Here is a 56,065-nt window from a genome sequence, read left to right on the forward strand (position 1 = left end):
AGCTCGAGGTCCTGCTCCCCGCCTTCACCGGCATGATGGCCACCCTCACCGTCAACCGCGAGCGCATGGAGGAACTGGCCCCGGCCGGCTTCTCTGCCGACTGCCCACTTATCAACCGTTCAGCGGACAGTCATACCCGGCGAATAAGTTTTCGCGGGTGTATACCCACTCACCGACCGTCATAGGCCGGACCGGCGAACTGCGGGAACTCGACACGGCCGTCGCTCAAGGCCGAGATCACCAGGGCGCGGTGGTCTTCGTCGTCGGCGACCCGGGGATGGGGAAGTCCCGCCTGGTCGACCAGGCGGCTGAGCAGGTCCGGAGCCACGGCGTCGTGTTGCAGGGACGGTGCAGCAGCATAGGCGCCCCCATAGCGCTGCGGCCATTGGCCGAGGCCCTGCTGTCGCTGGACCGCGCCGGCGCCGTCCCGCAGAGCCCCGAACTCCGGCCCTATCGGGCGGCGTTGTCCGCACTCGTACCGCGGTGGCGGGAGGGCACCGGGCCGAGTCGGCCGGAATCCCTGATCGTGCTCGCCGAGGCCGTCCTGCGGCTGCTCGCCGCCGCCGGCAGAGACCAGGGATGTCTGCTCGTCCTGGAAGACCTGCACGACGCCGACCCCGAGTCGATAGCGGTCACCGAGTACCTCGTCGACAATCTACGGGGGCTGCCCGTCACCCTGTTCGTCACGCTGCGCCCCGACGACGGCCCGGCGCTGGACCTCGTCTACCAGAGCAGGAGCCGTAAAGCCGGTCATGTCATCGAACTCCGGCCGCTCACCGCGGACGGCGTGACACACCTCGCGGCCTCCTGCCTGGGCATCTCGGTGGACGAGCTGCCCGCCCCGGTGGCCCGCCGGCTCCTCCATGACGCCGATGGCACACCACTGATCGTCGAGGAACTGCTCAACGGGATGATCGCGACCGGGGCACTGCAACAGTTCGGCGCGGGCGACTGGCGCGTGGTCCGCGACCTCGACACGACCGTCCCCGTCACCTTGACGCGCAGCGTCCTGGCGCGTGCCGACCGTCTCGGCCCGCAGGGGAAGCTAGCGCTCAACACTGCGGCGCTGTTGGGCCGCCGCTTCTCCTCGCCCCTCCTCCAGACGGTCACCGGACTCGACAACCGGAGCCTGCACATCCACCTTCGATCCGCCGTGGATGCCCAGTTGATCCTGCCGGAGCACGGGCACGGCGACGCGTACGTCTTCAAGCACGCGCTCACCGTCGAGGCGTTACTGACCCAACTCTTACCGGGGGAACGGGCGCAGCTCGCCCGGAGCGCGGCGGAGGCGCTGGAGAAGGCCGAGGCGGATCTGCCGGGGAAGCGGCTCGAGCTGGCGGCCGGTCTGTGGCACGCCGCCGGTGAACTCCACCGGGCGGGCCTCCTGCTCGCCGAGGCCGGCCACCTGGCCCTCCGGGAGGGACTTGTCGCCAACGCGGCGCATCTACTCGAAAAGTCGCTCGAATTTGTCGAGCCCCATCGCGACCAGAACACATGGGCCGATTGCGTCGAATCACTCCTCAATGCTCTGGTGGAATCAGGGGCCATCGAGCGGGCGTTCGAGTTCGCGCGATCGGTCGCCGACACGGCCCTCATGGAGCTCGACGACGCACGCCGGGCGAATCTGCACGCCCAACTGGCCTGGACGGCCGTCATGGTCGGCCGTTGGCCGGAAGCCGCCGAGCGGGTCGCGGCGGCCCGGTCGGTCCTCGGCAGCGACTGCGCTCCCGAGCAGCGGGTCCCGGTCGACGTCGTGGACGGCTTCGTCCAGGTCCGCGGTGGGCGGAAGGCGCCAGGCTTCGACACCACGCAGGCGGAAACACTGGTCCGCGGCGCCGTCGAGGCCGCGGAGCGCATCGGTCTGCCGGTCATCGCCTGCCAGGGCCTGCAACTGCTCGCCCTGCTCGCCCGCCCGCGCGGCTTCGACGAGGCGGATGCCTGCCTGCGCCGCATTCTCGCCATCGCCGACAAGCACGGCCTGGGACTGTGGCGAGCGCGAGCCCTCAGCAGACTGGCGACCAACCAGGGGATGGTCACCGGCAGCCCGGACCAACTGGAGCAGGTCCACCGGGTGTTCCTCCAGATGGGCGCCATCGCCTCCGCATACCAGGCCGAGTCCGCCCTCGCCATGCACGCGGTGCTCAGGGGAGAGAGCCAGCGAGCCGAGGAGACCCTCTCACGCTGCGCGTCCGCCCTCATACGCCTGGGCCACACCGGGGACCTGCACTATGTGTACGTCGTCCAAGCCGCCCTCGCCGCCCACCAGGGCCGACCCCACGACATGGAAAGGCATCTGGCCGACTACCGCGACCGGGGCGGCGAGCACTCCGAGTACACACCGGTGGTGCTCGGCCTCTGCCACGCCGTGTCCGCCTTGCTCGACGAGGACCGGCCGGCCGCCCGGGACGCCCTGGCCGCTGCTCGCGCCTGGGACCTGGAGCACCCCGCCACCTACTTCCTCACCGGCTGTTACGGCCTGGAACTCCTGGTGGCGGCCGTCAGTGCGGACCTCGACCAGGACCGACTGGAAGCCGTCGCACGGAAAGCTCCGGCGCGCCTGCGCTGGAACCTCCAGTTCGTCCACTTCACCCGGGCGGTGCTGCTCGGCGGGGACTCCCGCCACGACGAGGCCGCCGAAGCCGTCCAGCAGGCGATCCTTGCCTCGGCCCCGTTCCCGCTCGCCCGTCATCTAGGTCTGCGCCTGGTCTCCGAAGCCGCGATCACCGACGGCTGGGGCACGCCCGGCTTATGGCTGCGCACGGCCGAGGAGTACTTCCACGACGCGAACATCGCCCCCGTGGCCAGTGCCTGCCGCGCTCTCCTGCGCCAGGCGGGCATGCCGGCCGCCCAGCGCCGCTCCGGCCACGGCAGGGTCCCCGAGGCACTGCGCCGCCATGGGATCACCGCCCGCGAGTACGACGTCCTCGTCCTGCTGGCCCGGCGATACGGCAACAACGAGATCGCAGAGCGCCTGTTCATCTCACCGCGTACAGCGGAGAAGCACGTCGCCAGCCTGATGGCGAAGACAGACAGCCCGGGCCGCCGCGCCCTGTGCGAGTTCGCCCACCGCACCGCTTCCCCCGAACGCAAGGCCGACTGAGCGGCAGGACAGACACCGCCGCGGATCCAACCATGCCCAGCCCTTCAGTTGGAGATTGGTTCGGCGGCTGTAGCTCCTGTCGGCAACGGCCGAATCGGCTTCGTTCACTTCAATGGGCGACGTTTGTCCAGCAGCCTGGGAGGCAGTCGGCTGTCCGCGTGACCGCCGATGTTCGCGAAAAATGGTTCTGGCTCACTTTCCGTGATCCGCGCACGGTGAGTGATCTCCTCTGGGAGACCAGTGGGATGGAAGGTGGGTGTCAGCTGCAGACGATGGGGCAGCCACGTCGGATCGAGTGCTGGACAGCGCGCAGGGAAAAGCCCCGTTCGACCGGCTTGGTTGCGGTCCGGGATCGTGGTTGCCGACCAGATCACTCCGTCATGGGCAGGCACTCGGCGAGCAGGTCGACGACGTCCCGCCAAGCTCGCTGCGCGTGCTGCGGGTGGTAGCCGACCCCGGGGAGCACGGTGTGGTCGACCGGCGGGTGATGGAAGGCGTGCAAGGCGCCGCCGTAGACCACGAGGCGCCAGTCGACGCCCGCAGCCTGCATCTCGTCGGTGAATGCGACTCGTTGCGCGGGCGGCATGATCGGGTCCTCCGACCCGACCCCGGCCCACACCGGGCAGCGAATGCGCGCCGTCTCCCCTGGCCGGCCCGTGGTCAGTGCGTTGACTGTCGCGATCGCGCGCAGGTCGACGCCGTCGCGCCCGAGCTCCAGCGCGATTGCGCCCCCGGTGCCGTAGCCGACGGCGGCGATCCGGTCCGGGTCGGTCCGCGCCTCGGCGCGGACCACGTCGAGCGCCGCGTGGCCGATGCCTCGCATCCGGTCGGGGTCGGCGAGCAGCGGCATACAACGTGCCAGCATCTCCTCGGGGTCGCCCAAATAGCGCCCGCCGTGGAGGTCGAAGGCCAGCGCCACGTATCCCAGCTCGGCGAGCGCATCGGCCCGGCGGCGTTCGACATCGCTGAGCCCCACCCCCTCGGGCCCGACCAGGACCACGGGCCGTCGGTCGACACCGGCCGGAAGCGCAAGGTGCCCGATCATCGTCAGGCCGTCGGCCGCGTATTCGATCGTGCGCGTCGTAACCGTCGTCATGAGCCTGGACTGTAGTGATCGTCGAGCCTGGTCGGGCCGGTGTTCTGCCGCTGGCAGAAGGCAGGTCTCCGGCGTATTCCGGAACCACCCCGTCAGCGGTTCAGCTGAGAGCCTGCGCACAAACCGCCGTCGTCCGCCCGAAGAGCGGGCGCACCGGACGCCGCTGCGCAGACGGGGTGTGTTCACAGGCTCTCAGCTTGTTCTTTGACCCTCTGGCTGCTGCGAGCGTTGTCCGGTGCGGCAAATTGCGATGCGCACCGGCGGAATGCCGGTCAAACTCGCTCGCATGACTGCGAAGATCACCCGTATCAACCCCGAGCAACTGCATGAGACGCCTGGCTATCACCACATCACCGTGGTGGAGACCGGTCGTACGGCCTACCTGGCCGGGCAGTGCCCGCTCGATCGGAGCGGTTCCCTCGTCGGTTCCGGATCGCTCGAGGTGCAAGTCGACCAGGTCGTCGCGAACGCACTCGCCGCCTTGGCTGCGGTGGATGCCGAGCCGCGACACGTGGTGCGCTCGGTGATCTACGTGCGGAGCGACGACAGAGACGTTCTGGGTATCGCTTGGCGTCGGCTCACCGACTCGGCCCTCGGCCCGGCGTTCACCACCGCCAGCACGCTGTTGGGTGTTGCGCAACTCGGCTTCACGGGGCAGCTCGTTGAGGTGGACCTCACCGTGGCGCTGCCCGACTGAACCTCTTCGGCTCCAGATGTCGAGCGGCGCGCCTCGAACGGGGTGACTCGCCTGGGGACCCCGGACGTGAGTCTGCTGCCTGATGCCGTCCGGAGCAAAGCGTTCGCGGAAGCGTCACGCTTGCGGGGGCGAGTTCCACGAGTGTCTGACCGCTCGGCGCGATGAGCTGTTCGAACGGTCGGATGCCCTGCTGTGCATGGACGTCGCGGTGCTGGAAACGGGTGCCACGTCCTGGACCGCGATCCTGGACGCAGTCCGTCTGGGGCCGGCCGACGACGTCACCGCAGTCACCGCTGACCAGCTTCGAGAAGTCGTCGAACGGCTCATCGCAGCAGGTCAGTGGCAGATCGGCGACCCAGACATCGTCATTGGGTCCGATGCCGGCTACGACGTCACCCGCCTCGCCCGGGTCTTGCGAGACCTGGCCGTCGAGCTGTCGAGCTCATGGGCCGGGTCTGCTCCGACCGCGTCATGCGGCTGCCGAAACCGCCCCGGTTGCCGGGGGTGAACGGACGACCGCCCAAGCACGGCCCCGAGTTCCGCTTCACCAAGGCGGAGACCCTGGCTCGAGGCGGCGGTCGTCACCCGCACCGACACCGCGAACCACGGCAAAGCCGAGACGCAGGGCTGGGACCGGATCCATCCGCGGCTGACCCACCGGGCCGCCTGGCTGGAGCACGAGGGCGAACTCCCGCTGATCGAAGGCACCTTGATCCGGCTGAAGGTCGAGCACCTGTCAAAGGACCGTGATGCACCCGCCGTCTGGCCGTGTCCTCCAAGACCGGCGCCACATACGACGACGTCGACCGCACCTGGAAGGCATTCCTGCGACGTTTCGACCTGGAACATGAGGGCGGCGGACCCTGAGACTGGTCTGCGGAAGGGGCCGAAGCCGTTCCCACTCGGCATCCTTCAGGTCACCCCGCTCCATGTCCACGTGAACGAGTCGGCAATGGAGTAGTCACATGATCAGCTGGACGGCAACAACCCTTGTCGGCCTCGGCCACCGGACCGCGTGGTCATCGGTCTGAACGGCTGACGGCGCCAGGTGCGCGGCCCGCGAGCCAGACCGCGATCCGCTCCTTGAACTCTCGGTTGACGTAGGGACTGTCGTGAAGAGTGATCCGTTCCAGGGACTGCAGGATGTTCTCCGAGCGGTCCGGGTGGCGCACCGCGAACACGTCGACGCCGATCTCGCCCGTCGAGGCAATGACGTACACACTGCTGTCGAGCGCCATCATGGCGAAGCCCGGGTGGCCCGCGTGTATGCCGAGGAACGCCGATGCCGCGCCCCGGCCCATGATGTCCCAGCGGTCCAGGAGCCGGACCCGGGTCCAGAGCGTCGGTGCGGAGCTGTCGTTGTGCAGGTGCTGCAGGGCGGCCCGGTGCGTGCGGGTGCCCTGTGGAAGCTGGACGAGGAACTCACGCCGGTCATCGAGCAGACCCGAAGAGACGGCGAGGTCGTACCAGTCCTCATTGAGCCGCTCGACGAGCCGTGGGGTGTCGTACCGGTGGGAGAAGCCGCCGGCCACGTCCTCGGCACGGTATCCGACGACGAACGGCATCGTGCCGTCCGGAACGGCGTCCGGGATCACCTCAAGTCCGGCCCGCCGCAGCGGCCGGTACACCTTGCGATCGCGCTCCTGGGTACCCACCGGTCATTGTTTTACCAGGCCGGCGCGCCAAGAATCCCCCGGCCGGGCGCTTCCCCGTTTCCCGACCTCCCGGATCGGACCGGTGCCCAGATCGAACCGGTGCCCGGATCGGCCGCATGATCGGCCGGACAGGACCTGGCGTGCTCCGATCCGGCAGCGCTGCGGCCCGACGACTACGAACAGGTCGGGCTGCTGCTGTCCGGGCCCACCCACGCGGTCGCCGCCGATGTCCGCAGGTGCGCGGACAGGCTGCCCGACGACGACGGCCGGCGCCAACTCGCCGAGATCGTGCCGGGCGAGGCCGACGGCCGCCTGGCGCAGCGGTCCCGCAGCCTGCACCGGGTGGCCAGAACAAGGCCCGCATGCTGCGCGCGCTGTACGAACGGCTGGACCAGCTCCAGGCGCCACGCACGCCGTGGGCTCCCCTGATCGTCGTCCGGCACCGCCTCCCCCGGCGGCTCCGAACGACCGGCTCCGGACGACCGGCTCCGGACGACCGGCTCTGGACGACCCGTGAAGCCCCGGCGGCCCGCTCTACACCAGCGGTCGCCGGGGCTTCTCCTTTCCAGGATGGTGTACTCCGGCTTCCCGCGGGTCGGGCCGGCACAGCGCTCCACTTGGCCATTCGGAGACACGGCCGTCTCGGCCGGCCCCACGGCTGGATCAGCCCGGCTTGACCGCCAGCGTCGCAAAATAGTTCGACATGTATTGAGCGGATGCATTGGATTGGTGCGGCGCTTCCGCGAAGCCAGTGAGGACGAACCCCGCGGCGAGTTGCCCGCCGATCTGGTCGGTGAGGGTGTGGCTGTATTCAAGAGCGGCATCCGCGCCGAACTTCGTGGCGCGTTCCTCGGCGGAGTACTGCGTGACATCGCTGTAGGGCAGCTTGTGCACGACGATCAGCTCGCCGCGCTCGTCGAGCGCCTCGTGGTCGAACAAGTACGCATCAGGGTTGAGGAAACCCGCGAGCAGGGTTCCGCCCGGTCGCAGGACGCGGAAGCACTCACGCCACACCGGCGCCAAGTCTGGTGCGAACAGGTTGGAGACCGGATGGAATACGACATCGAATGTTGCGTCGCCGAAGGCGCTGAGGTCGCGCATGTCGCCCAGGACGGTGCGCAGCTCGAGTCCGTCGCGCGCCGCCACCATCTGGTCCTGGCCGAGCTGGCGGGGTGAGTTGTCGAATACGGTGACCCGCGCCCCTGCGGCGGCGAGGATCGGACCCTGCTGGCCACCGCCGGAGGCCAGGCACAACACGTCCTTGCCGGTCAGGTCCGTCGGCAGCCAGGAGCGGTCGACTGGCTCACGCCCGATGAGAACAATCGACCAGTCGCCCATGCGGGCGCGCTCGACATCCTCAGCACTCACCGGCCTCGACCACTCGTTGCCCTCTTGGACATACTTGTCCCAGGCTGCCCGATTGTGGGCAACGGGGTCGACAACAATGTCCTGCACGTTTAACTCCCTGCTACAGCCAAGCGGACACCTGCGGTACTGACAGTTCGGCGCCGCCAGCCAACACGATTGCAGGGTGCGGGCTCAACGAAATTAACGGGCATCGAGCGGTGCCTTCGGAGCCGACGTTAGTGATCCCGGTGTGTGATCCCGGTGTGCAGGAACGCAACGATCTCTGGCCACCATGTCTCGACGGTTGTGGCCAGGCGCTGCAGTTCGGGAAGGTCGGCGTCGGCGCATCGGCGGCAGAACCGGTACAGCAGATCGCGGACCTGTTCCCGGTCCGGGCGGGTCTGGGCGGGTCCGGGCGGGTCCGGGCGGTGGCAGACAGGTCCAGGAGGTCTTCCTTGGCGTTCCACGCAACGGTGATCGGCGCGCTGATCACCGTTGCGCAGGTTGGACAGCTCGTCGAGGAGAGCGTCGACGTGCTTGCCGCGCATCCGGGCGGCGGAGCGGGTGAGCCGGTTACGCAGTTCCCACGGACCCGGCGGGACCCGGCAGATCGCCGACTTGAAGACCGTGCACATGTCGATCGCGACGTACTGGACCACGTCGCGTCGGGCTTGGTCGCGATCGGCCGGCCGGCCAGTCGATGACCGACTGGGCGGTGCGGCCTTCGACCTGCCCGAGCAGGCCCTGCTTGCCTTGCCGGACAGGTCGTTGCCTTGCCGGACAGGTCGACGAAGCCGAGGTGTCGACGGTCCACGGCGGTCTGCCAGATACCGGTGGCGCCTCGTCAGGGATCCATCTCGGCCGGCCTCGGCGGATCTCGTCGATACCGAGCGCCTGCACCGGCTCGGGCTGGGCCGGCAGCACCGCCCGGGCATGAGGGGTGAACGCCGCCGCAACGACCGGCCAGGAGAGCGGATGGTCGCGGGCCGCCTGGACGACCGTGCGGCCCTGATCGGCACCGCCGCCCCGGCCGCAGCCCGTAATCGTGTGGTCAGCCGCCTACGTGGCGGTACTGGCGGGACCGACTCGGTGAACGAGCGACGCCGACACACCAGTTCGTGCAGCGCCAGCAGCGCTCGGCCCACACCAGCCGCAGTCGGCGACCCCGACCACGGCCAGGCCAGGCCAGGCCAGGCCATCCAAGCCCAACAACCGCGTCGTATCGTTTGCCACGTCCGTAGCTCTTCCGCTGTGATCATCACGCTTCGACGACAACATGATCTACGAGAGCTGCGGGCATCTATCAGTCACGGCCCACAGTGGAACCCCGTCCGGCGCTCAAACCCCCACCAATTTCGAAGAGCCCTCAAAAGGCACCGGGCCGTGGCCATGAGGTACGACAGGCTCGCGGTCCGCCACGAGGCGACCGCCCCTCGTCGCGGCCGTCAACGAGTGGCGAGGACCGACCACGTCACGATGGCGCCGCGTAACAGCGAATGGACACCGTCTGGTGCAGACTCCACTGCTGCTCGACTGTGGCCATCAGCTCCCAGCCCAGCCGCTCGTACAGGGCTGCCGCCGCGGTATCGGATGCCACGACGTCGAGCACCGGATGCAGGCCACGACGCCGAGCTTCCTCCGCTGCTTGGCCGATCAGCAGTGCACCGATCCGGTGTCCCCTCGCCTGCGGGGCCACGAACAGTCTGCTGACCACGGCGGTCATACCCCGTGTCGCCCCGTTCCGCTCGCTCCACAACATCGGGGCCAGATCGCCTTCGCCGCCTTGCGACAAACTGACATGCCCGACCAGGCGGCCTTCGAGTTCGGCAACCCAGGAGCCCAGCAGGGGACCGCGTGACAGCCACTCGCCGGGCTGATCCGGCCAGTTCACCGGATAACCGTCGCGCGCATGGACCTCCGCGAGGACCCGCACGCACTCCTCGACATCGCCATCAGCCCTCTGCCGGATCCAGCGGCTCGGCCTCTCGTCCGGCACCCCGGAGCTCTCGATGTTCACTCCGGCATGGAAACACAGTCCGCAGAGTCGCAACCAGCCACTTCTGGTACAGCCCGAAGAACGCGCCAGGCTTCGTGATTCTGCCGCGACGGTGGATCGTGGAGCGACGCTGGGCGTGGGCGATGCACTCCGGCGGCTGGTCCGGGACTACGAGCGGCTGCCGCAGCACACCGAGGCGATGTTCACCGTCGCGGCGATCACTCCCATGAGTCGTCCACTCCCATGAGTCGTCGTCTCACCCGTCGGCCGGCCTGCCCGACGCAGCGGTCCCACGCCCGCAGCCAGCCCTGCAGTCAGCGAGGCATCCGGCTGCCCAGGGCCACGGACTCTCTGGAGCCAGGGGGTAGTGGTACGTGACCTTCTCACGCCAGGATTCGTGTGTGAACGGTACGCAGCTTGCGATGGAACGGCTGGCAACCTGGCCCGATCTTCACGACATGGCGCCCGCCTGCGGCGCCGGGCCGGCTCTGCGGACGGCCGAGGCCGAGATCGTGCATTTCCACGGGCGAAGCGACGCCGAACTTCACCTGACAGCCGCTGCCATCCAGCGCCTGCGTCCCGAGCTGAGCCGGTCCACCGCGATCCGGCTTCATCTGGGATCGGCATGGGTGACCGTCCACCTGGACTGCGAGGACGACATCGCTCTCCTGACCAGCCTGGTCAGCCTGGCGCTCCAGGCGCACACCTCCGGATGGCCGCGCCCGGTGGAGGCGAGGTCGTACTCAGGGGAGAGGCAAGCGGCGGGAGCAGCAGTCATGGACGCTGCGCATTCGGAGAGCGATGGCGTCGTCCTCGAGAGCAAGGCCATCGAGCAGGTCCTGGAGCGGTTGAAGGCCCGCTACACGGGGATGGAGCCGACGGCGGTGGGTGCTGCGGTGAAGGAGGCCGAGGAACGGCTGCGTGATGCGAGGATCCGTGACTTCGTGCCGATCTTCGTGGAACGCCAGGCGCGCCGCGCTGGACGCCTCAGGTGAACACACCGAACCCCTGGGGCCCGCTTGAGGGGCCGAGCACGTTCCCGCCGTGGACCGTGACCATGATCGCGGCCTGCTCGCCGGGGAGAAGGGTCCAGGTGGCCGAGCAGAGGTAGGCCACCCCTAGGCAGTCCACCTCGAACAGCTCCGGCAGACCGTGCCCCTTGGAGGCCTCGGGATGGATGTCGAACTCGGCGCCTTCCCCATGAGCGTGGGCGCCGGCGGGCAGGCTGAACGACACCGTCCATCGCTGCACCGGCATGTGCGAGTTGTTGGTCACCGTCAACCGGAACACGCCATGTCCTGGAGCCGGCTCTTCCACGAGCGTGCACTCGACCTGCCAGAGCTGCGGGGCCTTGGACTGCACGGGCTCAAGAGTGCCACTCACGTCGGTTGAGTCCTTCGGGATCGGCTCGCCTCAGGCTGCCACACCCACAACGGCCAAGCACGTACACCGGGCCGAGCAAGTCAGCATCCAACCAAGGTCGCCCAGCACGATCTCGATCTCAGCCCTCAGAACGCTCACGCCGAAGACCAACACGATGACGACAGTCAGCTTCTCGGCGTTCCGGCTTCGGGCCTGAGTACGCCGCCGCAGCCGCACGACGATGATGACCGCCAGCAGAACCGCAACATTGATCGTCGGAACCACCGACCAGCCCTCCCCGTCACACGAACGTCGTCCCAGCACACCTGTAGCCCGAACCACTCCACGCGGTGAGTCGATTACTGATCGTTGGCGGCAAAACACTTCTGCCCGGCTGGATTTCTGGCCTTGACCAGCCCGTTCAGCCGCGCACCGCCCACACCCGGCGCGGTGCGCACTGCACTGCACCGCACCGCACCGCACCGCACCGCACCAGTGCGCATCACCCCGTCCGCGCATCGCGCACCGAACCGCACGGAATCGAGCGTGGCGCACTCCCCTGCTGTGCGCGCCAAGCGCGGCGCGTATCGGGCACGCGGCGCGATATGTCGTGCCCGATGCAACGCACTCCCCCGCTGCCGGTGCGCACCCGGCGCGGTGCGCTCCCGGTCCGGTGCGCGCACCCCGGTGCGGGTGGTGCGCACGATGCCGCGCACCACCCGCACCGCGCACCGCACCTGATGCGCACCGGATACGGCGTTTCCCGCTACGTCGCCTGCCGACCGTCAAGTTCCCGCCGGGCGACGAGAGCCCTCGCCAGCACCTTGGCCCGGTAGGGATGCGCGGCGCTGAGGGCCGTCGCCACCGCCACCGCCTCGTCCAAGAGGGCCAGACGTTGCCCGGGCAGCTCCCGCACCAGTGGCGAGGCGCTGGCCTCCACCAGGACGTACGCGAGCTTCGACCCGTATACCTCCGGCTCGACCTGCGTCAGCAGGCGGTAGATCCACAGCCCTTCGACGCCGCGCACCACCCGCCGGTTGGCGCCGAGCAGCTTGACCCTCGCCTGCAGAACCATGTCCTGATCCATCGATCCCCCTTCGTTGCCTCACCCCCCGGCCCGCCCCCGTCACGCGACGAGACAGCACAGCGAACGCGTCGGCAGCCGGGAACGGATGCCGACACGGACGTCGGAGAGTGGATGACGACGAGTCTGCGGGCGGACCACCACCTGCGACAAGCCCGAACGGACGTGCGCTCCGTCCTACCGAAAACCGCCTCCGAACAGGCATGATGGATCTGACACTCGCTGAGGACCGAGCCCGCGCCCCTGAGCGCGAGCAGCGGAGTCCGCGCATCGTGCGCGGCGCCGGCGACGCGGATGCCGACCGCAGGCAGTTCACTCGCCGGCAGAACCAGCCCAGGCATCAGGCAGGCACCCGGCTGCGTACCCGGCGCGCCGTGCGAGGCGACCGACGGGCACCCCCTCCTGGTCCGCCTTCCCGGGTTCCCCGTAGGCGGCCCCGGCAGGAAGCCGTCCGAGGAGGCATACGGCTGGGCACGGGAGCCGACCGATGCCGGGTGCATGAAGCACTGCCCGCACGATGCGCACCACCCGTACCGCGCACAGCACTTGGTGCGCATCCGATGAAGTTCATCGTCCGCACTGGTGCGCGTCGAGTGCCGGGCGTGGTCCGGTGCGCATCGTCACCGCCACAGCCAGGCATTGGACTGCCGTAGCCGGGACTGGGCACGCGCGTCGCGGCGGCTGGCTGCGCTGCCGATGCGGTCGCGCCGAGGGCGGGGCCGGCGAGACTGCCGGTGAAGAAGCACCGGTGCCCCGCCTGCTGGAGCCGCTTGCGCTGCAGGCGCGGCCGCCTCTTCTGCTCCGCCTTCGTCAGCGGCCGCAGTCGATCTGGAAGCGGCCCCGGAAGTCCAACCTCGGCTGCTACGGCTAGACCAGGCGCAGCTGAACAAGTTGGCCGGTACGGCTAGGCCGTTTCCGATGGCTCTTGGATGGTGTCGCGGAGCCAGATGACGATCGCGGTGACGGTGAGGACGTTGTTGAAGATGTAGGCGCGCTTGTCGTACCGGGTGGCCACGGCACGGAAGCCAGCCGACCAGCCGCGATGACGCTCGTAGACGGCCTGTCAGGGACCGTACCGCTCCGGCAGGTCAGGCCGCGGCACCCCTGTCCGGGCCCGGAACAGCACCCCGTTGATCACCCTGCGGTGATCTGCCCACTGCCCGCCCACTGCCCGCCCACTGCCCGCCCGGCCTGCCGTTGCCCGGCAGGAGGGGCTCGATCTTCTGCCACTGCGCATCCGTGAGCTCGTGTCGCCGCACCGTACGGGCGTCCTGCCCGGCAACCCACGAGATCCACCCAGCCCACCAAGAGCCATCAGAAACGACCTGGCCGTCGGGCGGCACCAGCTCGCCCGGGTCGGCGAGCGGGCCCATGCAGCCGGCCGTGCCGAGCAGCAGGAACAATGCCTTGACCCCCGCAACCGCCCTCGCCCATCCTCGCCCACAGCATGTGCAGGGCCGCCTTCCGCCCCGTATCCAAGATCATCTGCCAACGCCGTGACCATGCGCCCCGGCAGCTCGCGCCCGTTCCCGAGCATCACTCAAATGACTGTATCTATCGCGCAGAGTAACCACCGCTCCAGCAGACTCGTCACAGGCCGAATCACCACCTGGCAAAAGGAATGGCCATGACAGCGAACCTGCTAAAGACTTCTCGCCGTGTGTGCGGTCTCGCTCTGCTGTTGCCCGCAGCCGCGCTCATACCCTCAGCCGCTGCCGCCGCGTCCACCGCCGACGGCGGCAGCGGCAGCGGCACCGGAGGGGGTAAACCCACCATCGTGCTGGTGCACGGCGCGTGGGCCGACGCCTCAGGCTGGAACCAGGTCATCAAGAGCCTGCAAGGAGACGGCTATACCGTTGTCGCCCCGGCCAACCCGCTCCGCGGCCTATCCGGGGACGCCGCCTACCTCGCCGCCTACCTCAAGAGCATCAAGGGACCGATCGTGCTGGTGGGTCACTCCTACGGCGGGGCGGTGATCACGAATGCCGCCACCGGCAATCGGAACGTGAAGTCCCTGGTCTACATCGCCGGCTTCGCTCCCGACACCGGGGAGACGACGGGCGAGCTGATCGCCAAGTTCCCCGGCAGCCACCTCACCGACGACCCCAGCGCCCCGGTGCCCACCGCACTCAATGCGGTCCCCATCCCCCTGGCCAACGGCGGCATCGACTTCTACATCAAGCCCGACAAGTTCAGCGATGTCTTCCTGAGCGACCGGCTGGATGCCACCACCGTCGCCGCCCTGGCGGCAGGCCAGCGTCCCGCCACCCCGGCCACCAGTACCGACCGCTCCAAGACCCCTGCCTGGAGGACCATTCCCTCCTGGTACCTCGTCGCCTCCGACGACCGCACCATCGGAACCGCCAACGAACGCTTCATGGCCAAACGAGCCGGCGCACGCACGGTCGAGGTCGACGCACCGCACGCAGCGTTCCTCACCGCACCCGACGCGGTGACCGACATCATCCGCGATGCCGCCCGCGCCAGGACTCCCCGCCTGGCCGATACCGGCCGCTCCGGCTCCATCGGGGTCATGGCCGGCACCGCCGGTCTGGCGTTGGCCACAGGGACGGTCCTGATCACTGTCTCCCGCAGGCGCCGCGCCTCGAACGGCTGACGCGGACGCAACCAGCCCACCCAGCGGCGTTCGCTCTGCGGGGCTGCGCCACCAACCTCACCGGCTGCTCGCGACACCTCGGTCCTTGGGCCGGCCAAAGAGGCCGTAGCGGGCCGTAGCGGGCCGTCGAGAACACAGCTTCTTCCCTGGTCGACTCCGCAACCCAAGTGCGGGCCGCCGCCGCACTCGGCAGGATGGGGGCCGTGCCGAAGAATCCCCCGGAATCGATGCAGCACCACATGCGCCGGCGTCTGAACCGCCACGCCCGCGCATGCTGGCCCCACGTGGACGCCATCACGGTCCGCTTCCGCACAGGATTCGCCTACGTGGCAGCCGAGTTGCCCGGCGAGAAGAGCCTGCCGCTGTGCCGACTGCGCTTCACCGGTGTGCTGCACACCTGGGGCTTCGCCCTCTACCTGGCCGGCAACGACAGCTACCGGGACAACATCCTGCCCAGCGGACTGCCGGCCGGCTCCCCGGAGGAAGCCCTCGACTGCGCAGGCAGCCTCTACCTGAACGCTCTCGCGCCGGCCATCCGGGTGTCGGCAGGACTCGTCCTCCTCGTCGGCCCACCAGCCTCGGGCAAGACCAGCTTCGTTCGGGCACTGGTCGCGCGCCGGCAGATCGACGCGGAAGCCGTGGTGTCCAGCGACGAGATCCGCGCGGAGCTTTTCGGCACCTCACCCGCACAAGCGGAATCCGACGCGGCGGACGCACGGATCTTCGACGAACGTGACCGCAGGATCGTCGCCAGGCTCGCCGCCGGACACAGTGCCGTCGCCGAGTCGACGAACGTCACGCCGCAGGCACGCGCACGACTCATCGCCATCGCGGGGCGCTTCAACGTCCCGGTGACCATGCTGCGATTCGACCCGGGCGTCACCGACCTCCTCCAGCAGTACACCGAGCGAGGTCGGACGGACCTCACCGCCGAGGACGTCCGCGCCTACGCCGCCGTCATGACCCGCAACGCCTGTGCCGGCCGACTCCGCTCCGAAGGCGCGACCACCGTTCACGATGTCCCCGGACGCCGTCAAGCGACCACGCCCGCTGAAGCCGCCGCGCGCTTCGCCTTCGCCTTCGCCTTCGCCTTCGCCTTCGCCTTCGCCTGACACATCCGACGTGTCCGGACCAGCATTCCAACACCCCTCCACGAACTTCCGCGGAGCGGCACTAGTAGACAGGCGTGAGGGCCGGGCGGTGGATGCCATCCGCCGTGGCCAGTTGCAACCACACATGGACAAAGGTCGAGGACGTCAGCAGACCGTTGGCTGTGAACGTGCCGGACAGGCCCTTCTCGCTCACCGGGTTGGTCTTGGCCACATTGAAGACCCCCGGCGGCTGCTCGACGATCACGAACCCGTGGCCGATCCCGGACGACGGGAACAAACCCCGGGCCGCCGCCAGGCTGTCAGCCGTGCCGACCCAGTCCCAAGTGACCATCGCAATGTCGCGGGACCACCCGGGCGGGTCGACGATGCCGAGGGACTGGCCGGGCGGGACCAGCCGGCGGTGGCGGGCCTCGACCTGTTCCGGCTGGGTCAGCACGGTGACGCCGACCGTCGTGAGAACGGCTCGGGCCGTGGTGGGTCGGGTGTCGATCCAGGAGCGGCTGTCGGCCGCCGCCGCGTTCAGTTGGGACCGGAGGGTGGCCAGCTCCGGGATGTCACGCAGCAGGAACGGCGGCTGGTCGCCCTGGTCGGACAGGAACCAGGTGCCGTTCGCCTTTCGGCCAATGACAAACGCGTGGTAGTTGCTTGACGGAGCCGGCCTGCCGGGTTTTCCTCTGACGTACCAGTGGATCTGGGCGATCTCGCCCGGCCGGAGGCCTGTGAGTTCGACGCTGCCGAGGATGTCGCCGAGCTTGTTGTACTGGGTTTGGTTCGCGGTGATGCCCATGGTCCGCATCGCCTGGTCGGCGGAGTAGAAGACGCGGCTGAGGGCGTCGGCCAGATCCTGGAACTGGGCCTCCGTCGCGGGCACGCCGGTCTGGAGAGCCAGCCTGACCCGAGCCACGGTTGCGAGTGTGGCGTCGTACTCGCCGACGTTATTGAATCGCCGGTCGACGCCACTCAGGAGCTGGGTCCGGTGGTTGAGCATGAACATCTGGGCGGCGTCGCACGCCGAGATCATGTTGCCGTTCGCGACACCGGGGCTGCCGAGCTCACGGTCCCATACCAGGAACGCGGTCAGCAGCGACGCCGGTTCGCAGGTGCCGCCGCGCTGGGCGAAACCTGGAATGGCGTCGCGCTGAACGAGCCTGGCCACGGCGGCATTGCCTACCTGGCGTTGCAGGGCGACCAACTGGTGCTGCGGGCGCGCCGCCCGGGCCGCAGCCACCGGATTCGGCTCGGTGGGCTTCTCCGCGCGTTCCAACATGTCGCCACCTCCGACCGGCCAGGATCCGTCGGCTGCCGCTGTGGTGGAAGGTCCGAACGGGCGTCGACACGGGCAGCGCCGACTGCCCGGCGCGGACCAGGTCGTCTGTGACGGTCGCCCTGAAGGTGGACCGGTAAAGACAAGACGGCCTGCTGCCCGCCCCCTACCGGCGGGCGTGGCCACCACCGCGGCCACGGCCGACGACCAGGCGGGGGATCAGGCGGGGGATCAGGATCAGGCCTCCCCAGCCGAGCAGATGCCAGCGTTGCGGGGACTACTGCTGCCCTGTGATCCGTCGGTACAGTTCGGAGAACTCCCGACGCGTGGCGTTGAGCCGCAGCAGGGCGGTCGCTGCCTCCTGCCGGACGAGCAGCAGTTTTTGATGGTCCGCCATCCTCTCTTTCTTCGACTTCCATGTGTAGGCGACGGTCTTGCCGAAGTAGGCGGCGACCATCACGCCACCGGCTATGAAGAGATCGTCTGCCCACTCCTCGCCGGTGCGCCTTCCGTCCCAGTTCCACACGGCTTCGGGGATGACCTGAAGTTCTCGCAGGCGGCTGTCGCGGTCGGCCAGCACTTTCAACAGTTCTTCGTTCTCTTCCAGGGACAGGAGATGCCGGATGGGTTGAACGAGTTCTGCGGCGGCAAGCGCGCAGTAACTGTCGAAATGCTCCTTTGCCCGGTCGGACCAGGTGACTGCTGCCGTGGGAAGGTCCATTTTCCGACTGATCAGCGCAATCGCAACAGCTCGCCCGGCTGCCTTGGTGTGGTTCTCTGCGACTTCTTTACTCTTCCAGCCGAGCTTGTCGTGCGCCCAGGTTTGCTTCCGCTGGCCGATGGCCGCTTCATAGCCCTCGAAGGCGCTTTCCAGATGTGTGACCGCCCTGGCACGATGCCAGTTCTTCCGGCGCTTTCCGCGCTCGGCCCGAGCATCCTGCAATGCCCGGCCGGCAGCCCTCGATTCCCCGTCCCCCAGGGTTTCGAGCATAACGGCTGTTGCAGTGTCGAACAGTTTGACGCCGGCGACGACCTCAAACGCTTCGACCATGAGGAAGCCGGATTTCGGGTAGACGATCTTGATGGCCTTTTTCGTCAGTTTCATCCCGAGAGCGCTGGCGATGGCAAGTCCGGCGTCCACGGAGTAGTTCAATTCATCCTCGCCCAACCGGGGCATCAGGAATTGCGACTCCTTGCTCTCCGGGTCGGTGTGGATTCCCAGCACGGGAAGAAGGGCCGTGTCAGGCTTATTTTCTGCCATCGAGTAATGATATCCAATCGGCCCCGGGACGGTGGGCTGAAAAGCAGCAGTGCTGCCGTCCAACGGCGGCTACCGAAATCGCCGCACCACACCCCAGCACCAGTCACGCTAGTAATCGTCGCGGGCTTTCATCTACCAGCCATGCCACAGGGGCACAGGTCATCTCCCAGGAGCGCGTCTGCCTGCGAAAAGGCACCTCTAGGCTCACAGGAATCACAGGCATGACAGGCATGACAGATAGAGGAATTTCCGGCCCCGGGTTCCGCCAGACCTGCCGCAGGTCTCGCCCGGGCATCTGGGTCTGAGGGATTGCCGAGGGGGGAGGATCGCAGGGTCGGCCGGCTCGGTGGCGAGGGTGAGAAACGCGGCGAGGTCGGCGGCGGCCTCGGGTTCGGCGGTGGCGAGCCGCGCCGCGAGCGCCAATTGGTCGACGCCGGTGGCCAGGACCAGGCGGGCGAGTTCGGCGAGCAGCGCGGCGTGGGCGAACAGCTGGGGCGGCAGGAGTTCGGCGGCGGCTTCCCCCGGGCGGCCGGATCCGCGTACTGCCCGCGATGCGCGGCCAGGGCGCGGGCGAGCCAGGCGTCGACGTCGTCCTGGACGTACCCGCCCACGCGGCGGGTGAGTTCGTCCCGTACGGCTTCGTCGCCCTGGCGGGGCTCGGTCTGCTCCAGTGCCGAGCTCGCGCAGCGCCTGGAGCTCATCGGCGCGGGCAGCGATCCGGGCGACTTCGCGCAGTTCACCCGGGCGGACGGCGTCTGCGGCTTCGGCGGCGAGCTCCTCCCGGACGTGCGGGTCGGTGTCTGGGGGCGTAGACCGTTTCCGGGGCCCGCGGCGGCGAGCAGATGGTCGATGCGCTCCCACTCCGCGAGCTCTGCCCACCCGCGTTCGTCGTCGGCGAGGTGCTCGTGGCGGGAATCCTGGCGCGCACCGAAGCGAGTGTCATCGAGGGCCGCCGCGACGGCGCCTGCGGTCATCCGCTTCGCCCGACAGCACACCATCTGCCGACCGATGTGCGCGTGGTCGACCGGCTCGCGAGGCGCGGCCGCGCGACGCAGGTCCTCCTCCGCCGCACCGGCCTCCAGTATCTGGAGGACCTGCTTCACGTAGGCGAGTGAGATCGCCTGCTGATGAAGCGGTCGCGGCCGTCGTCCAACTGCCAATACACCTGCACGTACCGCTTCAGCTGGCCGACCCCGATTCCGCGTCCGCGGGCGTCCTCGCGCACCGCGACCGCCTTGATCTTCGCGTACTTGAGCATCGACAACAGCGCGTGCTGCTCGTGACCCGGCCGAGCAGCACATCGCCACTGGTGGCCAAGTGGTCGGCACTGGCACAACATGAGCATGCAGCGACCTGGTTGCAGGCATGGGAGGACCTCGGTCGTGCGCCGCGGATCTTGGACGCGTACGCACGGAGCCTGGCCGAGTATCTGGCGCTGTGCGAGCGGGAGGGCGTCGATCCGCCGGCTGCCAGCCGGGCGCATGTGTGGTGTTCGTTCGCGAGTTGACGTCGCGCCCCCGCCCGGCGTTCCGATGTTCCCACCGCAGCCAGGGCGGCTCAGCCGCGCCCCAGCTCCCGGAACCCCTCTGCGAACCGCGCGAACAGTCGTGCGAACTCGGCGCGTTCACCCTCCGACCAGTCCGCCGTCACCCGCTCCACCATCACTCGGCGGAAGTCGTGCGCCTGCGCCAGGGCCGCCCGGCCCGCGGGGGTGACCGCCAGCGGTGCGCGGCGCCCGTCCGCCGGGTCGCCCCCTCGCCGTACCCAGCCGGCCGCAACAGCCGACGCCACCAGGCGGCTCGCCCGCGGCTGGTCGACCAGCAGCGCGTCGGCGACGCCTCGCACACCGACCGGCTCCCCCGCCTCCTCGGCCGCCTCCACCACGTCCAGGACGTCGAACTCCGCGCCGCCGCCCTGGGGCGCGCCGGCCCTGGCGAAGCGGGACAGGGTGCGCCGCGTGATGCTGCGTCGCATGGCGACCATGGCCCGTTCGATCACCGCCACGTCCGCGCCGGCCTTGCCCATGCCCGACCTCCCGATACATACTCAATGACAACTACTTGTCATTCTACATCTTCTACGGGAGGCGGCCATGACCCGCCCGTCGCAGCTCAAGCCCATCGGCTTCTACCTCAAGCACCTCGACACCCTGATCAACCGCGAGTTCGAGCAATCTCTGGCCGACCGCAGCCTGACCCGTCGCCACTGGCAGGTCCTGCACGACCTCGCCGCCACGGGCCCGCACGACGCCGCCACATTCGCCGAGAAGCTGCGCCCCTTCTGGGGCGAGGACACCATCACGCTCGCCGAGGTCACCTCCGACCTGGGCGCCCGCGGCTGGATCACCCACGACGTGAGCGCCGGGACGTACACGGCCACGCCCGAGGGCAGCGAGGCCCACACCGAGATCGAGAAACTCGTCAAGGCGACCCGCACCCGTCTGACGACCGGCGTCACGGACGAGGAGTACGCCGGCACCGTCACCGTCCTGGCGCGCATGTGCCGCAACCTGGAGCGCGGCGACTGAGCCGCACCGGCGGGTACGCGCGGATCAGCTCTCGCGTGAACTCCCGGACCCGCCCACCAAACCGGGACCAGCCCCGCCACTCAGGCGACTCCCGATAGAAGCAACCATCGTGGCGACGACGCGGACTACGTGCAATCGAGTGCATGCCCCGCCGTAGCAGCAAGAGGTGACTCTGTGGACGAGCTGTTCGGGCGAGACGCGGAATGCCGACGGCTGGCGGCTGGCGGCTGGCGGCCACTCTCGATGACGCCCGACGGGGCTGAGCGGTGCCCTCGTGCTGCATGGCGTCGACGGCGATCCGGTGGGCCGGGAGGCGCGCAGCGGGGGCCTCGTAGCGTTCCGTGCGCTGGGCGTGGTCGGTTGTGTACTGGTCCCAGAACCACCGTTCCCGTACGAGGCGGTCGTGGGTGTTTTCGTCACCCCTGGGCGGGTGGAACCTCGCAGATGCGGGCGTGGGGCGCGGTGGCGTCGGCGAGTTCCTTTGCCGCGGGCTCCGGGGTGGGAGTGGGCGGCGGGGACAGGTCTTCCATGATGAACCTTCAGAAGGCGCCGACACGGCGCGGCTTCAGCCGACTGCTGGTTCGCCATTCGGCCGGCACCTGGGACGAGGAATCACGCACATCGCGTGGTACGGGCCCCGGATCACTATGGGGTGGGGTGTGAGGGAGCTCCCGCTCTGTCCGTGCCTCGTTCCTCCTCCCGCCGTCTGTGTGGCGCCTGGACAAGGGCTCCGGCGCTGATCGGCATGGGGACACGAATCGCGAGACCGGACTGCGTCTCGCGGACGAGTTCGTCGCAGTGATGCGCGCTCAGAGCCGCGCGGCCCGAACACCACAGGACCCTCCCTGCGGCCGGCCACCCGCTCTGCGCCCGGAGGAACAGCCATAGCCACAGCGGCGGCGCTGGTCCATTCCGGGCGTGAGCCGACCGGACCGCGTCCCCTCCGTCTGGCGGGCCTCGCGTGATCAGTGGACCGACGCTGCCGCGTCCAGAATGACCTTATTAACGGCATCGGGCCGGGTGAGGCTCACGTCGTGGGCGGCAGGGATCGTGGTGGTTGTGGCGCCCGCGCTTGTCCATGAACTTCTGGCCCGCGGGCGAGATGGCGTGGTCGTTGAGAGTGACCAGGTCCCAGCTCGGGATGGCCTTCCAGGCCGGTTCCGCGTCCAGCGGTTCGGCGAAGTCGCTCTGCGACAAGGGACGCTGGGTGAGGGCGAGTTCGGTCGCCTCGGTCTTGGAGTTGTCGTTGTCGTTGTCGTTGGCGTTGGCGTTGGCGTTGGCGTTGGCGAAGACTCTCTGGAAGTCGTCCGGACTGATGTGAAGGTCGGAGTTGGTGCCACCCGGCGCGGAGGCATCCGGGTACTTGCGGACCACCAGCGTGTCAGGGGTCAGCAGCGAGCCCGGGTACTTGTCCGCGGGCAGCACGGTCGCCGTGCTCTCCCCCTTGTCGAGGGCGAAGGCGGCGACGTAGACGAGGGCCTTGACGTTGCTCAGACCCGTGGCGGCCTTGGTGATGACGGCCCCGCCATAGGAGTGGCCGACCAAAACAGCGGGGCCGTCGATGGTCTGCAGGAACCAGTGGATGTAGGCGGCGTCGCCGGACAAGGATCGCAGGGGGTTGGCCGACGCATACACGGTGGAGCCCAGGCGACGCAGTTGCGTCACCTCGGTCGCCCAGCTGCCGACGTCGGCGAAAGCGCCGTGGACCAGCACGATCGTCGGCTTGGTACGAGCAGTCTCGGGGCGGGCGGCGTCCGCGCCCCCGGCAGTGGCCAGGGTGACAGCTGCGGCCAGGGTCAAAGCGGCGGCCGGCAGGGCCGTTCATCTCCAGGGGCTCGACATGGCGGTCACGGCCTCTCCTTCGGTCGAAGTGGCGACACCGCGGATGTTTCCCCTGCCCCTCTCTGGGCCATCCCGTGTCACGCGTAGCGGCGAAGGGGGCGATCACGCGCTCCAGGACCACGTAGTGGCGCTGACCGCCGACTACGAGCCGCGCGGGATGGCGCGGTGTGCGTCTCGGCGGAAGGTGATGTCGAGCGCAGTCTCCGCGAGCAGCCAGGGAGCGTGCCGCCCCGGAATCCGCCGGGCGGCCGCGGCCGCCGGGAGAAGTGACAGGAGAACGGCCATGACGCTGCTCGGTCGCAAGGCCGGCGTCCCCACCACCGACGTCCGCGGCAACATCACCAGCCACGGGCCCGGTCCACCATCGCCAGCCAGCTCTCCAACGCCAAGGAGCCCATGACCCTCTTCGAACTGCAGGAATGGCTGAGCCACCGGACTCCCGAGGCGACCACGCACTACGCACTACGCGAAGATCACCCAAAACACCCTAGCCAGGGCGGCCTACAACGACGCTGGCTACTTCGTCAGGAACATACGCACCATCGGAGTCCTCGTCGACCGCGACGCGGTCGCCTCCGGTGCCGCTGCCAGCGGCGAACCCCGGCAGTACTACGACCTCGGCCACGGCTGGTGCACCTACACCTTCTTCGAGCAATGCCAGCACCACATGGCCTGCGCAGGCTGCGACTTCTACACCCCGAAGGAATCCAGCAAAGGCCAACTGCCGGAGGCGAAAGGCAACCTGCAGAAGATGCCGGCCAATATCCCACTCACCGACGATGAACGCGCCGTCGTCGACGACGGGCAGACCGCCCTCGACAAGCTCCTCGATCAACTCGCCGACGTTCCAACCCCCGCAGGGCCGACACCGAGCCAGATCGGCGCCCCCGCGACTGCCACTCTGCTGCCGGTCATCGACGTCACCACGGTCACGCGATCATGCCGACCAGGTGAGCCGTGCTGAGGACCCTCGAGCATTATCCAGGTGTGGGCTGGCACGAGAGATGCCAGAGTCACCGACGTGACCTTGATGAACGTGCTCGTCGACTTCGCCCGGACCGGCCGTATCGGCCCGCTTCACTGCGGCATGCCGCTGACCGAGGCCGAGGATCTCCTGGGTCCAGGACGCCCGCACCCCGCTATCCGGATGAGACCGGATATTGACGGCTACCCCCACGCCTGGAACGGCCTGGAGCTGGAGATCACCCAACGCCTTGTAAGCGGAATCTGCATCAGACTCCGGCCAGGCCCGACGACCAAGTTGCCGCCGCTGGTCTTGCCCGAATCAGACTCCTACCCGTCCACAGTGCTCAGAGAAGACCTGATCGCCGGCCTTGATGCAGTCGACTGCCGCCACGACGTCAACGACCGCCTCACGTTCGGAGAGCAATCCAGCATCCTTACCCAACCCGCCAACGTCTGCGCGGTGTTCTTCACGCCTGGCCGTGACGACGACGTGCCCCATCGTGAACGCCTCTATCTCGGCGTGATCCACAAGCACACCGCTTGACATCTTTGATTCCACAGAAACGGCGGGAAGCCGGCGGGCATCGCCCGCCACTTGATGCCGTTGTCGACCAGGTAGCAGATCGCATCGAGTACCGCCCGGTGGCAGTACGCCTCCGGCTGCCCGCCCCGGCCGCGCAACCAGCCAGGCGCCGGCAGCAACGGCCGGACCGCCGCCACTCCGCGTCGGTCATGCCCGTCGGATAGCGCGACTGCCGAAACCCGTTGCCGGCGGCGTTTCCGAACCGGTGAGCCAGACAGTCACTGAAAACCCCGCGACCACCCAATCTATGCCTCACCGGCCAGCGTGGGTGGGAGCGCCGGGCTTCGGGGACCATGTGTGACCGGGAGTGGCGGTGCGTCAGCAGTAGTCGAGCAGGCTGTAGACGTTGTCCCAGCCCCACTGGTCCAGGTAGACCTCGCTGACGTAGACGTTGCGGTTGCCGCTGTCGTCGTCCGTGAGCAGCCAGTAGCGGCTGCGGCGCCCGTTGTCGGAGTAGTAGACGCCTTCCTTGATGCAGTAGAAGTAGTTCGACCCCGCATACAGCCACCCCGCGTGAGTGGAGTCGTAATAGTCGGGGGTCCAGTGCGTCCACTGATTGACCACCGTGTTGAGGTACACCTTGGGGTACGCGGCGGCTTTGGCCGCTGTTGCGGACGTGTGAACCGAGGCAGCCGCAGCCGTGCCGGAATCAGCTGTTGCGGCATGCCCCGCGCCTGCCGTACCCATCACGAGGCCGGCGGCGAGCAGACCTCCAAGAAGGCGGCCCCGCATACGAGTTCGCATCTGAAATCTCCCTGTTCCCGAGGGCTCTGTCGACCGAGAGACTACGAGGCGCACGGTCGGCTGCCTTCTGGTACCTGTCAGGTTGTGATTCCGCTCTTTGGCTGGTATGCCGTGACACAGAGGAGACCGCCGAGCCTGCCACGCCGCCGAGCCTGTTCTGTGGCATCGCGGACGTCGCCGATGGTGAACACCTTGGAAGCGCCGCGATCCGGGCGCGTCACCGCGGTGCCCGCGGTCCACCGCCGACTGCGGCAACCCGGCGGGGTGCTGGCCGCGGCCGCGAACAAGCGGCTCTACTGGCGGGTGCGGGACGGGCTGGCGTACTCAGAAGAAGTGCAGTTGGTGGCCCAGCTATGGCGGGAGACAGGTAGGACAGAGTTGTCGACGCGAGCCGTGGAGGAGCGTCTGGATGCCTATGTCACCGCCCTGATGGACTCGTCGGGCTGGGCCAAGACGGTCAAGGGCACGGCACCAGCCTCATCGTTCACCCCTCAAACAAGTGGGGAATCGAGTAGGCCCCGGGGAATTTTTCGGGGCCCTGTCCGCAGTTCCGTGGCGGAGTTCACGACTATTCGGCGTTCCGGAGGCCGGCTTCGGTGACCCGCCGGTGGTACTCGGCCTCAGCGGTCGTGTCCAGGAAGGTCACCGGGTTCCACCGGGCCCGGTCGTAACCCTCGCTCTCACGCCAGGGGCGCACGATGCCGCAGAGTTGGTTCCAGTACTCCGCGATCATGGTGAGTCGCCGCTTCTTCTCAGCGATCCGCTCGTCCTCGGTCGGCGAAGGGCTGGGAGCGGACGGTGGGGCCGGACGGTTGCGGAGACGCCCTCTGCGGGGGCCTCGGATTTCTGACTCAATGGCCAGCACGAGGGCGGACACAGCTTCAGTGAGGGCTGCGACCGCGCGGCGCTCCTCCGTGCCGCCATCGTGGACGCGTTCCAGTGACTCCAGACGCGGCATCAGAAAATCTATGATCGCCCAGGCGTCGTCCGCCGTGACGTCGACGGCATGGTGCAGCGTGCGCTCCGGATCGGTGCTCACCAGCGCAGTTCCCCTTGTCGGTATGGGCGTCGGCCGCGTAGAGGTGGGATGCAGTTGAGATTGATCATTCGTAAACAGCCTGACTGTAGGCGACGTGCCGGAACGGGACCGAAGCGGGTCGAGGGCCGGCCTAGGGTGCCGGACCACCAGGCTTTGTGCGGCGTCTTGTTCGTGCTGCACACCGGCATCCAGTGGAGTGTCTGCCCCAGGAACTCGGCTTCGGGTCGGGCATGATCTGCTGGTGCCGCCTGGCGACCTGGAACGAGGCCGGCGTGTGGGATCAGCTGCACCAGCTGCTGAACAAGCTGCGGTCGAAGAACCAGCTGGACTGGTCGCGGGCGGTGATCGACTCCTCCCAAGTCCGGGCCGCACGGCCGGGCCCCAAAGCGGTGCCGGCCCGGTCGACCGCGCACGTCCGGGCAGCAAACACCACGTCATCACCGACGGCCAGGGCATCCCGCTCGCTGTGTCGCTGACCGGCGGCAACCGCAACGACGTCACCCAACCGCTGCCCTTGAAGCCGGTCGGAGCACACACCCGACACCCCGCAAAGCCCAGCGCGAACAGCAGCCGAAGTTCCTCCACAGACTCGAACCCGCGACGCCGCCCGCACCGACCTTGAACCGCATGCCCCGGACAACGCCCCCGCACCAACCGGTCATATCGACGCCGGCAGAAACGGCTCTGATCCAACTGGCCGTTGACACTGGAAACTGGGGCATGGGATTCGCCGCACGGCCGCCTGCGACCGCCGCCAGCCCCTGACCTCCCCCTGACCGGATCGCGCCCGACTTGTCGGCCCCCTCGGCAAACCGGCGCCGCCGCCACGGCACCGGCGAGAACGACCCCCTCACCGCAGTCACACTGCACGGCAGCTCCGCCCGCGGCACCGTCACCATCGCAGAAGCCCGGGCAACACCAGCCGAAGCGGACCGACTTCACGAGTCGGCTCCTGAACCGGCGAGTTCAGGAGCGGGAGAAGTACTCCCGGTCGAGGATCGCGTGGACGACGGAGTCCCTCCACTCCCCCGCCTTCAGCACGTGCTCGCGAATCGTGCCCTCTTCGACCATCCCTGCGGCGCTCATGGTCTTGGCGGAGGCCTCATTGAGAGGAGACCGGGCACCCCAAATACGGTGCAATCGCAGGTCGTCGAAGCCGACGCCCAGCAGCAACCGCACCGTCTCCAAGCCGTAGCCCCGCCCCCACACGTCCGGGCGCAGCGCGAAGCCGAGGGTGGCCCCGCGCGACTGGTGGGGATCGAGGGCCAGGCGGCCGGACCCGATCACCTCGGCCCGTTCCGTCTCGACGACGGCGAGCGCGTACTCCGTGCGAGGCGTCGCCACAGCCGCAGCGATCGACACGGCCACGAACTGTTCGACCTGTTCGCGGTTTCGCGGTTCGAACGAGAGGTGCTCGGCGGCTGCGGGGCTGCCGTACACGGCGAGCACCGCCTCCACGTCCGCGACGGCGAGTTCCCGCAAGCCCAGACGTTCGCTGGAACGCGTGACCGGGTGCATGCCCCGGACTCTACCCGCGCAGCATCACAGGCCGGCCGGGAACGCTTCGATCCCCGCGCGGAGATCACGTGCGGCGGCGACCTCCGTCCAGGGGGAGCCGACGGTCAGGGCCTGCCGGACGCACACGACGGAGACGACGACGACGTCGTCGTCGCGATGCGAGTCAGGCAGACACGCAGGCAGGCAGGCAGATCGAGCACCAGGCGGACGGCGTCCGCTGCGCCCTCCGCGTACCGCTGAACAGTCGGGCGCGCACGAACTCGCACAGCGATCCCGCGACGCCGCCGAACGCCCGGTTCCTGGCTTCGGGGTTGCCGAAGCCCGCCACCGCTTCCTCCGGGAGGGCGGTGAGCTGCGGACCTCCGCGGCCGAGGCGCACCTCAGACTCCACCGCGCAGCAGATCTGCTGCTCGCAGGCGCAGGCGAGCAGGCCGCCGAGCCCACCCAGGCCGTCCGCAACGACGCTCCCCCACCGACCCGTTCGCCCGCCGGCTCACAGCACGCACGGTCTGCTCGTCACCGAGCACCGCTGCAGCGCGCGGCCGAAGGCCAAGCAGCCACAGACCCACCATTCCACGAAAGCCCACGGCGAGGCGGGCACCGAGGCCAGCACCCTGACCGGCCTGCAATATCCGCCCGGCCGCACAGCGCCCGTACCTCGACGCCTACAGCCACGTCATCGCCCGGAGCGGCACGCCTGCGTCCCGGCCCGCTCAGGCCGCCCGAGCCTGCTGACCACGGGCGGCGTCGGGAGCGGGCGGCAACCGCGCCGGCGACGCCGCAGATCCGTGCCCCTTCCGGCCGGCCGGTACTCCGAGCGCACCGGTCATCCAGGGTCGGCTGCTGCTCACCACCCGCTGCCCGGCTGCCCGCTCCGTCCTGCGGGCCGCGCGCACCCACCACAGGAGCCGGCGAGCGCCGCCGAACGGGTGAGGCGTCCCCCGTCAGCTCGGCGGCGGGCCGAGCCAAGGCCCGGTCCCGTCAAATGCGGGCGACCTGGACCTCGCCGACGTCGATCAACGCCCGGCGCAGCCGCTCCGCCCCGGCCGGGCGCTCGGTCGCGGGTAGGACTGCGGCGGTCTGGAGCAGGGTCCGGGCGTGCCGACAGACGTCGGCGTCGTACAAGGGGCCGGGGGCGGGACAGGTGAGCAGGTGCGCGGCCAGGAGCAGGGCATCGGGGCTGCGTGGGTGGCCCGCCGCGCGTTCGGCGACGGCACCGGCGCTCCCCTGCGCCGGGGTGTGCCCGGCGCTGCGTCGGCCCAGGGTCAGCCACGCCTCGTCCCCAAGGACTCCACCGGTGGCCGGCCGGCTCCTGCCCGTCAAGGACGGCATCGACCAGATGCTCGAACAACTCGCCCTCACCCGACGAGGAACGCGACGCCCTCGAAGGCGACCGCACAGCTGTCGCCGCACTCGCCGAACGCCTCGCCGACACTCCCACTCCCACTCCCACTCCCACTCCCGGCGGGCCCACCCCCAGTGAGCCGGGGAACCACGTCGCCTTCATCCCGCTCACGCGGCTCGCCGACACAGTCACGCCAACACCCGTCCAGTACGTAACGTGGCGGCGCGGTCAGCCCGTGACGATCGTGCTCTCGACGCCGGGAAACCCCTTGTCCCACCAGTGTCCGTAGCGGCGGTAGACGGCCGGATCGCGGTCGGCGAGCAGAGCCGACAGTTTCTCCGCCTCCTCGGTCAGCCCCTGCCACACAGCCTTGCCGAGCTTGTGGAAGGCGGTCAGTTCCAGTCCGCCGTCGACCGCGCGCCACACTCCAGCGACCTGCCCGTCGACGAGCAGACAGGGCAGCATGTCCCCGTTGCGCCGGACGACCAGAGGCCGGTACTCCTGGGGCAGAACCCGCCCGGGGACGGCATGGGCCAGCAGAGTGCTGTCCCACATCGGCAGCAGCCTCGGCGGCGCCGGGGTGTCCTCGTCGGGCACGGCAGCGCCTGCCAGGTCGAACAGGGCAGCGCGCCCCGGACCCGCCACCCGCACCACCTGGTCTCCAAGCGCGTGCAGCGCCTGGGCAATCACCGGACGCCCCAGCAAGGTGAACCGGGCGAAGTCCTGGGCCGACGCGGGCCCGAACGCCCGTAGGTAGGCGAGCAACAGTCGCTGCACCCCGGTTGTCGCTTCCCCCGGCGCGGGCCCAAGGGCCGTCGGGGATGCGAGGTAGGCGTGCGGCTGGGTGAACGACCACGGGCCGCTGGTCGGCACATGATGTATCGGCGCGTACGTCCGCAGCGCCCACCACACGCGGTGCGCGTGCTCGCCGAACCGCCCCGTGACCTCTTCCTCCACCTCGGCGCCGGTGCGGGGTTGCGCCAGGAACTCCTCAAGCTTCGGGAGCAGTGCGTCCGCGTCGGCGTGGGTCAGTTCTGTCGAGGTGAAACGGCGGTCGTACAACCGCGACGCCCGCAAGGTGCTCAACATGGCAGCGTGGTACGGCGCGTAGTCCTCGGCGTGGACGGCGTGCAGCGTGATCCGCATGAGGGTCGCCTTCACGATCCGGCGGTCCGCGAACGCGGCGTCGAGATCCTCGGGCGCGAAGTTCTCCACGCGGTTCCACAGCGCCAGGTACGGCGACGCCGGCGTCTGTGCCTGCAGAGCACAGACACGGCGGACGGCCTCCGCCACATCGAGGCGCCGGCGTTCGAGCAGGAGCTGACGGTCCAAGGTGGCCAGGGCAAGCTGCCGCACAGTAAGGATCACGCCCGGATTATGCCGCCCCTGGTCGCCCCGGCGCCGACCGCCCGTCAACCCGCCCCAGAACACCAGCAGCCCACCGCGATGCCGCCCGGGACAGAAGTTCGAGGTCTGGAACATCGCCGGAATCCCGGCCTCGACCGCCTGACCTGCATGATGACGGACTTGGTGGACACTGAGGTCTAGGCCCGGAAGATCGCCAACGAAGACTGGGGTGGGCATGGGACGGTGACTCACCCGACCACGGCCCGGCTGGTGATGTCACCAGCCGGGCCATGGTCGTTCAAGCCGTCAGGAACTCCGAGATCAAACAACCTACTGAGTCAGGAGTCGACTTCCGGGGGCGTCATCATGCCCTGCTCGGTTACCCGGAGGAGTTCAGTGAGCGACAGAGCCGAGTGGGGGAGCCAGCGGCGTCCTTCGGGGTCGTGCTCAGCGTCCTCTTCCCAGGGACCAGCCTTCCAGGTATCGATGACGGAATCGCGCGTTCCTTCGGTGACGGGGAGCCACGCGAGAGTGTCGGCCTCGATGCGTCCTGATGACGCGCGGACTGCGTTGACGAGCTGCTGTTCGCTGAGCCGGGTCCGCACGTGAGCGAAGAAGTACGCGGTTGCCTCAAGGGCGTAGAAACCGCACCACGAGAAGACGATGTGGTCGTAGTAGTCGGAGCGGTCCGTGAGGCCGATCTCCTCTTTCAGAGCCCGCCTCGCGAGCTTGAACCACGATTCCACGCCCTCCTGGGGGGCGGGCCAGTTCATGGTCTCGTGGGCACCTGCCTGGTGGAAATCCGCCCAGACACGCTGCCCCTTCGGACGGCCGATGACCATGAGCGTGCCGGTGCGGCTCTGGACCGTGACGTTGATGGCGATGTTGGACCTGGGGGCGGACCTGATGATGCGGCGCAACCCTTCTTGTCGGCCGTTGGTGTACTTGCCGTTGAGGATCCTGTTCCGGACCGCTTCGTAGGCGACCTTGTCAGCGCGCATGTAGTTGCGCAGGGCCACGTGGCGCGAATAGACGGAGTGGGACACCTTCAGGTGCAGTCGCTCGCTGCGGGGGTCTTGCTCCCGATCGTCCACCTCGTAGCTGACCAGAGCAGGGCATGGGCTGCCCAGGCCCTCAGCTTGGGCCTCGGCCAGCAGGCGGTCGAACAGGTCATGGTCGCGGATCCAGTCTTCGCGCTGCCCGTGGCGGGTCAGCTCGGTCGCCCAGTCCACGATCTCGATCAGCGCCACATTCCGGTCCTCGATCATGGGGCGCGCCGGGTTCCATGTGGAGATCCGAAAGAATCCGAGGTCCTCTGGGTTGAACGGGCTGAGCTGATACGTCTTGGGCTCCGCTCCGAGGAAGGCTCTGGTGAAGTCGATGGTCGGGGCGATCTTGCCTGCGATCTTGGCGCACCGGCTCAGTTCGTCCTCCACCGCTTGGAGGAAGCGCTGACGCAGATCGAGATCCACCGGCAGGAGCCGACAGTTCGGCTTGAAGATCAGTTCGATGCCTTCGAGTGCCATGCCTAGGGCAGGATGCCGATCGTGTACGAGCTGGGCGAGCCAGGTGAGGTTCAGCGCGAAGGCCGCGCTGTACGGGCCGAAGCCTCCATCCGGCACCTGCCTCTTCGGTGCGCCTGGCCTGGGTCTGCGCTTATTGATCCTGTCGCATTCGTCCCGCACCGCATTGCGGAATTCGGCACTCAACTGGGCATTCAGGGTCGGCACTTGACCTCCCATCAGGTGCCATCAGCGTATAACTCACATACCTCATGAATCTAGGGCACGTGGGTGCGCCGACAATGCGCAGGTCAGGGCGTCGCGGTTACCCACGCAGTCGACTCGAAGATTGAACACGAGGCCGGACAAACACCATCGCTATGGGGGCGCGTCGGAACAATGCGCAGGTCAGGGCATTGGCGGGTGCCGGTGGACATCCACCTGAAAGGCTTCCATCCACGCACGATCAAACGCGTGGCCGGATGGGCACCACCACCCTGAGGGCGCGCCCGTTCCATGACAGTCCGCCCTCGAAGTAGTGCGGGCCCGCCGACCCTGGCCTGGTAACCCTCGTGCCGGCGGACCCGCCAACCCACCCGACTGGCGGTCGGCTGCGCCGACTGACAGCAGAGAGGCGGAACTGTGACCTACCTGGGCATGCCCACCATCGGCGCCGCACTCACCATCACCCTCATTACGATCGCCTTCCTGATCTCCTGCTGCGCGGCGCTGATCGCAGGCTTCCTTGCCCGCCTTCAGCATGCCGACGCCAGCACGATCACCAAGAATGCCGGGGCGGCGTTCGCATCGACCCTGACTCTCTGCATGGTCGTGTTAGTCGCGGCCGGCGTCCTGAACGGCAGCTGACCAGGCGAGACCGCCCTGCTACCCGTCGAAGTCGCGACAGGACGGTCCAGTTCCTCAGCCGCACCCTGACGTCGACTGAGCTCCTCCGATAACCGAGCAGGGCATGATGACTCCCCCGGAAGTCGGGTCCTGGCCCACCCCACTACAGTAACCAGAGTCAGACGGCAGCGGCTGTGACCATGCCGTGGAAGACGCACTCAGGCTCGTCATAGCGCGTCGCCACGGCGCGGAAGCCCTCCAGCCTGTTGATCACCGCTCGACCTCGTTGCGGCGCTCGTACACGGTGCGGTCGAACCGGATTTTCATTGCGCCGCACACTTTGACCGATCCACTTTTGATCGCATTCATCATTGAATCGTGCGCGAAATGTAAAATCCTGCCGACTTGCGATCAGGATTGCGGAGTGCTGCTCTGGAATAGGCAGGGGGTAAAGGGCTAAACGATCCGGGCCCGAATGGGTGGCGTTCAGTCGAAGGAGGGGGGGGCAACGCGTCGTGTGAGGACGGGATGCCCCGCGCTGCGACCCGCTATCGGAGGTTCACGATGACACAGGTCTCTTCTGCCCGCATTCCACTACGCCAGATCATGGCCGTGCTCTTGACGGCCGCCCTGACGTTCTCCCTCTCGGTGGTGCTCACCGTCACCTCGACGAAAGAAGCAGCCGCCTCGTGCTCCGCCAGCCGGTTCAACGGAACGTGGAGCTCGTCCGACGCGAGGCTGAAGCGTATCGACGTATGGCAGGGAGAGGACTGCCACCTGTACGCCAGGGCCTGGTCCGTCTGCGAGAACGACTCGTCGCATATCTGCAGCTGGGGAAACAGGAGAATGGGAGACAGTCCCGAGCCGAACTTCCAGTTCGTCGGATACAACTGGAGCAACGCCGATGAGGTGCTGCACCTGCGGATGCAGGACAGGTCTCACATCTCGGTGTGGGACAGCACCGACTACCACAACGGTGAGAAGGTCAGCTTCACGGTCACGATGTACAAGAGCAGTTGAGCCCGAGAAGGGCAGCAACTTCGCCCGCGCCGCTACTGGACGAGGCCCCCTACCAAGACAGGTGGGGGGCCTCGCCGCTCGTCCCCCGCCCCCGACAGGATGCGAACCGCGCCGGGGTGGGCCCCTGTTCGCGGATATATGCATGCTGCAGGGTGCCCCAATCAGTTGCCATGAGCAGCTCTCTGGCCGTCGAAGGCAGTCCAGACCAGATGGGGGCGCCACGTTCCTCGTCTCGATTCGTCACATGCACGCCCTGCCGAACAGCACTGACAACCGGTTGCACCGGGGGGTCTCCGCAGGCATGTCTCGCCTGTTGCAGACCTTTGGACAGTTCTGTGATCTACCCTCCACGAAAGCCAGGCCGTTTGAGAACCCCGAACCTCCGTCTTCTCAGACGGCCTGGAATCCCAGCAGGTCGACGGCTCGCTATTGAACTTGATCGGGTGATGTCGGGTTGTTCGCCGGACAGCAGACAGGTGTCTTCGGTAGTCCTGGTGAGGTGAGATATCCGCAGGGTCGCGGCTTGACCGACGCCGAGAGAGCCGCGCGAGAGCGGGTCCGGCTCCAGGCCGTGACTGGCTTCGAGGCTGGCGGGAAGAACCGGGAGATCGCTGCCGCGCTGCGAGTTTCGGAGCGGTCCGTGGAACGCTGGCGGTGCCAGTGGCGCGAGGAGGGCCTGACCGGGTTGGCGTCGAAGGGATCACCCGGCAGGCCTCGACTGTCAGACGCGCAGAGGGCCAGGCTGGAACGGGAGTTGGAGCGTGGCCCACTGGCCCACGGGTGGGTCGACCAACGGTGGACACTGGCCCGGGTGAAGACGTTGATCGGCCGCCTGTTCCACGTCTCGTACACCGTGGAGGGCACGTGGCGGCTGCTACGGCGGCACGGCTGGTCCTGGCAGCAGCCCGCCCGGCGCGCGATCGAGCGCGATGACGATGCGGTGGAACTGTGGAAGCGGGAGGTCTGGCCGCGGGTATGAGCACCGCGGCGGTGAACAACGCCTGGGTGGTCTTCGAGGACGAGGCCGGCCAGTCGATGACGCCACCGCGCGCCAGGACCTGGGGCCGCCAGGGCAGCACCCCGGTCGTCCGTGTGCGCGGACGTGGTACGGGCCGTGTGTCGATGGCGGGGATGACCTGCTACAAGCCCGGCGAGCGGTCCCGTCCGATTTACGCGATCCGCGAGTACCGGGGCCGCAAGGACGAACCGAAAGGCTTCGGCTGGAAGGACTACCCCGACCTTGTCACCCGCGCCCGCACACAGCTCGGCGGCCCGATCGTCCTGGTGTGGGACAACCTGCGCATGCACCTGGTCGCGCCACTACGGGAGTTCTTCGAGGCCAACACCGCATGGCTCACCGCGTTTCCGTTACCGACCTACGCCCCGGACCTCAACCCTCAGGAGGGCGTCTGGTCGCTGGTCAAGCGCGACATCGGCAACCTCGCGGCGGCTGACCTCGGCCAGATCACCCAGGCAGTGAAACGCCGGCTCAAGCAGATCCAGTACCGCCCTGATGTCGTCGATGGCTGTCTCGCCAGCACCGGTCTGAGCATGGATCCGGGCCCTGACGGATGCGGTGATGCAAACGCCCGACCGCTGGCGGCACCAGGTATGGCAGCATCACCGCCATGTCTTTGCTGACCTGGGACTACGACGGTGATCTGTTCTGCGCCCTCACCACCGAGACGGGTGCGGGCGAGGGCCGGATGACACATTTCGAGCTCAGCGAGGCCCGCATGGTTCCGGGCCGAGCCTCTTCTATGCCTGCTTCACCTGCTCCAGGGCCGACAGCTGTGACGGTGCTTGTCTACGCGCCCGAGGAGGAGAAGCCGGCAGAGGTCTACTTCGACGCAACGCAGACGCTGCCGTTCGCCGTTCTCCAGCACTTCGTGGCGCTCGTCGCCTCACGCCTGGCAAGCACAGGATCGTAGAGCAGCCGTCCTGGCAGCACGGCGAGACCCTGGGCCGACATCACGAGTTCAAATTCAGTAACAACAGCCCGGAGCTTCTGCTCAGGCCGCGTGCTCCAGCTCCATCGCGCCCGCTGCCTCCTCGAGTTGTCCCGCGGCGGGCTTGTCCTGCCTGCCGCTCGCTCGGCACGGGCCTGCCGCAGTGCCAGGGCTCGGGAGGCTTCGGATTCGCGGCGGCGCTGCATGCGGTCGCTAAAGCGGACCCCACGCGGCACGGCCATCCGACGCACTCGGTGGAGCGGGTCCACACGGGCCGCGCCTCCGCTCCGGGCGTGGCCTGCGGCATCGGCAGCGTCGTCAACAAGGGCGCGCGGGCACCGATTCGGCGACGGCTGCCAGGACCGCAACAAGGCGTACGGGAAGCCACCCGCGCCCGGGTCGCAGCCGACATCAAGACGTACGGCGCTCCCAGCCGTTCATCGTCACGCTGCGAAACCACGGCACCGCGTCCTCCCTCGACGACCCGATCGGCACCATCACCGCCCAGGGCGGCGCCCACCACCACCTCGTACGCCCCACCGAGAGTCTCCTCGTCGACGACTGCGAGTACCGGCCGCTGACGGTCGTGGAGAACGCCAGCGACCCAGGGCTTCCCGGGCCACCACCGCTGCGCCGGGAAACCGTCCGAGACCAAGTCCCAGGTCGGCAACACCGTCCCAGCAAGTGCCTAACTGGCTCTAACAAAAGCTGGTAGATCATGTGACTGTCTGCTTGATCGCTCGTTGGTGTGGGCATGGGGAAGCGTCAGTCGCGGCCGTGGGTCGTGTCGGATGAACTGTGGTCGCTCATCGAGCCGTTGCTGCCCGAGCCGCCTCCGAAGCAGGTCGAGGGGCGGCCGCGTGTGCCCGACCGTCAGGCCTTGTGCGGGATCTTGTTCGTCCTGCACACCGGCATCCAGTGGGAGTACCTCCCGCAGGAGCTGGGCTTCGGCTCGGGCATGACGTGCTGGCGCCGCCTGGCGGCCTGGAACGAGGCCGGCGTCTGGGACCGACTGCACCGGCTGCTGCTGAACAAGCTGCGCTCGAAGGACCAGCTGGACTGGTCGCGGACGGTGATCGACTCCTCCCACGTCCGGGCCGCGCGCAGGGGCCCAAAAGCGGACCCAGCCCGGTCGACCGCGGACGCCCGGGCAGCAGACACCACATCATCACCGACGGCCGGGGCATCCCGCCGGCGGTGTCGCTGACCGGCGGAAACCGCAACGACGTCACCCAGCTGCTGCCCCTGTCGGACAAGATCCCGGCAGTGGCAGGAGTCGTCGGCCGACCGCGGCGGCGGCCCGACATGCTCTTCGCGGACCGCGGCTACGATCACGACAGTACCGACGGCTCTTGCGGCAGCGCGGGATCCGGCCCGCGATCGCCGAGCGTGGCCAGCCGCACGGGACGGGACTCGGCACCTTCCGTTGGGTTGTCGAGCGGACGATTTCCTGGCCGCACGGCTTCCGCCGCTTACGGATCCGATCAGAACGACGCGACGACATCCACGAGGCCTTCCTCGGACTTGCCGTCTGCCTGATCACCCATCGGCACGTCCAGAGGCTTTGTTAGGGCCAGTAAGCCACTCACTTCGTCCTGCACAGCGTGGCCGGAGAGGGCTACTCCGGCGGGGACAGGCGCTTGACCCGCAGCGCCGGTCAGAGCAAGGAGCCCCAGACCGTGCGGTCTGGGGCTCCGCGCTTCGCGCCGCCGGGGGGGCGACTGCCCGCTCACTGCTCCTCGTTGTCGAGTCCGACGGCGTCCGGGCCGGGCAGGGGCCGTAGGGCGCTGGCGGCCGGGGCGGAGGCGGTGAAGCTGTAGCGGCCGAGCAGGTTCAGGTTGCGGTGCTTGAGCGGGGTCAGCCGATGAGTTCGGCGAGGATCCACTCGGCGAGGCTCTCGGTCACCAGGCTGTGCTCGGAATTGGTGTCGTCGCAGTGGAAGGCGTCCAGCTCGCTACGGCCGGGCGGGAGGTCGTTGAGGTGGGTGGTGAGGTCGACGTCCCAGGCGACGGGGTCGTACTTGAGGGCGACGGCGCTGACCGAGGGCACGAAGCAGCCGGAGCGGTGGCGCTCGTCGATCGTGGCGCCGAGCGCGTCGGCGAGCATGCCGTAGGAGGCGAGGGTGCCGCCGGGCGCGCCGTCGAGTGGGGGGATCTCGCTGGTTCGGCTCGTACGGTAGCCGAGGAACAGGGCCGACATCCGTACGACTTCCTGGAGCTGGCCGAAGGCCGGCTGGGTGCGCAGTACCGCGCGGGCGATTTTCGGGGCCGTCCAGTCGAAGACCAGCTCGTCGGGCAGCAGCGGGCCCTTGGTGCCGTCGCCGGTGCCGTTGGCTACGCCGATCCTGCGCAGGCCCGGCTTGGACGGGAACCATCCGATGTCCTTCAGGTCCTGGAGGAACCGGCCACGCTTCTCGCTCCAGGTCGCGACGGTGCCGGAGTCCTTGGCGTTCGGCACCCAGGCCCACAGGAGCTGCTGGGCGGCGGCGCTCCTGATCAGCTCGGCCTGCTTCGGCTTGCCGGAGGGGTCTGGGACGGACTCGAAGAAGTACGCCAGCTGCTGCAGTGCGACCGGGATCCAGGCGCCGTTGTGCGGGGAGTCGTAGGACAGGTAGATGCGGCTCTCGTGGTCCTCGCCCTCGTTCTCCATCCAGGCCAGCGCGTATCGGGTGATGAGTCCGCCCATGCTGACGCCGCCCACGATCAGGGGGGCGCCGCCCTCCTGCCGGTCGGCGATGGCCTTGCGGATGGCGCTGACCGCGACGGCGGCGTTGGCCTGGATGTGGGTGTGGCGCTCCTTGAAGCCCAGCAGGATGACGTCCACGCCGGCGGCGAGCAGCTGACTGAGCAGCCGCTTGCCGTCGGCGTTGTAGGGCGCGTCGAGGTGGGCGTAGAGATCGCCGAGTTCGCTCTCGCCGTAGTTGAACCCGTCCGCGAAGATCATCGGGTTGACCAGGCCCTCGTGGGGCGTGCCGTCGGGGGCGAGGCCGTAGTAGACGGCGGCGGTGCCGGTGGCCGTCTCCCCCTCGTACTCCCACGCTCCGGTCAGCTGCCACACCGTATTCGGCTTGTTCACCCTGCGGGCCGTGTCCGCCCGCAGTGCGGGCGTGAACAGCACTCCCTGCCGGAGTGGTTCCGGCGCGCTGCCCTGCGACTCCCCTGCGCCCTCCGCGTCCTTCCACGGATCGGGGCTGACGTCGACCCTCGGTTCGCCACTGCGCATAGCCATGTACTGCCGCCTTGCCTTGTCAGTCGGATGAGTCACCGCAGAGACCGCCTTCGGCCGGGTGGCACCGCGACGCAGTGGCGGTTCTGGCACCCGGGTACTCCTGGCACCCGCGCCGGCATCGCTGTCGCACGACCGATGGCTTGCGCGGTCCTGCCAACAGGGAAGGTACGTGCGCTGATCGGGTCCGGATGGCAGCGACACCTGGCGCGCGCACCGCGCCAAGGGGCACTCGCCGATCGGGCCCCGCGCCCCCGTGCGCCTCCTGCAAGAACCCGCAAGTTCGGACCCTCCGTGTGCCGCTTGCCGAACTGACCTGCGGCAACGAGCGACGGCTGACCACCCGCCCGCCCCGAGGCCGAAGGCGCTACCGTCGCGCTTCCTCGACGAGGACGAGTAAGGCGAACAGTTGCGCCGCTGCCTCAACGACGACGCGCTGCCGCTCGAAGGCGCGCGAGCGGGAGGGCGGTCTGCTCGCTGGCGGCGGAGACCGACCTCCCGCTCTGCGGGTCCTCATGGCCTTGGGCGGCTCGGCGGGCGCGTGCCTGGTCGATGCGTTCACGGAGGCCCGGGCATAGACAAGCGAACGAGACACGTCTACCTCGCGGGCGACGGAGGTGAAGGTGATTGCGGACTGGGCCCGCAATTTCATCCACGCCACCCCCAAAATCGTTTCTCAGCGTTACGTGGACGTCCAAGTGGGTTGGCCGGGGAGGCTGTGTGGCAGGATCGCTTCGATTCGGCTGGACGGGGAGGCCAGGGTGGGGATCTTCGATGGCAGGCGCAGGCGCAGGGAGGACCTGGAGGCGGAAGCGGCTGTCAAGGAGCGGATCATGCGGGTCACGCCTTTGGTGAAGGAACGACGCTTGCCCGAGGTGGAGGCGGAACTGCGCGAGTGCCTCGGCGAGGCTGAGCGCCGCTTTGGTGCCGAGCACGCCGTGACGCGACTGGCGCTGTGCGAACTGAGTGTCGGGTTGCTGCTGGTCCACCGCGCCGCCGAGGCGGAACCGGGATTTCGCCGCCTCCTCAAGGGGCGGAGCAGCCCACCGCTCGACCGATTCACCACCAACGTGTGGCGGTTGCACGCTGCCAGTATGTACTGTCAGGGGCACCACGAGGAGGCGGCCCGGGAATTCGAAGAATTCGGCAACGCCCTTTCCGCAGAACTGGATTCACTCCATCCCCTGGTGCTCCGCGCGCGCCTCGACCGGGCGTTGCAGTTGTGCCACCTGCGTCGCTTCGAGGAGGCCGAAGCCGAGACGCGGGCGGTTAGCGAGCGGAGCGTTCACGTACCCGCGGCCATGGGCTTCCTCCTGCGGTGGAGCGCGGCGAACGGACTCTCGTACGCGCTCACGCGCCAAGGGCGTCCGGAGGAAGGGGAGTCGGTGGCCCGCAAAGCCTTGACCTCCATGCTGGCCCGACAGGCGGACAGCGACGACCTTCGTTTCTGCCTCGAACAGGATCTTGCCTACGCGCTCAATGCGCAGGGCCGTCATACCGAAGCCCTCGACTGTGTGAGGAGCGCCCGCGCGGCCTTCACCGCCACTCCGGCGTTCGATCCCGCGGAGGCGTCCACGGCTGGGGTGCCCACAGCGGAGGCCCTGCTGGGCCTGGCACGTTATGAGGAAGCGGCTCAGGAGGCCCGTGCCACCATTACGGCCCTCACAGAGCTGTACGGCCCCGGGCACGGGTGCGTCCGCGACGCGACGGAACTGTTGAGACAAGCCGAGGACGCGATCACCTGATGCCTCGCCGCGCCAGCTGAGCAAGTCTCTGTCGGCGCGATTGCGGAGACGGCCGATTGCCGAGGAACCGGGCGATGGTCAGACTGGAGGCAAAGTCGTATTCAGGTGAGAGGCAAATGCGGCGGGAGCAGCAGTCATGGACGCTGCGAATTCGGAAAATGACAATGCCGTCACCGAGAGCAAGGCCATCAATCAGGTCCTGGAGCGATTGAAAGCTCGCTATAAGGGGATGGAGCCGGCGGCGGTGGGTGCTGCAGTGCGGGCGGCCGAGGAACGGCTGCGTGGTGCGAGGATCCGTGACTTCGTGCCGATCTTCGTGGAACGCCAGGCGCGCGCCACGCTGGACGCCTCAGGTGAACACACCGAACCCCTGGGGCCCGCCTGACGCGGGTCGAGCGCGTTCCCGCTGTGCACCGTGACCATGATCGTGGCCTGCTTCAGCGCGGACCTCGCCGCGCTGCTCGGTGAGGAGTCGCCAGGCGAGATCACCTCCACCGTGGCTTTGTCCGCGAGAAACGTTCTCGTGGACAAAGCCAGGTAAGTAGGCGGATTCGCGGCAGGGAGTGTGTTGCCGGTCTCGAGTCTGGTCAGCGCAGCTTTCGGATGCTGTCAATGATGCGAGTCCAGTTGTCGCTGCCGTGTCCGTTCTCGATCGCGCGCCGGTAGTGGGCCTGCACGGCCAGGGGAAGCGCGAGGTCGAGGCCGAGCGACGTGCTGGTTTCGACGATGTGGTCGGACGTCGCGCCCATCATGGTGACCGTGCTGAGGTCTCCGGGATGCTCTCCGGCATCGAGCGCGGCACCTGGGTTCTCTTCACCAGCCCTCAGGATGTCGCCGATCGAGTCGGCGGAGGAGAGCAACTCCGGCAGCACTTCCTCGGCCTTCATTCCTGCGGTACCCAGCATCGCGGTGGCGTGCATCAGTCCCGACAGGGTGGTGAGGAACACCGCGAGTTGGGCTTGGTACATCATCTGGGCGAGGCCCGGATCCTCGCCCAGATACTTCGGTGTGCCGAGCAGTGCCAACGCCGCCCGATGGTTCTCCATCACCTCGTCGGGGCCGCTGTAGTAGACATGGGCCGCCTCCGTGCCGACCATCGGCGCCGGGACCATGACACCGCCGCCGAGGAAGGCGGCGTCGTGGCCCGCTGCCCAGGATGCTGCCTTGCGCGTGCGGTCGGGGGTGTCAGAGCTCAGGTTGACCAGCGTCCGGCCGGCGAGTGATGCGGTGGCGCTGTCGAGGATGTCATACATCGCCTGGTAGTCGGTGAGGCTGAGGATCACGAGGTCACTCGCTTCGACCGCCTCGCCAGGTGTCGCCGCGAGCGTTGCTCCGTCGGCGACGACGCCGTCGGCCCGACTGGCGGTGCGGTTCCAGACGGTGACCGGGTGGCCGGCGGTGAGGAGGGTACGGGTCATCGCCTGGCCCATCGGGCCAAGTCCGATCATGGTGACAGCGCTGTCTTGCCTGCTGGTGCGGTTCTGTTGTTCGTTCACCCCTCCATGCTCGGAGAGCGCCACTACTCTCGGAAGTACCCACTATTTTCTGCGGTACTTACCTTTTCGTAAGGGGATCAGTAATGGCCAAGGCACCGAGACGTGGGCCTTACATCTGCGGAATCGACGCTGCGCTCGACGTGGTGAGCGGCAAGTGGAAGGGACTGATCCTCTGGGAACTCGACGCCCATCGTGTACGCCGCTTCGCTGAGCTCCGTCGCGGTCTGCCTGGAGTGAGCGAGAAGATGCTGACGCAGCACCTGCGTGAGCTGGAGGAGGACGGTCTCGTGCACCGGGAGGTCTATGCCGTGGTGCCGCCGCGGGTCGAGTACTCCCTGACCGGTCACGGGCGCACGCTCAATCAAGCGCTCGGGCCGCTCAGCGCCTGGGGGACTGAGCGGATGCGTCGCGAAGGCTCCGAGGCGGTCGACGTAGCCGAGATCTCACGTGGCTAAGAGAGCATCTGATTCAGATAGTTGGTGATCTGGGATGTTTTTGTGACTGACGTAGTTGGTGATCGTTGGATGAGGAGTGTCGTGTCCGTGCTGGTGCCCGTGTTCGTCGTCCGTACCGCAGTGATGTGTCGGACACCCGCTGGGCCTTGATCGAACCGGTCTTCACCGCCTGGCGGGCGAGACGGACCGCCCCCGGCACAGCGGACCGGGCACCCGACCTGCGAGAGATCGTCAACGCGATCCTCCACGTCAACCGCACCGGCATCCCGTGGAAGTACCTGCCGCACGACTTCCCGCCCTACAGGACCGTCTACGACTACTACGCGAAGTGGGAAACCGACGGCACAACGCGACAGGTCCACGACCTTTTACGCGACAAGACCGCCGATCACATGGCGTCCGTTTTCGGCCCCACCGAGGCGACTCCAGTTGGCGCCATTTCGCGGGTGTTGGGACCACGTGATGGCGGTCTCGATGCGTTCGGCTGCTCTGTGTGGGTGGGTCAGTGGAAGGCTGAGGCGTCATTCGAACAGGTGGCGGTGGGCTTGGCTCCATGCCAGCTTGTCTCCGAGATCCTGCAGGTAGCCTTCGGCGGCCCAGGTCGCCTGGGGTTCGTGCCCGGCAACGGCCAGTTGGCGTACTCGTTCGGCGTTTTCCTGCTGCTCGCGGAGGACGGCGTCGACGACGGCGTCGGTGGAGGAGAGTCCGTAGGCCCTGCAGAACCGTTCCAGGCGCCGGTGACGGTCGGGAGGCTGCGGATAGTGCAGCCAGCGCGTGCACTCGGCGTCGTCCCGGAACGGTGCGACGTACTGCAAGGCGTAAGCGATGTCGTGCAGACGCGCTGCCGGGCGGGCGAAGTCGAAGTCGATGAGGCCCACCGGCTGCTGTCCCTGCCAGACCACGTTCCACGGACCGAAGTCGCCATGGCAGACCACCTCGGCGTCGGTGGGCGCCTCCGCGCCGACCGCCCAGGCGGCCTCGCTAGGCAGGGTGAAGCCTGTGGTTGCGTCGTGGAAATCGCGCAGCAGCCGGGCGAAGGCGGTCAGGCCGTCGTCGTCCACGACCTTGGCCCATCCCAGCGGCCCCGACTCGCCCTCGATGTAGCTGAGCACCTCGCGGCCTTCTTCATCGATCCCCAAGACTCGGGGAGCGTAGGGGAAGCCCACTGCTTCAAGATGGTGCAGCAGCGTGTGAACCGTATCGGTCCAGGGCTGGACAGGGCGGCGGACGGTGTCGCCGATGCGCACGACCTGCCGGTGAGCGTGATCCTGCAACACGTCCTCGTTCGTCACCCGCACGAGGCTATCCCTCGCGCCGACGAAACGACTCATGGATTATGCGGGCCTGCGTTCGCGCTGCCCGACACATTTGGTCTCGATGAGGGTGGCGTTGAAGGTGAGCCGGTCGACGATGGCCGCGCAGAGCCGTGTCGGGTGCGCGGTGAACGGCACTCCCCCGCACCCGTGGTGCGCATCCGGTGGGGTTCCCTCCCGCACCCGGTGCGGACGATGCCGTGCGTACCCTCCCGGCGGTACTCACCGGTCACCGAGCATGAGCTCCAAGGCGGGACCGGCCGCCAGGCCGCCGTCGTCCGGGTCCACGTTCTCGTCCGGCCGCTCACCCGCTGGTGCATCGTGCGCAGCCCGGCCACCGCCCCACCGGCACCCGCACCCGCACCCGCACGCGACCCGGACCGGGTCGCCATCGCACCATAGGAAAGGAAGGCACATCGTGAGTACCGAGCAGCCGCGCACTGGTTGAGCGGTTTCGTCTGCGGGTGTCTCAGCCCGTTCCGAGCCCGGCCCGCAGGAAGGCGGTGGCCTGGCCGATGGCGGCTCGCGTGGCTCGGGTCTCGCTGAGCGAGTTGAGCAGCATGAAGTCGTGAATGGTGCCGTCGTAGCGCACGGTTGTCACGGGGACGCCCGCTGAGCGGAGCTTGGCCGCGTAGGCTTCTCCCTCATCGCGTAGCACATCGGCCTCGTCAACGCACAGATAGGCGGGCGGCAGACCTGTGACCTGCTCCGTGCTGGCCTGATTCGGCGAGGCCGTGATCTCGGCGCGCTGTGCGGGGTCGACCGTATAGGCGTCCCAGAACCACTCCATGGCCTTGCGGGTGAGGTAGTAGCCGGTGGCGAACTGCTCGTACGACGCGGTGTTCATCGCCGCGTCGGTGACCGGGTAGTACATCGACTGCTGCAGGAAGGTGACGTCGCCGCGTTCCTTGGCCATCAGCGCCAGCGCGGCCGCCATATTGCCGCCCACCGAGTCGCCGGCCACCGCCATTCGGCTGGCGTCCAGGCCCTTGGATGCCCCGTGTCGGGTGATCCACTGGGCGGTGGCGTAGCCCTGCTCGATCGCGGTCGGGTAGTGGGCTTCCGGCGAGTTCGGGTACTCCACGAATGCGAGCGCTGCGCCGGCGCCGACGGCGAGCTCGCGCACGAGCCGGTCGTGGGTTGCGGCGTCGCCGAGGATCCAGCCTCCGCCGTGCATGTACACAATGACCGGCAGCATGCCAGTAGTGCCCTGCGGCTTGATGATGCGTACCCGGACGTCTCCCACTTGGGCGGGAACCGTGATCCACTCTTCGTCGACCGGAAGCTTGCTGACCGGGGCAGACTGCGCGTCTTCGAGGATTTTCCGCGCATCGGCCGGCGCCATCTCGTACAAGAACGGCGGCTTCGAGAACCCCTCAGCAACATCCCGTGCCGCAGGCTCGAGGATGACTGGGCTGGCAGAACTCATGACAGTACTCCTCACGCAAAGGCTCAGACATGGACTTGGCCCAGAGCGCGCAGCGGTCGGCGCCAGCTCGTCACGCACCGGATCTTCCCCTGAACCAGGCAATCGCGGCCTGGTGGCTGCACGTCGTTACGGCACGTCTCCACGTTCGTGACGTTTCCCATCTAACACCCGCAAAAGAGGCAGTTCCAGTCCGGGGCGATACCGGCCCGAAGGTGCAGGAGGCGCGGTTATGGTGCTGTGCTGCCACCCCTCGAATACGCGCCACTACTCCCTGTTGGGCATGGTTCGGGCCGGTGGCATGGTGGTAGGCGGCGGTGAGGGTTGGGAGGCTCGGAGTGGCTTCCGGGGTTCTGCACTCACCGCATTCTCGTGCGGCACTCTCGGGCTCTTTACGGCACGTAATCCCATGACACACGCCCGTCCGCACTCGGCGGGAGAGCACTCGCTGGAACGAGGACATGCCGGTGCGCAGGAGCAGTCCGGGGCGCATGCTGAGAGATGGGCCCTGACAGTTCGGCCTTCTTGAAACAAGGAGCAGATCATGCCATCCCTGCATTTCCATGTGAACTCCTCGATGAGCCCCTCCGAAGTGATGGGGGTACTGACCAACTTCAGCCCCTCGCGAGTCGAAGAGTGGCCTTCCATCGACGCCGAGCACTTCCAGGTCCACGAAAGGGGCGAGACCTGGGCTGAGGTCACCGAAGGGAATGACAAGTCGTGGGAGCGCGCACGCTATGAATGGGATCCGTCACAGAACAGGGTCACCGTCACCACGCACGACTCGACGCCCTTCGGGTCAGGTGGGTGGAACTTCCAGTTGACGCCCACGGACGACGGCACCCGCATCGACGTCAGACTCGAACGGCATCCCAGCTCACTCAAGGCGAAGATACTGTCGCCCATCATTCCCCTCGCCGGGCCGGTGTTCCGCAAGTCCTTCAAGGAGCCCCTGAAGACCGTGTAGCCACCCCCGTCAACGGCGAAAGCAGCGGCGTACGCGCCATTCAGGCTTCCTCGGCGACCGGGCGGTGGAGTCCCTTGCGGTCGTAGTAGTGGGTCATGGCGAACCCGAAGACCAGGGCCACGGCCACAGCCACAGCGAAGTCGATGGCGAGGCCACCACCGCCTGCACGATGTTGTGGACAACCCCAACCGCTATTCGGCGGCGCGTTTCCCGGGGCCGCCGCCCTCGAACAGGCCCATTCCGCAGGAAAGTTCACGCCCGTCCAGGACGTCTCGGGGAGGTGGCGAAGGCTGCCCTCGGCGAGCGGGATGACACCCGGGCCCTGATCGAGGTCCACTTGATGGGCCGCCACGTCCTCCACGAAGACCTGGCCGCCGGGCTCGCCTCCGCGCTCAGGGCCGGAGCCCTGACTGCGGCGCCGTCGGCCCTGGAGGGCACGGAAGGCCGCCGAAGCCGACGAGGTCGCGGCTCCTGTCGTCCCTGCACAGCCTCTACGGTCGAACGTCACCTCGCTGGCCGAACGGCGGCGGCCAGCCCAGCCGAAGCCCGACACCCGGCAACGCCATCGAGCGGAGACCGACTAAAGAGACAGAAACTGACCGATAGAGGGTCCCGAGCAGCCCGGGTACCCTTCCGGGATGACGCAGCACCTCACGCCGGACGAGCGGCGGCCCCCCAACCAGGGGCCGAAGGCTGCCGCCCGCAACCGGGCCGCTCTGGTCGCCGCCGCCCGGGAGATCTACGCGGAGCACGGCCTGGATGTCCCGCTCTCGGCGATCGCGCGTCGGGCGGGGGTGGGGCAAGGCGTTCTGTACCGTCATTTTCCCGACCGGGCCGCTGTCTCCGCCGCGGTTCTGGAGGAGAACGTGCGTCAGATCGAAGAGGCGGCCTCGGCTCAAGACGCGTGTCTCCCCGCGGTTCTGGGTGTGCTGACGTGGCATCAAACAGAATCGGCCGCCTTCATCGGCCTCTTGCTCGCCGATGGGGAAGGCGATGGGGAAGGCGATGGCTCCGGCACCCGCACGCACGCGTTGGCACTGTCCGAGCGAGTCGAGCGGGCTCTGCGGGGGCACCTGCCGCGCGGTCATCGGCTGGAGGCGGCAGACGACCTGATGCTCGCCGTCGCCATGGTCTCCGGTGCCGCCACCGGCCACAGCCGCGAGGAGCGGGAGCGCCGGGCGCTGACGGCCTGGCGGCTGCTCGGCATCGAGGTGGGACCGGTGCGGCCCTTCGAGGGGTGAGCGCAGGGGTGGCGTCAGCCGCCGTTGGACTGCCGGACGCCTTCCGCCAGCGCGTCGAAGGTGTACAGGTACCCTCCGGCGGGCCCGCTGACGGTCATGTAGGCCCTGGTCCCGCCGGGCGTGATCGCCACGTTCGTCGCTGACTCGAGCCCTGTGGCGCGGCCGGGAACCTCGACCGTCGCCAGGCGCTCACCGTACTTGTCGTACACCACCATCGCGGGCCGGCCGTGCAGTGCCTGGTAGAGGTTGCCGTCCGCGTCCACGGCGATCGAGTCGGTCTGGGCGATCCCACCGTCGACGCGGATGGCGGTGTGCCGGGAAGTCACCTTTCCGTCTCCGTCGAGTCGAAGGTAGGAGATCCGGTTCTGGGTGAGCTCGCTGATCCACAGCCCGCGGTAGTCCACGTCGAACGAGATGCCGTTCGTCGCGGCCAGTTCCTCGGCCAGAACGGCTGCCTTCCCGCCGTCACGGTCGATCCGGACCACGCGGCCCTGCGCCTCGTCCCCGGACGGGGCTCGCGAGTCGCTGACGTACAGGTTGCCCTCCTTGTCGAAGGCGATGTCGTCGGCGTTCATCTGCGCGCCGTCGACCTCGCCGGAGAAGAAGGTCTGGGGATCGCTGCCGTCCGCGGCCAGGCTCATGATCTCGCCGTGCACGTAGTCGGTCAGGTAGAGACGTCCGTCGTACGGGCTGAACTGCGCTGAGGTGTAGGCCCCTCGGTCGTCGGTGTGGACCGATCGCGATGTCTTCCTCTCGACGTCGACACGCATCACCTTCGGCTTGCCCGCGGGTGCGGTGACGTCGACGACGAGCAGCTTGCCGTCCTCGTCGAAGGTCGGGCCCTCCAGCAGGGTCATTCCAGTCTCTTCGTGCACCTTCGTCAGCTGCATGAGCTGTTGGGCTCGGATGATCCTGCCCGCGCCGGAGGCGGATGCCTTGTCACCGGGGTCACCTGTGTCCGTGCCGCATCCGGCAACGGCCAGGGTGCCGAGCGCGGCGAGTAAGGCAAGGGACCGGATCGGGAGTCGTCGCATGGGGATCAGCCTTCCTGTCGCTGTGTATAGGGCCCGCCGTCCCGAGAGGTTCGCGCACGCGCGCTATCGGTGCGGACGCGCTCTGTCCGGATCACGCGGTGCTCCCACCCCTCAACCGGACACTGTTGTCCGGTTGTTGCTACGGTAGCGGACGGCCGCCCACGACAGCACGGGTGGCCCGCAGAGCAGCAGACCGACAGGAATTGAGGTCCCCCATGACACCCCCTCAAATACCCGCCACCGCTGAGCTCGCTGCGCTGAGGCAGCGGTACCGCCGCGAACGTGAGCGGCGTGTCCGGCCCGACGGCGCCCGCCAATACCGGTCCGCCGACGCGGAGTTCGGCTACTACGCCGCTGATCCCTATGTGGAAGAGGTGGCCGGGCGCGATCCGCTGCGTGACACCGTCGACGTCGCAGTGGTCGGCGGTGGCTTCGGCGGCATCCTCGCCGGGGCGCGGTTGCGCCAGCAGGGCGTGCAGCGCGTCCGGATCGTCGAGAAGGGCGGCGACTTAGGGGGCACCTGGTACTGGAACCGGTACCCGGGCGTCCACTGCGACATCGAGTCGCACGTGTACCTGCCGATGCTCGACGAGACCGGATACGTGCCGGAGTGGAAGTACGCTCCCGGCGAGGAGATCCGCCGCCACGCGGTGCGGGTCGCGCGGAAGTTCGACCTCTACGCAGATGCCCTGTTCTCCACCTCGGTCACCTCGCTGACCTGGGACGAGGAGCTAGGGACGTGGATCGTGGCCACCGACCGGGGCGATGTGTTCCGGGCCACGTACGTCGTCACCGCCACCGGCACGCTGTCCGAGCCGAAACTCCCCGGGATACCGGGCATCGAGGACTTCGAGGGTCACACCTTCCACACCTCGCGGTGGGACTACGCCTACACAGGCGGCACGCCGGACGGCGGCATGACCGGCCTCGCACGGAAACGGGTGGGCATCGTCGGCACCGGCGCCACCGGCGTCCAGGTCATTCCGATGCTGGCCGAGGACGCCGGCCACGTCTACGTCTTCCAGCGCACCCCCTCCACCGTGGACGTGCGCGCCAACCGCCGCACCACCGCCCGGGACGTCGGCGCCGACCACGACGGCTGGGCACGCGAACGACGCGAGAACTACCTCCGCATCGTCTCCGGCGAGACAGCCGAACGGGATCTCGTGACCGACCAATGGACCATGTCGGCAGGCCTCTTGGAGAAACTCCTGACCAGCTTCCGCCGCCCGGGCGAGCGGGAGGTCTTCGAAGCCGCCTACGAGTTCGCCGACGCCGCCAAGATGAATGAGCTCCGCGCCCGCGTCGAGCAGACCGTCACCGACCCGGACACGGCGCGGAAGCTCAAACCCTGGTACCGGTACGCCTGCAAGCGCCCCGCCTTCTCCGACCGGTACTACCCGGCGTTCAACCGAGCCAACGTCACCCTGGTCGACACCGCCGACACCCATGGCATCGAACGCGTGACCCCGCACGGCGCCGTGGTCGGCGACACCACGTACGAGCTCGACTGCCTGATCTTCGCCACGGGATTCTCCGCCGGGATCTCCGGTATCTACTCAGGCAACCTCCCCGTCCACGGCAGGGGCGGAACCCGACTGCTGGACGCGTGGGCACAACAGGGTCCGCGCACCCTGCACGGCTTCACCAGCAACGGCTTCCCGAACCTGATCCAGATGGGATCCCTGCACAACGCCAGCAGCGTCAACTACACACACATCCTGGACGAACAGGCCGTTCACGCCGCCGCCCTCGTCTCGGCCGCCGAAGCCAAGAACGCCCTGGTCGAACCGTCCCGCACGGCCGAGGACGCCTGGATCGCCATCCTGGCCCAGGACGCCCCCGACCACGAGTGGTTCCACGCCGAGTGCACACCTGGCTACTACAACCGCGAAGGACGCGGTCGGCCGAACGGCCCTGCCGCCTACCCTCACAGTGCGGTCGCCTTCCACCAACTCCTGAAGCACTGGCGCGAGTACTCGATGGACGAGATCCTTCAGACCAAGTCCTTCACTCAGGCCTAGAATTCCGGCCGGGCTTCTGTCTCCTTGGCCACCTCGGCGATGCCCTGTATGAGGTGTCCGCCGAGCCACAGCGCGGTGGTGGGCCACGCAATGGCCAAGCCGAACATCCACAAGGCCGAACATCCACAAGCGCCCCCGCCCGATGATCACGGCAACCGTGCACGGGCGAGGGCTTCGATGTGCCGATGAGGTGCGGCTCTTGCTGCTGTTTGCTGCTGCTTGCTGCTGCGCCGCCATGCGCTCGGCGCTGCATCGTCTCCTCAAGCGCATCAACGCCTGCCTGATGCGCCTGATCCGCAAGTGGTACAGACGGCTACGGAGGTTCGGCAAGGCCCCACGCGTGCCGGCGGCGCATCACCCGCCGGCGACCCGACTTCTGAGATCTCGTCGGACCTGCGCGACGCTCAAGATCCCCTCTTTCAGAGCGGCTTGTAGCCCCCAGGCGCTCGTTGAACGGGTGGATTCCCGGCCCGGCACCGGGCCGGCCTCCCAGGATGCGTCACGCCCCGGACGGTCACATCCTTGACACAGGGGCTCAGGCGCGCCAGCACGCTCCTCGCGCACACGGGGCCGGTCGTGCCCGCATATGGGATCCCTGACCGCGCTCTCATCCACAGACCGCCGCCATCCGCAGCAGCCCCCGGCGGTTCCGAGCGAACAGGTGGAGAGCCATGGACGAGCACGGTAGCCACATGCACCACCCCGGCGGACACCCGGAACCCGACGCCCCTGCCTTCCACGGCATGGCGGTGATGGGCAACGACACCCCCTTCCTCTCCCACCTTCCGATGGCTGTGGATCCGCACAACGTGCAGCTCATCGGGCAGGCTGCCTTCGGAGCTGCCCACCGCGCGTATCGCGACGACCGCAAGGCGCACCCGGAGGCCCGGCTCTACACCCTCGCCCCCGAGGTATTCACGCTTTCCGACCTCTATCCCGGTGAGAACGGCGAACCGCCCGCCCGCACGTCGTTCACCGGGAGTCTGTTCCGCAACCACTTCGAACAGCCGGAAGCCCACCCCGAGACGCCTGTCGAGATCGCCACCGATGTCGTGGTGGAGGTCGCCAACGTGGTCAACCACCACACGTTCACCGCGGCCGACCAACAGCCGGAGGAGTTGACGTACCTCCTGTTCGGCAAGGGGCCCGAGCGGTTCCTGGCGCATTGGATCACCGGCCCGTTCCAGCCCACGAGCCGTCAGGAGTTCGATCACCTGATGACGGCCGACGTACAGGGCCTGGCGGTGTCCGACGACCAGCTGCGCCATGGCATCGAGGTCACCGTGACAGGCCGTCCGGACGAGCCCGGCGGGAAACTCAGGGAACGCGAACGAGCGGCTGCCGTCGCCGCGGTCAACGGCAGGCATGTCACGGTCGAGCTCGAGGCCGGCACGGAGCTGTATTTCGAAGTCGGCGAACTGACCCCTCACTGACACAGCGGCACCCTCCTTCCGACCGTCACCAGGAGGGCCGGGGATACCAGTCGCCACGGCCTTGCGGGGTGAGGTCGAGCAGGTGCCAGACGGGGCTGAGCAGGTCGGAGGCCTGCTGACCGTCGCCGTCGGCCATCCGCACACGGGTGCTGTAGTGGTGGCGGACCGCGCCGCCTTCGTCGCGGGTGAACACCGACAAGGTGGCGTCCTGGCCACCGGCGGTGTCCTCGCTGCCCAAGTCGTACTTGAAGCGGCTGGGTGCCGCGCTGAGCAGCCGCAGTCCCGTCCAGTCCCGTTCCCTGGCGTACGCGCGCAGGGCGGGCAGTTCGGCGGCGGCCACGACGGCGAAGTCGAGGGTGTCGGCCAGCTGGTCGGCGACCGATTGGAAGCCGTCGATCGACATCGTGCACGAGGCACAGGGCCGGTCCTGCTCCTTGCCGTACATGAAGTGGTAGAGCATCAGCGGCCGGTCAGGGCCGGAGAACAGCTCGCTGAGCCGGACCTCGCGCACCGGATCGTCCCCGGCTGCCAGGTCGGCCGGCCCCTCGTGGAACAGATACTCCTCGACGACGGGGCCCTCGGGCAGGCGTCGCGTCAGCTCGGCGACGTGCTCGCGCTGGCGCATCATCTCGGCCTCCGCCCGGCGCAGTTCTTCGATGGCGGCGGTGTACTGAGCGGATTCGTTGCCGAGGTTGGTCACGCGCATGTTTCCTCCTCGTCAGTCGCCGTTCGGCGCGGCATACCCGCCCAGAAGAGCAGGTCGGCCCGCCGCGGCGGGCCAGGCGCGCAACGTGGTTCACCTGAAGCGACCAGTTGCCGCTCCTCCCCCGGACATTGCCTCCGAACACGTGCCGGCACCGGCTTGCAGCGGCTTGCCACCGGATTGCGACCACCCAGGATCGGGGGGACGATGGATGCGTCCTCCACGGCCGGGTCGTACCGCCGGGCTCGAGCGGGTGGCGAGCGAACTCTCAGCGTTGCCGCACCTCGTGAGGACGAGCGGTGTACACCAGCCCCGGCCGACTGAAGGAGAGCCGTTCCGGGCCGTCGTCATGTGCTCCGCGCCCGGCTGAGCCGGAGAAGCATCACGGGCCTTTCGATCCCGAACCTCTCACCCTCACCGGGAGCTGACATGAATCTCGATGACGTCGCACGCTGCGAGATCCATCCCACGATCGGCATCGCCCGGGTGGGCAACAGCCCCGACGGCTTCTTCATCGGCCCGGAGACCCCCGGGATCCCGTCGAGTCCGTCCGGCGGTTTCAAGGACGCCGACGGGCGGATCAAGCGTCAGGCCGCCCGGTTCCGTGTGTACGCCTATGACCGGGCAGGCACCGTCCTGGGCGAGCTCACCTCGGCCGAGGCGCAGATCGTCTGGACGGCCGAACTGGCCAATGCCAAGGCTGAGTGGTTCGACTTCGCCGGGCGCTTCCATGAGTCCACCGCCGACTCCGACCGCCGTAACCAGCACATCGATCCCGCTGATGCCGCCGCTCGGGCGCGGTTGGTCATCCGGCCGGGGCCGCGCAGTGTGACCGGTCCGTCCCAGGACGGCACGGATGCCAGGTTCGACACCGGGACCTTCCTGGACACCCCGGTACCGCTGGGCGAACTGCGCACCGACGAGGCCGGTCGGCTGCTCGTCCTCGGCGGCTTCGGCACGTCCGCTTCGGTCCAGCCCGGCAATCCGCTCCGCCACTACGCCAACAATGACGACTGGTTCGACGACGTCTCCGACGGCCCGGTCAGCGCAACCGTGAGCCTGGGCCCGGACGGGCGCCAGGTCCCGGTGACCTCGGCCTGGGTCGTGGCGGGCCCGCCCGATTACGCCGCCGTCGTACCGAGTCTGGTCACCCTGTACGACGTCGTCCTGGAGGTCGCCCGCGCATCGGGCGGACTGCCCACGCCGCCGGAGGTCTCCTTCACCCGCGACATCTACCCGCTGCTCGCCCGCCCGGTCTGGTTCGCATGGGTCAACAAGACAGCGCGAGTGATGCACGGCGACCCTCGCCGCAACTTCCTCAGCCCGAGCCGTCTCGCCCGGCTGTCCTCGAACGCCCCGGACAACGCCACTGCGCGTCAGAACGTCTTCAAGAGGTTGCGCAAGCCCGGACTGGTGGACGACACCAGCCAGGCGAACGCGGGGTTCATGCCCGTCCTGTCCGGCGACGACGGGGACGCTCAGCCCAACAAGCCACGGACGTGGCTGGCGCTGTTGCCCGGCCAGTACGCGCGGATGCAGCGCTGGGCCGCCGGCGACTTCCTGGCCGACTGGACGGGCGTGCCCGCCCCGCTCCCGTTCGAGGCTCTCGCACCGGCCGACCAGCCCCACGCCCTGGTGCGGGCCGCGCTGGAGACGGCGAGCGGCGGCGGATTCTTCCCGGGCATCGAGATGACGTACATCGCTGATCGGCAGTCCACTTGGGCAGCGCCCTTCCGGCTGCGCGAAGATCTGGTCGCCGGAGATGTCACCAAGTACATGGCCCTGCCCTGGCAGGCCGACTTCTACATGTGCATGGACCACTGGTGGCCGGCCTCCCGTCCCGATGAAGTCCTTCCCGAGCCGGCGCACGACGGGCTGGTACAGGACGCGGCGGCCGGGGCGTTCCAGGAGTGGGACCGCGGTGTCGGCGACGGCGACAACGCCGAAAAGGGTATGAACGAGATGGTCGAGAAGTGGAGCACGCTCGGGTTCATCGTCGCCCGGACCTTGCCGAACGGCGACGTGATCCTGGTCGAGACGGAACGGACCGACCACGGGACCGGGTAGGCCGGGCAGAGGCAGGAGCCGCACGTTGGACAGCGGCGGGCCGAGCGGCTGTGGGAGGAGCCGGCGCTTCGACGTTCTCGTCGCCGGCGCAGGCCCCGCCGGGTGTGCAGTCTCGCTGCCCCTCGTCCGGGCAGGGGCGAGCGTCGTCCTCGTCTCCCCGGCGAGCGTCCCCGACTGGCGGGTGGGAGAGAGTCTCGCTCCCACCGCCCGCCCGCTTCTCGAACGACTGGGGGTGCTCGACGGGCTCGCCGACGCTGGGCACACTCCCTGCTACGGCAACCAGGCCGCCTGGGGCCAGGATGCGCTCACCGCGGTGGACCACCAGCTCGGTCCGTACGGTGAGGGCTGGCATCTGGACCGCACCCGGTTCGACGCCGCCCTTCTGGAAGCGACCCGCGCCAGTGGTGCCCTCTGGCTCGCCGGACATGTCCGCGACGCCCGTCGGCATCGGGACCACTGGCAGATCACCACTGGCGAGGGCGGTGTGCTGGAGGCCGGGTATCTGGTGGACGCCACGGGCCGAGCCGCTCGGCTGGCTCGTCGCGTCGGCGCGGCACGCACCCGCTCCGACCGCCTCATCGCGGTCGCCGGCCTGTTGGGCCCGCCGCGGAAGCAGGCGGCCCACCTGGACCGCACGTCGCTGGTGCAGGCCACGCGCTGGGGCTGGTGGTACACCGCCCCGCTGCCCGGTGGTGAGCGGATCCTCATGGCGATGACCGATGCCGATCTCCTCGCCGGCGTACGCCTGCTCGACCCGGGCGTGTGGTGGACCCAGGCGCAGGAGGCCGGTCATGTCCGGGAACGGATCGCCGGCTGGGAGCGACCGCCGCGGCGGCTGCGGGTGTTCGCCGCCGGCTCGTCCTGCGCCACTCCCGCGGCCGGCCCGGGCTGGGCAGCGGTGGGAGACGCCGCCACCGCCACCGACCCGCTGGCCGCCCGGGGGATCGTCACCGCACTGGCCACCGGCCTGGTCGGGGCGCGGGCGATCCTGGCCGCCCGGGCCGGTGACGCCAATGCCATGACGGCCTACGCCCGCCGTATGAGGACCGTTCACGCCGAGTACCTGGAGACAAGGGCCGCGCAGTACCGCCGGGAACAACGCTGGGACACCCCGTTC

The 56,065-nt window shown here is 68.4% G+C and carries 51 protein-coding genes and 9 pseudogenes (1 of these 60 cut by a window edge); 29 read left to right on the forward strand and 31 right to left on the reverse strand.

The features are described 5' to 3' along the window. The first annotated feature begins 157 nt into the window (after positions 1 to 157). Entirely contained in the window at positions 158 to 3,100 is a 2,943-nt protein-coding gene (locus tag ACWD4O_RS42115) for an ATP-binding protein (protein WP_451288343.1), read from the forward strand. 370 nt (positions 3,101 to 3,470) lie between these two features. Here ACWD4O_RS42115 and ACWD4O_RS42120 read toward each other — a convergent pair whose 3' ends face one another. Next, positions 3,471 to 4,196: a dienelactone hydrolase family protein gene (locus ACWD4O_RS42120; RefSeq protein ID WP_451288344.1), complete on the reverse strand. Its 726-nt coding sequence runs from the start codon at positions 4,194 to 4,196 to the stop codon at positions 3,471 to 3,473. 286 nt (positions 4,197 to 4,482) lie between these two features. Here ACWD4O_RS42120 and ACWD4O_RS42125 point away from each other — a divergent pair, with 286 nt between their 5' ends. Both ACWD4O_RS42125 and ACWD4O_RS42130 read left to right on the forward strand, forming a co-directional pair. Further along, positions 4,483 to 4,893: a RidA family protein gene (locus ACWD4O_RS42125; protein ID WP_451288345.1), complete on the forward strand. Its 411-nt coding sequence runs from the start codon at positions 4,483 to 4,485 to the stop codon at positions 4,891 to 4,893. Positions 4,894 to 4,959: 66 nt separating this feature from the next. After that, positions 4,960 to 5,742: pseudogene (locus ACWD4O_RS42130) on the forward strand (transposase); the annotation flags it as partial. A 170-nt stretch (positions 5,743 to 5,912) separates the two neighbouring features. Here the strand turns inward: ACWD4O_RS42130 and ACWD4O_RS42135 are convergent. Further along, positions 5,913 to 6,548, reverse strand: coding sequence for a hypothetical protein (locus tag ACWD4O_RS42135; protein ID WP_451288346.1), 636 nt, complete (start codon positions 6,546 to 6,548; stop codon positions 5,913 to 5,915). Positions 6,549 to 7,211: 663 nt separating this feature from the next. Further along, positions 7,212 to 8,003, reverse strand: a complete 792-nt coding sequence (locus ACWD4O_RS42140; protein WP_451288347.1) for a class I SAM-dependent methyltransferase — start codon at positions 8,001 to 8,003, stop codon at positions 7,212 to 7,214. A 155-nt stretch (positions 8,004 to 8,158) separates the two neighbouring features. Between ACWD4O_RS42140 and ACWD4O_RS42145 the strand changes: the two genes are divergently transcribed. Continuing rightward, complete coding sequence (locus ACWD4O_RS42145; protein ID WP_451288348.1) at positions 8,159 to 8,599, forward strand: hypothetical protein; 441 nt, start codon at positions 8,159 to 8,161, stop codon at positions 8,597 to 8,599. Between the two features lie 767 nt (positions 8,600 to 9,366). Here ACWD4O_RS42145 and ACWD4O_RS42150 read toward each other — a convergent pair. Next, positions 9,367 to 9,828, reverse strand: a complete 462-nt coding sequence (locus ACWD4O_RS42150; protein WP_451288349.1) for a GNAT family N-acetyltransferase — start codon at positions 9,826 to 9,828, stop codon at positions 9,367 to 9,369. A gap of 137 nt (positions 9,829 to 9,965) precedes the next feature. Between ACWD4O_RS42150 and ACWD4O_RS42155 the strand changes: the two are divergent. After that, positions 9,966 to 10,132, forward strand: a pseudogene (locus ACWD4O_RS42155) (transposase); the annotation flags it as partial. Positions 10,133 to 10,292: 160 nt separating this feature from the next. Beyond that, on the forward strand, positions 10,293 to 10,886 hold the full coding sequence (locus ACWD4O_RS42160; protein WP_451288350.1) for a three-helix bundle dimerization domain-containing protein: 594 nt from the start codon (positions 10,293 to 10,295) through the stop codon (positions 10,884 to 10,886). On the opposite strand, the gene ACWD4O_RS42165 is transcribed toward ACWD4O_RS42160, so the two are convergent. The 4 genes and pseudogenes from ACWD4O_RS42165 to ACWD4O_RS42180 form a co-directional block, all read right to left on the reverse strand. Continuing rightward, positions 10,879 to 11,274, reverse strand: a complete 396-nt coding sequence (locus ACWD4O_RS42165; protein WP_451288351.1) for a hypothetical protein — start codon at positions 11,272 to 11,274, stop codon at positions 10,879 to 10,881. The two genes, ACWD4O_RS42160 and ACWD4O_RS42165, sit on opposite strands and share 8 nt — an antisense overlap. Positions 11,275 to 11,304: 30 nt before the next feature. Continuing rightward, on the reverse strand, positions 11,305 to 11,538 hold the full coding sequence (locus ACWD4O_RS42170) for a hypothetical protein (protein WP_451288352.1): 234 nt from the start codon (positions 11,536 to 11,538) through the stop codon (positions 11,305 to 11,307). A 481-nt stretch (positions 11,539 to 12,019) separates the two neighbouring features. Continuing rightward, on the reverse strand, positions 12,020 to 12,328 hold the full coding sequence (locus ACWD4O_RS42175) for a hypothetical protein (RefSeq protein WP_451288353.1): 309 nt from the start codon (positions 12,326 to 12,328) through the stop codon (positions 12,020 to 12,022). A 1,075-nt stretch (positions 12,329 to 13,403) separates the two neighbouring features. Then, a pseudogene (locus ACWD4O_RS42180) lies at positions 13,404 to 13,596 on the reverse strand (transposase); the annotation flags it as partial. A 362-nt stretch (positions 13,597 to 13,958) separates the two neighbouring features. Here ACWD4O_RS42180 and ACWD4O_RS42185 point away from each other — a divergent pair. Together ACWD4O_RS42185 and ACWD4O_RS42190 are read left to right on the forward strand one after the other, a co-directional pair. Next, complete coding sequence (locus ACWD4O_RS42185) at positions 13,959 to 14,954, forward strand: alpha/beta fold hydrolase (protein ID WP_451288354.1); 996 nt, start codon at positions 13,959 to 13,961, stop codon at positions 14,952 to 14,954. A gap of 284 nt (positions 14,955 to 15,238) precedes the next feature. Further along, on the forward strand, positions 15,239 to 16,066 hold the full coding sequence (locus tag ACWD4O_RS42190; RefSeq protein ID WP_451288355.1) for an AAA family ATPase: 828 nt from the start codon (positions 15,239 to 15,241) through the stop codon (positions 16,064 to 16,066). Between the two features lie 61 nt (positions 16,067 to 16,127). On the opposite strand, the gene ACWD4O_RS42195 is transcribed toward ACWD4O_RS42190, so the two are convergent. Both ACWD4O_RS42195 and ACWD4O_RS42200 read right to left on the reverse strand, forming a co-directional pair. Then, positions 16,128 to 17,333, reverse strand: coding sequence for a hypothetical protein (locus ACWD4O_RS42195; protein ID WP_451288356.1), 1,206 nt, complete (start codon positions 17,331 to 17,333; stop codon positions 16,128 to 16,130). 274 nt (positions 17,334 to 17,607) lie between these two features. Beyond that, positions 17,608 to 18,591 (reverse strand): hypothetical protein, encoded by a 984-nt coding sequence (locus tag ACWD4O_RS42200; RefSeq protein ID WP_451288357.1) that lies wholly within the window; start codon positions 18,589 to 18,591, stop codon positions 17,608 to 17,610. Between the two features lie 842 nt (positions 18,592 to 19,433). Between ACWD4O_RS42200 and ACWD4O_RS42205 the strand changes: the two genes are divergently transcribed. Beyond that, positions 19,434 to 19,706 carry a hypothetical protein gene (locus ACWD4O_RS42205; RefSeq protein ID WP_451288358.1) on the forward strand — a complete coding sequence of 91 codons (273 nt, stop codon included), beginning with the start codon at positions 19,434 to 19,436 and terminating at the stop codon, positions 19,704 to 19,706. Here the strand turns inward: ACWD4O_RS42205 and ACWD4O_RS42210 are convergent. Both ACWD4O_RS42210 and ACWD4O_RS42215 read right to left on the reverse strand, forming a co-directional pair. Next, positions 19,691 to 19,849 carry a hypothetical protein gene (locus ACWD4O_RS42210; RefSeq protein WP_451288359.1) on the reverse strand — a complete coding sequence of 53 codons (159 nt, stop codon included), beginning with the start codon at positions 19,847 to 19,849 and terminating at the stop codon, positions 19,691 to 19,693. The genes ACWD4O_RS42205 and ACWD4O_RS42210 overlap by 16 nt on opposite strands. 299 nt (positions 19,850 to 20,148) lie before the next feature. Then, on the reverse strand, positions 20,149 to 20,616 hold the full coding sequence (locus ACWD4O_RS42215; RefSeq protein ID WP_451288360.1) for a MarR family winged helix-turn-helix transcriptional regulator: 468 nt from the start codon (positions 20,614 to 20,616) through the stop codon (positions 20,149 to 20,151). A gap of 67 nt (positions 20,617 to 20,683) precedes the next feature. Here ACWD4O_RS42215 and ACWD4O_RS42220 point away from each other — a divergent pair, with 67 nt between their 5' ends. Then, positions 20,684 to 21,118, forward strand: a complete 435-nt coding sequence (locus tag ACWD4O_RS42220; protein ID WP_451288361.1) for a MarR family winged helix-turn-helix transcriptional regulator — start codon at positions 20,684 to 20,686, stop codon at positions 21,116 to 21,118. Positions 21,119 to 22,120: 1,002 nt separating this feature from the next. Here the strand turns inward: ACWD4O_RS42220 and ACWD4O_RS42225 are convergent. The 3 genes from ACWD4O_RS42225 to ACWD4O_RS42235 all read right to left on the reverse strand — a co-directional run bounded on the left by ACWD4O_RS42225 (position 22,121) and on the right by ACWD4O_RS42235 (position 23,795). Then, a complete protein-coding gene (locus ACWD4O_RS42225) occupies positions 22,121 to 22,918 on the reverse strand; it encodes an esterase/lipase family protein (RefSeq protein ID WP_451288362.1) in 798 nt (265 codons plus the stop codon). A gap of 183 nt (positions 22,919 to 23,101) precedes the next feature. Then, positions 23,102 to 23,245, reverse strand: coding sequence for a hypothetical protein (locus ACWD4O_RS42230; protein WP_451288363.1), 144 nt, complete (start codon positions 23,243 to 23,245; stop codon positions 23,102 to 23,104). 202 nt (positions 23,246 to 23,447) lie between these two features. After that, entirely contained in the window at positions 23,448 to 23,795 is a 348-nt protein-coding gene (locus tag ACWD4O_RS42235) for a hypothetical protein (protein WP_451288364.1), read from the reverse strand. Positions 23,796 to 23,990: 195 nt separating this feature from the next. Here ACWD4O_RS42235 and ACWD4O_RS42240 point away from each other — a divergent pair, with 195 nt between their 5' ends. After that, positions 23,991 to 24,470 carry a hypothetical protein gene (locus ACWD4O_RS42240; protein WP_451288399.1) on the forward strand — a complete coding sequence of 160 codons (480 nt, stop codon included), beginning with the start codon at positions 23,991 to 23,993 and terminating at the stop codon, positions 24,468 to 24,470. Here the strand turns inward: ACWD4O_RS42240 and ACWD4O_RS42245 are convergent. Together ACWD4O_RS42245 and ACWD4O_RS42250 are read right to left on the reverse strand one after the other, a co-directional pair. Further along, on the reverse strand, positions 24,437 to 24,646 hold the full coding sequence (locus ACWD4O_RS42245; protein ID WP_451288365.1) for a transposase: 210 nt from the start codon (positions 24,644 to 24,646) through the stop codon (positions 24,437 to 24,439). The genes ACWD4O_RS42240 and ACWD4O_RS42245 overlap by 34 nt on opposite strands. Before the next feature lie 181 nt (positions 24,647 to 24,827). Next, positions 24,828 to 25,253, reverse strand: a complete 426-nt coding sequence (locus tag ACWD4O_RS42250) for a hypothetical protein (RefSeq protein ID WP_451288366.1) — start codon at positions 25,251 to 25,253, stop codon at positions 24,828 to 24,830. A gap of 252 nt (positions 25,254 to 25,505) precedes the next feature. Between ACWD4O_RS42250 and ACWD4O_RS42255 the strand changes: the two are divergent. Next, positions 25,506 to 25,697: pseudogene (locus ACWD4O_RS42255) on the forward strand (aminoglycoside phosphotransferase family protein); the annotation flags it as partial. Positions 25,698 to 25,821: 124 nt separating this feature from the next. Here ACWD4O_RS42255 and ACWD4O_RS42260 read toward each other — a convergent pair. Further along, complete coding sequence (locus ACWD4O_RS42260; protein WP_451288367.1) at positions 25,822 to 26,292, reverse strand: hypothetical protein; 471 nt, start codon at positions 26,290 to 26,292, stop codon at positions 25,822 to 25,824. Between the two features lie 48 nt (positions 26,293 to 26,340). Here ACWD4O_RS42260 and ACWD4O_RS42265 point away from each other — a divergent pair. Then, positions 26,341 to 26,809 (forward strand): annotated as a pseudogene (locus tag ACWD4O_RS42265) (IS5 family transposase); the annotation flags it as partial. Between the two features lie 449 nt (positions 26,810 to 27,258). Here the strand turns inward: ACWD4O_RS42265 and ACWD4O_RS42270 are convergent. The 5 genes from ACWD4O_RS42270 to ACWD4O_RS42290 form a co-directional block, all read right to left on the reverse strand. Continuing rightward, positions 27,259 to 27,810 carry a GNAT family N-acetyltransferase gene (locus ACWD4O_RS42270; protein ID WP_451288368.1) on the reverse strand — a complete coding sequence of 184 codons (552 nt, stop codon included), beginning with the start codon at positions 27,808 to 27,810 and terminating at the stop codon, positions 27,259 to 27,261. 163 nt (positions 27,811 to 27,973) lie between these two features. Then, positions 27,974 to 28,189 (reverse strand): hypothetical protein, encoded by a 216-nt coding sequence (locus ACWD4O_RS42275; RefSeq protein ID WP_451288369.1) that lies wholly within the window; start codon positions 28,187 to 28,189, stop codon positions 27,974 to 27,976. A 602-nt stretch (positions 28,190 to 28,791) separates the two neighbouring features. Beyond that, positions 28,792 to 29,142 carry a hypothetical protein gene (locus ACWD4O_RS42280; RefSeq protein WP_451288370.1) on the reverse strand — a complete coding sequence of 117 codons (351 nt, stop codon included), beginning with the start codon at positions 29,140 to 29,142 and terminating at the stop codon, positions 28,792 to 28,794. Positions 29,143 to 29,383: 241 nt separating this feature from the next. Then, a complete protein-coding gene (locus ACWD4O_RS42285; RefSeq protein WP_451288371.1) occupies positions 29,384 to 30,523 on the reverse strand; it encodes a winged helix DNA-binding domain-containing protein in 1,140 nt (379 codons plus the stop codon). A gap of 317 nt (positions 30,524 to 30,840) precedes the next feature. Continuing rightward, positions 30,841 to 32,232, reverse strand: a complete 1,392-nt coding sequence (locus ACWD4O_RS42290; RefSeq protein ID WP_451288372.1) for a hypothetical protein — start codon at positions 32,230 to 32,232, stop codon at positions 30,841 to 30,843. A 414-nt stretch (positions 32,233 to 32,646) separates the two neighbouring features. Between ACWD4O_RS42290 and ACWD4O_RS42295 the strand changes: the two genes are divergently transcribed. After that, on the forward strand, positions 32,647 to 32,871 hold the full coding sequence (locus ACWD4O_RS42295; RefSeq protein WP_451288373.1) for a hypothetical protein: 225 nt from the start codon (positions 32,647 to 32,649) through the stop codon (positions 32,869 to 32,871). 157 nt (positions 32,872 to 33,028) lie between these two features. Here the strand turns inward: ACWD4O_RS42295 and ACWD4O_RS42300 are convergent. After that, positions 33,029 to 33,168 (reverse strand): annotated as a pseudogene (locus ACWD4O_RS42300) (IS5/IS1182 family transposase); the annotation flags it as partial. A gap of 246 nt (positions 33,169 to 33,414) precedes the next feature. On the opposite strand from ACWD4O_RS42300, the gene ACWD4O_RS42305 reads away from it, so the two are divergent. The 4 genes and pseudogenes from ACWD4O_RS42305 to ACWD4O_RS42320 all read left to right on the forward strand — a co-directional run bounded on the left by ACWD4O_RS42305 (position 33,415) and on the right by ACWD4O_RS42320 (position 37,390). Further along, positions 33,415 to 33,870 carry a hypothetical protein gene (locus tag ACWD4O_RS42305; RefSeq protein ID WP_451288374.1) on the forward strand — a complete coding sequence of 152 codons (456 nt, stop codon included), beginning with the start codon at positions 33,415 to 33,417 and terminating at the stop codon, positions 33,868 to 33,870. Positions 33,871 to 34,369: 499 nt separating this feature from the next. After that, positions 34,370 to 35,427: pseudogene (locus ACWD4O_RS42310) on the forward strand (IS630 family transposase); the annotation flags it as partial. Between the two features lie 71 nt (positions 35,428 to 35,498). Next, positions 35,499 to 35,801: a hypothetical protein gene (locus ACWD4O_RS42315; protein ID WP_398394303.1), complete on the forward strand. Its 303-nt coding sequence runs from the start codon at positions 35,499 to 35,501 to the stop codon at positions 35,799 to 35,801. 772 nt (positions 35,802 to 36,573) lie between these two features. Continuing rightward, positions 36,574 to 37,390: pseudogene (locus ACWD4O_RS42320) on the forward strand (IS5 family transposase). Positions 37,391 to 37,548: 158 nt separating this feature from the next. On the opposite strand, the gene ACWD4O_RS42325 reads toward ACWD4O_RS42320, so the two are convergent. Both ACWD4O_RS42325 and ACWD4O_RS42330 read right to left on the reverse strand, forming a co-directional pair. Then, positions 37,549 to 37,704, reverse strand: a complete 156-nt coding sequence (locus ACWD4O_RS42325) for a hypothetical protein (RefSeq protein WP_451288400.1) — start codon at positions 37,702 to 37,704, stop codon at positions 37,549 to 37,551. Next, the gene (locus tag ACWD4O_RS42330; RefSeq protein ID WP_451288375.1) at positions 37,677 to 39,047 is read right to left on the reverse strand and encodes a hypothetical protein; all 1,371 of its coding nucleotides are present in this window, start codon (positions 39,045 to 39,047) and stop codon (positions 37,677 to 37,679) included. Before ACWD4O_RS42330 ends, ACWD4O_RS42325 begins: the two co-directional genes overlap by 28 nt. Before the next feature lie 620 nt (positions 39,048 to 39,667). Between ACWD4O_RS42330 and ACWD4O_RS42335 the strand changes: the two genes are divergently transcribed. Beyond that, positions 39,668 to 40,789, forward strand: a complete 1,122-nt coding sequence (locus tag ACWD4O_RS42335) for a hypothetical protein (protein WP_451288376.1) — start codon at positions 39,668 to 39,670, stop codon at positions 40,787 to 40,789. 136 nt (positions 40,790 to 40,925) lie between these two features. Continuing rightward, positions 40,926 to 41,174 carry a three-helix bundle dimerization domain-containing protein gene (locus ACWD4O_RS42340; RefSeq protein ID WP_451288377.1) on the forward strand — a complete coding sequence of 83 codons (249 nt, stop codon included), beginning with the start codon at positions 40,926 to 40,928 and terminating at the stop codon, positions 41,172 to 41,174. 202 nt (positions 41,175 to 41,376) lie between these two features. On the opposite strand, the gene ACWD4O_RS42345 is transcribed toward ACWD4O_RS42340, so the two are convergent. Continuing rightward, on the reverse strand, positions 41,377 to 42,285 hold the full coding sequence (locus tag ACWD4O_RS42345) for an NAD(P)-dependent oxidoreductase (RefSeq protein ID WP_451288378.1): 909 nt from the start codon (positions 42,283 to 42,285) through the stop codon (positions 41,377 to 41,379). An 83-nt stretch (positions 42,286 to 42,368) separates the two neighbouring features. On the opposite strand from ACWD4O_RS42345, the gene ACWD4O_RS42350 reads away from it, so the two are divergent. Next, positions 42,369 to 42,740 carry a winged helix-turn-helix transcriptional regulator gene (locus ACWD4O_RS42350; protein WP_451288379.1) on the forward strand — a complete coding sequence of 124 codons (372 nt, stop codon included), beginning with the start codon at positions 42,369 to 42,371 and terminating at the stop codon, positions 42,738 to 42,740. Positions 42,741 to 42,805: 65 nt separating this feature from the next. Continuing rightward, a pseudogene (locus ACWD4O_RS42355) lies at positions 42,806 to 43,102 on the forward strand (transposase); the annotation flags it as partial. 159 nt (positions 43,103 to 43,261) lie between these two features. On the opposite strand, the gene ACWD4O_RS42360 reads toward ACWD4O_RS42355, so the two are convergent. Next, the gene (locus ACWD4O_RS42360; RefSeq protein ID WP_451288380.1) at positions 43,262 to 44,032 is read right to left on the reverse strand and encodes an aminoglycoside phosphotransferase family protein; all 771 of its coding nucleotides are present in this window, start codon (positions 44,030 to 44,032) and stop codon (positions 43,262 to 43,264) included. A 216-nt stretch (positions 44,033 to 44,248) separates the two neighbouring features. Here ACWD4O_RS42360 and ACWD4O_RS42365 point away from each other — a divergent pair, with 216 nt between their 5' ends. Beyond that, on the forward strand, positions 44,249 to 44,455 hold the full coding sequence (locus ACWD4O_RS42365; protein WP_451288401.1) for a hypothetical protein: 207 nt from the start codon (positions 44,249 to 44,251) through the stop codon (positions 44,453 to 44,455). 67 nt (positions 44,456 to 44,522) lie between these two features. Here the strand turns inward: ACWD4O_RS42365 and ACWD4O_RS42370 are convergent, their stop codons facing one another. After that, entirely contained in the window at positions 44,523 to 45,482 is a 960-nt protein-coding gene (locus ACWD4O_RS42370) for an alpha/beta hydrolase (protein WP_451288381.1), read from the reverse strand. A 541-nt stretch (positions 45,483 to 46,023) separates the two neighbouring features. Between ACWD4O_RS42370 and ACWD4O_RS42375 the strand changes: the two genes are divergently transcribed. Both ACWD4O_RS42375 and ACWD4O_RS42380 read left to right on the forward strand, forming a co-directional pair. Further along, positions 46,024 to 46,446: a hypothetical protein gene (locus ACWD4O_RS42375; protein WP_451288382.1), complete on the forward strand. Its 423-nt coding sequence runs from the start codon at positions 46,024 to 46,026 to the stop codon at positions 46,444 to 46,446. A gap of 638 nt (positions 46,447 to 47,084) precedes the next feature. Then, on the forward strand, positions 47,085 to 47,687 hold the full coding sequence (locus ACWD4O_RS42380; protein ID WP_451288383.1) for a TetR family transcriptional regulator: 603 nt from the start codon (positions 47,085 to 47,087) through the stop codon (positions 47,685 to 47,687). A gap of 14 nt (positions 47,688 to 47,701) precedes the next feature. Here the strand turns inward: ACWD4O_RS42380 and ACWD4O_RS42385 are convergent, their stop codons facing one another. Next, positions 47,702 to 48,721, reverse strand: a complete 1,020-nt coding sequence (locus ACWD4O_RS42385; protein WP_451288384.1) for an SMP-30/gluconolactonase/LRE family protein — start codon at positions 48,719 to 48,721, stop codon at positions 47,702 to 47,704. A 215-nt stretch (positions 48,722 to 48,936) separates the two neighbouring features. Here ACWD4O_RS42385 and ACWD4O_RS42390 point away from each other — a divergent pair, with 215 nt between their 5' ends. Continuing rightward, complete coding sequence (locus tag ACWD4O_RS42390) at positions 48,937 to 50,745, forward strand: flavin-containing monooxygenase (protein WP_451288385.1); 1,809 nt, start codon at positions 48,937 to 48,939, stop codon at positions 50,743 to 50,745. A gap of 671 nt (positions 50,746 to 51,416) precedes the next feature. Further along, on the forward strand, positions 51,417 to 52,178 hold the full coding sequence (locus ACWD4O_RS42395) for a hypothetical protein (protein WP_451288386.1): 762 nt from the start codon (positions 51,417 to 51,419) through the stop codon (positions 52,176 to 52,178). Between the two features lie 25 nt (positions 52,179 to 52,203). On the opposite strand, the gene ACWD4O_RS42400 is transcribed toward ACWD4O_RS42395, so the two are convergent. Continuing rightward, on the reverse strand, positions 52,204 to 52,884 hold the full coding sequence (locus tag ACWD4O_RS42400) for a DUF899 family protein (protein ID WP_451288387.1): 681 nt from the start codon (positions 52,882 to 52,884) through the stop codon (positions 52,204 to 52,206). A 426-nt stretch (positions 52,885 to 53,310) separates the two neighbouring features. Here ACWD4O_RS42400 and ACWD4O_RS42405 point away from each other — a divergent pair, with 426 nt between their 5' ends. Beyond that, entirely contained in the window at positions 53,311 to 54,948 is a 1,638-nt protein-coding gene (locus ACWD4O_RS42405) for a LodA/GoxA family CTQ-dependent oxidase (RefSeq protein WP_451288388.1), read from the forward strand. A gap of 25 nt (positions 54,949 to 54,973) precedes the next feature. Then, positions 54,974 to 56,065, forward strand: partial view of an NAD(P)/FAD-dependent oxidoreductase gene (locus ACWD4O_RS42410; protein WP_451288389.1) — the 5' portion only. It continues 18 nt past the right edge of the window; 1,092 of the gene's 1,110 nt are visible here — the first part of the coding sequence; the start codon lies at positions 54,974 to 54,976; its stop codon lies off the right edge, out of view.

The sequence above is a fragment of the Streptomyces sp. NPDC002623 genome (assembly GCF_053592635.1).

Bases quoted from the DNA above. Each gene is read 5' to 3' on its own strand.
- ACWD4O_RS42120 (WP_451288344.1), bottom strand. From the start codon at position 4,196: ATGACGACGGTTACGACGCGCACGATCGAATACGCGGCCGACGGCCTG.
- ACWD4O_RS42305 (WP_451288374.1), top strand. From the start codon at position 33,415: ATGACACAGGTCTCTTCTGCCCGCATTCCACTACGCCAGATCATGGCC.
- ACWD4O_RS42395 (WP_451288386.1), top strand. From the start codon at position 51,417: ATGGACGAGCACGGTAGCCACATGCACCACCCCGGCGGACACCCGGAA.
- ACWD4O_RS42250 (WP_451288366.1), bottom strand. From the start codon at position 25,253: ATGCGAACTCGTATGCGGGGCCGCCTTCTTGGAGGTCTGCTCGCCGCC.
- ACWD4O_RS42205 (WP_451288358.1), top strand. From the start codon at position 19,434: ATGGTCGATGCGCTCCCACTCCGCGAGCTCTGCCCACCCGCGTTCGTC.
- ACWD4O_RS42390 (WP_451288385.1), top strand. From the start codon at position 48,937: ATGACACCCCCTCAAATACCCGCCACCGCTGAGCTCGCTGCGCTGAGG.
- ACWD4O_RS42175 (WP_451288353.1), bottom strand. From the start codon at position 12,328: ATGGTTCTGCAGGCGAGGGTCAAGCTGCTCGGCGCCAACCGGCGGGTG.
- ACWD4O_RS42405 (WP_451288388.1), top strand. From the start codon at position 53,311: ATGAATCTCGATGACGTCGCACGCTGCGAGATCCATCCCACGATCGGC.
- ACWD4O_RS42230 (WP_451288363.1), bottom strand. From the start codon at position 23,245: ATGGCCGTTCTCCTGTCACTTCTCCCGGCGGCCGCGGCCGCCCGGCGG.
- ACWD4O_RS42185 (WP_451288354.1), top strand. From the start codon at position 13,959: ATGGCCATGACAGCGAACCTGCTAAAGACTTCTCGCCGTGTGTGCGGT.
- ACWD4O_RS42375 (WP_451288382.1), top strand. From the start codon at position 46,024: ATGCCATCCCTGCATTTCCATGTGAACTCCTCGATGAGCCCCTCCGAA.
- ACWD4O_RS42330 (WP_451288375.1), bottom strand. From the start codon at position 39,047: ATGGCTATGCGCAGTGGCGAACCGAGGGTCGACGTCAGCCCCGATCCG.
- ACWD4O_RS42370 (WP_451288381.1), bottom strand. From the start codon at position 45,482: ATGAGTTCTGCCAGCCCAGTCATCCTCGAGCCTGCGGCACGGGATGTT.
- ACWD4O_RS42350 (WP_451288379.1), top strand. From the start codon at position 42,369: ATGGCCAAGGCACCGAGACGTGGGCCTTACATCTGCGGAATCGACGCT.
- ACWD4O_RS42385 (WP_451288384.1), bottom strand. From the start codon at position 48,721: ATGCGACGACTCCCGATCCGGTCCCTTGCCTTACTCGCCGCGCTCGGC.
- ACWD4O_RS42400 (WP_451288387.1), bottom strand. From the start codon at position 52,884: ATGCGCGTGACCAACCTCGGCAACGAATCCGCTCAGTACACCGCCGCC.
- ACWD4O_RS42200 (WP_451288357.1), bottom strand. From the start codon at position 18,591: ATGGCAGAAAATAAGCCTGACACGGCCCTTCTTCCCGTGCTGGGAATC.
- ACWD4O_RS42125 (WP_451288345.1), top strand. From the start codon at position 4,483: ATGACTGCGAAGATCACCCGTATCAACCCCGAGCAACTGCATGAGACG.
- ACWD4O_RS42365 (WP_451288401.1), top strand. From the start codon at position 44,249: ATGCCGTGCGTACCCTCCCGGCGGTACTCACCGGTCACCGAGCATGAG.
- ACWD4O_RS42195 (WP_451288356.1), bottom strand. From the start codon at position 17,333: ATGTTGGAACGCGCGGAGAAGCCCACCGAGCCGAATCCGGTGGCTGCG.
- ACWD4O_RS42340 (WP_451288377.1), top strand. From the start codon at position 40,926: ATGGACGCTGCGAATTCGGAAAATGACAATGCCGTCACCGAGAGCAAG.
- ACWD4O_RS42240 (WP_451288399.1), top strand. From the start codon at position 23,991: ATGAACGTGCTCGTCGACTTCGCCCGGACCGGCCGTATCGGCCCGCTT.
- ACWD4O_RS42270 (WP_451288368.1), bottom strand. From the start codon at position 27,810: ATGCACCCGGTCACGCGTTCCAGCGAACGTCTGGGCTTGCGGGAACTC.
- ACWD4O_RS42215 (WP_451288360.1), bottom strand. From the start codon at position 20,616: ATGGGCAAGGCCGGCGCGGACGTGGCGGTGATCGAACGGGCCATGGTC.
- ACWD4O_RS42280 (WP_451288370.1), bottom strand. From the start codon at position 29,142: ATGCCGTCCTTGACGGGCAGGAGCCGGCCGGCCACCGGTGGAGTCCTT.
- ACWD4O_RS42380 (WP_451288383.1), top strand. From the start codon at position 47,085: ATGACGCAGCACCTCACGCCGGACGAGCGGCGGCCCCCCAACCAGGGG.
- ACWD4O_RS42220 (WP_451288361.1), top strand. From the start codon at position 20,684: ATGACCCGCCCGTCGCAGCTCAAGCCCATCGGCTTCTACCTCAAGCAC.
- ACWD4O_RS42210 (WP_451288359.1), bottom strand. From the start codon at position 19,849: ATGCTCAAGTACGCGAAGATCAAGGCGGTCGCGGTGCGCGAGGACGCC.
- ACWD4O_RS42315 (WP_398394303.1), top strand. From the start codon at position 35,499: ATGTCTTTGCTGACCTGGGACTACGACGGTGATCTGTTCTGCGCCCTC.